Here is a 41,737-nt window from a genome sequence, read left to right as displayed (position 1 = left end):
CTCGCTGGCGAGATGGTCATCATTGGCGATTACTCCACCAAATCCTGCACCACCCAAGAGGCCTACCTGATGAAAAGGGCCACCGAAGTGCACCACATGCTGCTCATCAACGGCATGGCAGGAGACAGCTACATGGTCGAGAACTACGACTTCTTGCAAGACGTCCTCGACAGAACCTCCATCGCGACAGGTACGGTCTCCGACGGTTGGAGCCGACATCTCAAAAACATCGAGGGCAGCCTGGGAGAAATCGATGCGCTCTACAAAAGCCATTTCTCCTCCGGGAAACTCCAGAACCGCGAGCTCTTCTTCCAGAAGCGCGCCCTGCTGGAAGCCAAAATACAAAAACAGTTGAGCAGCTACGCCAGCACCGGCTCAGGCCTGGGCAAAAACACCCGCATCAAGGACTTGTTGGGACTGTCCACCAAAAGCTATGCAAAACACGGCGAGATCGCCCGCTACGCCGACACCGTGGCAGGCGTTGCAAAAGCGGCAACCATCATCAAACGAGGGGGATACATCGGCGTCGCGCTTGAAGTGGCGTCCACCTCGCTGGAGATCAGGGAGGCGTGTCTGGCCGGGGATGAGCGACAGTGCAGGAAGGCGCAGTATGTGGAGGGGGGGAAGTTGGTTGGGAGTTTGGGGGGAGGTGCTGGAGCAGGATCTCTGGGCGCCCCTCTGTCTGCACAGCTTTGTAAGGTCGTATTGGGGGTCCTCACTCGCGGAGCAGGTATGACCGCTTGTGTGGTGATTGGCACTGGCGCCGCTTCATGGGCAGGGGGCGAACTGGGTGGGGCGGGAGCGGAGATGATGGGCGAGGTAATTTATGAGGGCGTTTATGATTAGGTCGGGCATGACTGACTTTATAACGGCGATAGTTATACTGCCTATGCCGTTTATTCCCATATGGGCGATGATTGTGTCTCACAAGTTGGTAGATGAGCTAGACAGAATTTTTGTGCGCAGTTCTTTTGTGCAGAAAGACATAGCCTGGATGAAAACTCTGGGAGTCGCAGGGGAGGTTATGTACTGCGGCTCAGTATTCGGTCTATGCATTAATCGTCGATTTTGCATCCGAAAAGGATGGGTGCTCGAAGAAGAGGTTTTAGCTGTTCCGGTGAAAATAAAGAAGATGTTGTACCCGCCCTTTATCGCATGTGGCGTATGGACCTTGCTTTTAACAGTTTGCTATCTGTTGATATGGATGCCCATCAAGGATGCTCGATAAATATTATAAGGTTGTACCTATGCTAGCTTGCCCCGTGGACGTCATCGGAATTTCCGAAACAGAAACCAGCGAACTCGGGAGTTCCGTGTAGGTTTCATTGGTGGGCTCTTGATTGAGAGTTTACTATGATCGAATAGGTGTCTTGGAAGTTTCTACCCAATGCACGGTTGCGGCTCAACCCATCTTGCTCGTCTTGGCAGCAATTGCGATCGCAGGCATTTAGGAAACCTATAATGCATTTTTGCGGAAAGCGCGTTAGTGGAACACAACCGGATAATGTTTGGTCTGTGGGAATTTACAGATAGAGTTATACAGTGCGGGGGTGAAAAAGAGCTGAGATCGGAAGCAGAAAATGAGAACACTTCGGAGATGTAATTTGTGGGGTGTCCGTTGAATAAATTTTCAATAGAAGAACTTGGCACGGTATTGGTTGTGTTGCCTCTGCCTTTTATCATTATCTGGACCGCTATCTGCTCTCATATCTTGGTAGAAAGATTGGAGCAAATATTTTTAAGCAGCCCATTACTATTGCAGGATCGGCAATTCATTAAGAGTTTAGGTTTGCTTGGTGAAATTATTACTTGCGGATGCGTATTCTTGATTTGCCTGATGCCGACGTTGTCCGTCCGCAGAGGCTTGGCAGTACGAGCTGAGGTAGAAAGGATGCCTAAAAAGCTGAAACTGTGGCTATACCCGCCATTTTTTGCTCTGAATCTATGGTTTGGTGCATTGTTGCTGTCAGGCATTGTTCATGGATGGTAATCGATACGTTGGATTAAAAACTATCCATTGAGTTCTGCTTCCTGTCTTGCGGGGAAAGGTCGGAGTCGCACGCACGTTACTGCAATAAACAAACGAGTGGGACCCTTAAACCATTTCTCGTCCGGGAAGTTCCAGAACCGAGAAAAATTCTAGGCGGTTCCGGAGCCTATGAGGGCATAGATGAATAGATCAAGCATAGAGAAAGTTGTGACGTTGGTAATAATGTTGCCGTTACCTTTTATAGTGATATGGACAGCTGTGATGTCACATCTGTTATCAGGTCAATTGCAGCAGCTATTTAAATGCAGTCCAATATTGCTTTGTAATCGTAATACGCATGCTCGGCTGGGTATCTTGGGAGAGATAATAATATGCGGGCACATCTGCATTATTTGCTTGATTCCCAGATTTTATATTTGGCGAGGCGTCGCGCTTCGTAGTGAGATAGAGGCCATGCCCAAAAAATTAAAAATACGACTATATCCTCCTTTCATTGCATCCTTTCTGTGGTGTTCCGCGCTATTGATAAGCGGACTGGTTTTCGAATAGGGGAAAAGTCTTGTTGACAATTGCGCACTACTGAAAGCCTTCCACGCGCTGGAGATCAGAGAGGCGAAGAAATTGGTGGCGTCGTCTAGGAGAGTATTTATGAGTAAACTCGATATGGCCGATATCGTCATCATGATCATAATGCTACCGTCTCCATTTTTAGCAATGTGGTCTATGATCGTATGTCACAAAACGGTTGATCAATTAGAAGCTGTTTTAGGAGGCTGTCGTCTGGTAAACGAAAATAAAGTTTGGATGAAGCACCTTGGCTTGGCAGGAAAAGTGTTGCGCTGCGGAACAATATTAGCGATTTGCCTTTATCCTAAAATCTATGTTCGAGATGGAGGTGTTGTAGAGAAGGAAGTGCTCGCCATTCCCAAGCCGTTAAAAAGAAAGGTGTACGCGCCATTCATAGCGTGCACGCTTTGGTCGGTCGCCCTTTTCGGCTGGAGTATATTGGGCAGGTAGTTGTCTCGCCGAGTTTATAGATCGTTCCCACGCTCTGCGTGGTAACGCATCTCAAGACGCTCCGCGTCTCCAGCTCCAGTGTTGAACCTAAAGCGATCCCATCTACTTTTCATAATCCCGGGCAATCGAGAGCCATAAGCCCTGATTCACCGGTTGAAAGCGCCAAGCGTCAAAGCACGATCTGTACAAGTGCTGCGCGGATGAGCAGCGGTGGCATTCGACAATGGTGCAGGTGAGGAAGTGGGGTGTGTAGGCCTCTGTAAGGGTGTAACGACTTCTGCCCATTGAATCCATCCGTGGATCTGGAAAGTGACGCGGAGCGTCATAAGATGCATTACCACGCGGAGCGTGGGAACGATCGGTGAAATGCGGTGGTATTGAAAGTCGTGGGGCTTAATCTTCTCCCAGTGTCTGGAGCCGCGTGAGCCAGCATCACCCCAACCGCAAAACCTGCATCGCCAGTCGCCACCAGGACGCGCGCGATTCAAGCGCCACTCCATGACCCCGAGCCCCATCCACCGTCAACACCTTTGGCATGTCCCGCAACCGAATCCACGGCTCGCTGCGCCAATGCAACAGGCTCACCGACAGTCCTGGCCACTGCAAGAAACTCAAACAAGGGCTGATCGAGTCTGGCGCTATTCCTTCATCCCGCAGACACGGCACCACCTCATTGGTAATCCACTGCCGCAACGCGCGATTCTCGGCGTGATAGTGATGCACCAACATCGTGTAGACGCCTGACTCACTGATCATCAACTCGGTTTCCTCGCCACACGCATCTACCAGAGTGACGAGACGGCGTTGGTCCGCATCCAGCTTGCGCGTCGTGCGGTCGTTCAAGGGCCAGCCCATGAGACGACCCATGTCGCGGGCACAGAACCAGGCTTGGGATTCGAGGAGGAGCGTGCGCAGAGGGCGGTTGTGGCGGTGGAAGATGGTGGGGCGGAGGCTATTGTTCATGTCCGTTCTCTGCTTAATTCGCCGTCCATGGCTGGAAAGGGTGTCGGGAGCTAAGAAACCCTTGAGCAGAGAAAAGGGCCGGACATATTTCCCTTACGGGTCTTGTATTCGCCCACTCCCGACATAGCAGAGACAATCTCAACGCGCAGGCAGAAGCCATAGGCGTAAAAAAGCCGCATCTGTCGGGAGCGGACGGTCCGCTCTACTCAGGTGTTTCTGCTGCGTTTCTTAGGCGCTGAAGCAGGGTAGGGATTAGGGGTGACTGCGGCAAGGTTGAATGTTGTAGGACGTTTCCCAAAATTGCCAAATCAGTGAAAGCAGCCTCATTCAACCGCCGTCGAACTCAGGTCAACGTTCTGCTCGCTCTGAGCGCTGGTAGCCTGTTTCGACTTGCGCGGAGAATCAGAAATGCGCGGATTACTGTCAGTTTTCTCCAGCTTCAGGGCATTGAGGTGCGACAGCAGCGTTTTGGCACTTGGATGATCAGACCCATTGTCGGGGGCAGAGATAGGCTTATCGTGCAGATGCGAGTATTCGCTACCTTTTAAGCCTTCTGCCAATTTCACAAGCCGGCTGTCTGGATCAACCCATAAAAGCCCCAAGTCAAAAAGGGTATGGATGTCAGCGCGAAGTAGCAAACCATTGCTGACCACATTCGTGTCGGCACCTTGGTATGGGACGATGTGCGCGGCCTCCAGCAGCGCTTCGACGGTGCAGCCGGTGACTGCGCATTTGCCCTTGTAGGCTTTTAGCAGAGCCGATCTGAACTTGGCTTGCCCTTTACGACGAATCACTGACGCGAGGACCTTCTGGCGAGCGTCGACGATGTTTTGAGGATCGAATTCGCCTAACTCGTCTAATTCCTTTTCGATGACCGGGATGGTCAACGCGGGGCTGCTTTCTTGTCGTAGGGTGAATTTGGTGGGGCGAGCGCCTTCATGGTCTTCATAAAGGAATCGGCCCTTGTAAGTGAAGCCCGCACCCGGATGCTCATATTTTTTCTTACGATAAAACAGCAGCAGTTCTAACCCGCGCTCGACATGCTCTTTGATGAGGCGGTCTGTACGACCTTGCTTCTGACCATCCATGTGCAGCACGTCGTCCGCAAGGACGTCATCGTACGGGGTGCGATCCGCTGTCTTGTGTTCTGTGATGAAAATCCAAACCGAGTCGTAAGCTCCAGGCTTGAATACGCCGGTGTTAATGCTTGACGCGGTGATGTCGAAGCGGGCTCGTAGGTCATCACGCGTGTAGATATGGCCTTCCTCAAGCGACTGCGAGGCGTAAGAGCCAGTGGGTATCTGGTGAGAGGTTTTTTTGGCCACGCTGTAATCCCTTTCCATGCCTCTTGTAGGAAAAGGGATGTTGCGTCAGTGAGGCGCTTTGTTACAACTGGTTTCAGGTCAAAGTGATATCACCGTTCTGAATTTGGACCATGATCGTTCCCGCGCTCTGCGTGGGGATGCGGCCTATGACGCTCCGCGTCATTCAGTACCACCGCTGGACCTCAATAAGCCCTGGCTGTCCTTGATAATCCCGTGCACTCGAATATCTCCAGTGCTCACCGAGATCGACATAGCCGCGCTTTACGGGATTGTTGTGGATGTATTCGAGCTTCTGCCGCATTACGCTTTCGCTGTAAACCAACTCTGCATGCACGCCTTCCTGCCAGACCTGATGAACACGGTCGACTTTGTGGGCGCGCTTGGCGAATCGAAGACGCTGTAGTGTGCTGTCGGCTCGGGTCTGTTCAAGGTGATTAATGATGTTTCGGGCTGTGAACGATTTAAAACTGGCTACAGATTTCCCAAGGTCAGACGCTTGGGCGAGGTAATGAAGATGATTCTCTAGGACCACATAGCCGTAAAGCTTCAAGTCCTGATTGACTTGTTGAAAGCGCCATGTGTTCAGAACGACTTCAACGAGGGCAGGGCGAGTGAATAGCGGAAGCCATTCGACGATGGTGCAGGTCAGGAAATGAGGTTTTTCGGTTTCGGTGATGGTGTAGCGGCTTCGGGCCATGGATTCTTCCTTGAATCTGGAGTGGGGGCATGAAGCGATGAAGGCTACTTGAAGTCCTGAGGTGGTGTGAGCGTCTCGATGTTTCTGAGTGCTTCGAATCGGTACTCATATGGGTTGAGCCGTCGGTGGTGACGCGGAGCGTCAGTGGCTGCATCCCCACGCGGAGCGCGGGGACGATCATAGAAATGGGCGAAAAAAAACCGGAGACATCTGCCTCCGGTTTTTTAACTATCGCATTGGGTTAGCGAACATCAATCCCAGCTCAACGCCCCACCCGTCTGATACTCAATCACGCGAGTCTCAAAGAAGTTCTTCTCTTTCTTCAAGTCCATGATCTCGCTCATCCATGGGAAAGGGTTGGTGGTGCCTGGGTACTCTTCCTTCAGGCCAATCTGCGACAGGCGACGGTTGGCGATGAATTTGAGGTAGTCCTCCATCATCGCTGCGTTCATGCCCAGTACGCCGCGAGGCATGGTGTCGCGGGCGTATTCGATTTCGAGCTGGGTGCCTTGCAGAATCATCTGGCTGGCTTCTTCCTTCAGTTCGGCGTCCCACAGGTGTGGGTTTTCGATTTTGATCTGGTTGATCACGTCGATGCCGAAGTTCAGGTGCATGGACTCGTCGCGCAGGATGTATTGGAACTGTTCTGCAACGCCGGTCATTTTGTTGCGGCGGCCCATGGAGAGGATCTGGGTGAAGCCGCAGTAGAAGAAAATGCCTTCCAGAACGCAGTAGTAGGCGATCAGGTTGCGCAGCAGTTCTTTGTCCGTCTCGACGGTGCCGGTGTTGAATTCCGGGTCGGAGATGGCGCGGGTGTATTTGAGGCCCCAGGCCGCTTTTTTAGCGACCGACGGGATCTCGTGGTACATGTTGAAGATCTCGCCTTCGTCCATGCCCAGCGATTCGATGCAGTACTGGTAGGCGTGGGTGTGGATCGCTTCCTCGAAGGCCTGGCGCAGGATGTACTGGCGGCATTCAGGGTTAGTGATGAGGCGATACACCGCCAGCGCGAGGTTGTTGGCAACCAGGGAGTCGGCGGTGGAGAAGAAGCCGAGGTTGCGCATGACGATGCGGCGTTCGTCGTCGGTCAGGCCTTCCGGGTTACGCCATACGGCGATGTCGGCGGTCATGTTGACTTCTTGCGGCATCCAGTGGTTTGCGCAGCCGTCGAGGTACTTCTGCCAGGCCCAGTCGTACTTGAAGGGTACGAGTTGGTTGAGGTCGGCGCGGCAGTTGATCATGCGCTTTTCGTCGACGGCAACGCGAGCAGCGGAGCCTTCGAGTTCGGCCAGACCTTCGGCGATGTCGAGTTTGTTCAGGGCAGCCTTGGCGCGGGCCACGGCGGCGGAGTCGTTGGCGTTGGCAGCGCGTGCTTCCAACGCGGCAGCGCCACCTGCGCTGTCGAGTTTGTCCATGGCGGCTTCGGAGGCGTGGCCTGCGTTGGCGCCTTTGGCGGGTTCAGCGGCGTCTTCTTTGTCGAATTCGTCCCAGCTCAGCATGGTGATGAGGCTCCTGCTTGAGGACCGCTTTGGCGGTCGATTGGATTTTAAAGTCGGCGTTGCCAGCGGTGCAGGTCGCGTAGGCTGGCAACGGGAATAGATTGGGTACAGCTCAGGGTCTTACTGTGATTGATCAACGAAGACGAGAATGGTTGTTTCGGATCGATCGGCGAACGTGCTGCGAAGGCCACCTATGGCAGGCCGACGAAGCGGGTCAACGGGGCTGTTTTCAGAGTGCCAGCTTTGCAATGTGCAAACGGTCATTTTGAGTACCCTGGGTGAGCGCGGGATTATACAGATTTTGCCCGGCGCGGGTTCGTCCCTGGCGGAATTTGAAGGTCGAATTGCCTTCATTTTCCTTTGCGTTCTTCGCCAAGCCATGCTTGGGGAACAGCGCGTTGATATTAGAGGTTAATCACGTATCTAGTGCTTATTCTTGACGCGAGACACATCATATAGTGTGTCCTGGCTATCGGCAATCAACGGGTCAGGTTGAATTTCCATGAATTCGCCTCTGCTGATCTGGATCAAGGCTTTGATAATGCGTTGAGGTTCCGTATCCAGCGGCGTGCAGGGGAGGGCACTCGAAAATCAGTATCGGATACCCATTGGAAGTGAAGCCCCGAACTGTGACGTAATCGACGAGCGGCCGTTTCAGGCGATGTCTCCCGACAGGACTGACCGGCGAATGTTCAGCTTCCGATTGCCTGACCTACGCATCGTTCGAACACCCTTACCAACCCCTCATAATCACACCCTACGGCGTCGATATTGGCCTGTATCCATTCGGCTCAGCCAGGATCTGTTCATCATGAATTCCGAATCGGTTACGCAGGATCGCTGTATCGGGAAAGCAATAGGGGTCCTGGCCGGTGCCGTATTTGTCGAGTGTCACGCTTTTTTGCCACGGTAGATTTTCAGCAGTTCTTCTCGACTTGGGAGGGGGCGTTCAGCATCAGCGGGTGTGCTGGGGAAGCCTTCCAGTCGCAGGCTGGCAGCGTAGTTGGATTTGCGCGTTTTGGCGCAATAGGCCTTCTTGGCTTCGAGAGAGGGAGTTGACATAAACAGGCCTCGTTTTGCGATGAGGCAATTGTAGCGGATTCGATGCGGGGAGGGTGTCGCTGGGCATTGCACGCAAAGCACATGAATAGGTGAGGGTGTCCCTCGCCTCGGTGTTTCTTTATTACTGAAGCGGGTTGGGCTTCGGTGGGAGGCTTCGGCGGCAATCTTTGGTGATTGTGCCGGCCTCTTCGTGAGCAAGCTCACTCCCACAGGCTTGTGGGTTGCACGGTATTACGGTGCGGCCACTCCACAACGTCGTGTGGTCGGGCGTTACGTCCGGGAAGCAGGACTGTGAAAGGACGCGGAGCGTCCAACGATGCGTTCCCACGCGGAGCGCGGGAACGATCAGCCTTCTTCACGTTGACCATGAAGGCGCTACTTGCGTAGCGCCATTCCGTTTACTGACAGGCTTCGCAGTCCGGCTCGTCGATCGCGCAGGCTTTTGGCACTGGCGCTGGACCGGCGGGTGCTGCTTCGGCTGGACGCGGGGCGGTGATTGCCGAGTCGTCCGGGCCGTGGCCGCCGCTGGAAACGGCGTTGAGCTTGCCGGTGTTGATGGTCGACTTCTCGGTGCTGGTCGCGGCCAGGGCACGGAGGTAGTAGGTGGTTTTCAGACCACGGTACCAGGCCATGCGGTAGGTCACGTCCAGTTTCTTGCCCGAAGCGCCTGCAATGTACAGGTTCAGGGACTGAGCCTGGTCGATCCACTTCTGACGACGGCTGGCGGCATCAACGATCCACTTGGTGTCGACTTCGAACGCGGTGGCGTACAGGTCTTTGAGTTCCTGCGGGATGCGCTCGATCTGTTGTACCGAACCGTCGTAGTACTTGAGGTCGTTGATCATGACCGAGTCCCACAGATCGCGGGCCTTGAGGTCGCGAACCAGGTACGGGTTGATCACGGTGAATTCGCCCGAGAGGTTCGATTTCACGTACAGGTTCTGGTAGGTCGGTTCGATCGACTGCGACACGCCGGTGATGTTGGCGATGGTCGCGGTCGGTGCGATGGCCATGATGTTCGAGTTACGAATGCCTTTCTGAACGCGAGCACGCACAGGTGCCCAGTCCAGGGTTTCTTCCAGGTCGACGTCGATGTACTTCTGGCCACGGGCTTCGATCAGGATCTGTTGCGAATCCAGCGGCAGGATGCCTTTGGACCACAGCGAACCCTGGAACGTCTCGTAGGCGCCGCGCTCGTCCGCCAGATCGCAGGAAGCCTGGATCGCGTAGTAGCTGACGGCTTCCATCGAGCGGTCGGCGAACTGAACGGCAGCGTCGGAACCGTAAGGGATGTGCTGCAGGTACAGCGCGTCCTGGAAGCCCATGATGCCCAGACCGACCGGACGGTGACGGAAGTTGGAGTTCCTGGCTTGCGGCACGGAGTAGTAGTTGATGTCGATGACGTTATCGAGCATGCGAACGGCTACGTCGATGGTGCGCTTGAGCTTGTCGGTGTCCAGCTTGCCGTTGACGATGTGGTTCGGCAGGTTGATCGAGCCCAGGTTGCAGACCGCGATCTCGTCCTTGTTGGTGTTCAGGGTGATCTCGGTGCACAGGTTCGAGCTGTGGACCACGCCCACGTGCTGCTGCGGCGAACGCAGGTTGCACGGGTCTTTGAAGGTCAGCCACGGGTGGCCGGTTTCAAACAGCATGGACAGCATCTTGCGCCACAGGTCTTTGGCCTGGATGGTCTTGAACAGCTTGATCTTGCCTGGGTACTCGGTCAGTGCTTCGTAGTACTCGTAGCGCTCTTCGAAGGCTTTACCGGTCAGGTCGTGCAGGTCAGGCACTTCGGACGGCGAGAACAGGGTCCATTTGCCGTCGTCGAAGACACGCTTCATGAACAGGTCAGGGATCCAGTTGGCGGTGTTCATGTCGTGGGTACGACGACGATCATCACCGGTGTTCTTGCGCAGTTCGATGAACTCTTCGATGTCCATGTGCCAGGTTTCCAGGTAGGCACAGACAGCGCCTTTGCGCTTGCCACCCTGGTTCACGGCCACAGCGGTGTCGTTGACCACTTTCAGGAAGGGCACGACGCCTTGGGATTTGCCGTTGGTGCCCTTGATGTACGAGCCCAGCGCGCGAACCGGTGTCCAGTCGTTGCCCAGACCGCCTGCGAATTTGGACAGCATGGCGTTGTCGTGGATGGCGTGGTAAATGCCCGACAGGTCATCCGGAACGGTGGTCAGGTAGCAGCTCGACAGCTGTGGACGCAGGGTACCGGCGTTGAACAGCGTCGGGGTTGAGGCCATGTAGTCGAACGACGACAACAGGTTGTAGAACTCGATGGCGCGGTCTTCACGGGCTTTCTCTTCGATGGCCAGGCCCATGGCCACACGCATGAAGAAGATCTGTGGCAGTTCGAAACGCACGCCATCCTTGTGGATGAAGTAACGGTCGTACAGGGTCTGCAGGCCCAGGTAGGTGAACTGCTGGTCGCGCTCGTGGTTGATCGCCTTGCCCAGTTTTTCCAGGTCGAATTCGGCCAGAACAGGGTTCAGCAGTTCGAACTCGATACCTTTGGCGACGTAGGCCGGCAGTGCCTTGGCGTACAGGTCGGCCATTTCGTGGTGAGTGGCGCTTTCGGCCACGTTCAGGAAGCCCAGGCCTTCGGCACGCAGGGTGTCCATCAGCAGGCGCGCGGTCACGAACGAGTAGTTCGGCTCACGTTCCACGAGGGTACGCGCGGTCATCACCAGTGCGGTGTTGACGTCGGTCAGCGCAACGCCGTCGTACAGGTTTTTTAGGGTTTCGTTCTGGATCAGGTTGGCATCGACTTCAGCCAGGCCTTCACACGCTTCGGTGATGATGGTGTTCAGGCGACCCATGTCCAGCGGCGCGAGGCTGCCGTCCTTGGTGGTGATGCGGATCGACGGGTGAGCCTGCACAGGGGCTTCGCCGCCACGACCGGCACGCTCTTTGGAGCGGTCGTTACGGTAGATCACGTAGTCGCGAGCCACTTTTTGCTCGCCGGCGCGCATCAGCGCCAGTTCTACCTGATCCTGGATTTCTTCGATGTGGATGGTGCCGCCCGAGGGCATGCGACGCTTGAAGGTCGCGGTGACCTGTTCGGTCAGGCGGGCAACGGTGTCGTGGATACGCGACGACGCGGCGGCGGTACCGCCTTCAACTGCGAGGAAAGCCTTGGTGATGGCGACGGTGATCTTGTCATCGGTGTACGGAACCACGGTGCCGTTACGCTTGATCACGCGCAGCTGACCCGGTGCGGTGGCGGACAGGTCCTGCTGGGTCGCACCTGTCTGCGGCGCAATGGCCTGCGGATTCTCGCGAGTTGTGTCTGTTTGCATGGGTGTCTCCACGTTCTCTATGTTTATTTGGACGCTGTGGGCGTCCACCGTTCCGTCTTGAGGCAGTTGACTGACAAACGTCAGTCCAATGACTTCAAAACGGATGGGAAGGCTGAAGGAGGCCGACCCTGGCTTTGAAGTCCAAAAGGGCGCGGTTCTGAGTCCGTCGCCCTGTAAAAATTCGATGCAGAATGCACATTTAATGTTGCAACACTTGTACCGTTACGCGCAGATCATGAAGCCTGAGTGTCTGCCATTCGCGTGTGAGCGGTCAGGCGGTAAAACCGGGGCATTTAAACCCGTTTGATGCGAGAAAAAGTGCTTGAAATCTCTCGGTCACTTGTGTTTGGTTTTTCGATCCAAACCCTACATGTAGGGTCTCCGCAAGCGACGGGGTACAAGATAATGCGTTTCGGACACTAATTGCAACGTTCCTGACGGGCTCAACCTGTGGATAAAGCTGTGTGTAATTTGTGTGCGAAACGGCGAAGTCGCGTGTAGGCCGCATGGGGACTGGGATGAGCTCCTGGCGTGCGATTTTTCGAGGGTAAAAATCAATTTCCCGGTTTTTTGCGGGCGCGAACCCTATCACAAAATGTGGGGGTGGCATGGGCGGCGGACGGGTGGTTTTGCATGTCGTGTGTCATGTTGGACGAGTGGGTACTATTGCGACGGATCAACACTGTTCTGTAGGAGCGTGGCTTGTCCCGCGATCTGTTGCGCAGCGACAGTCTCTCCAGCGAATGCATGTTTCAGACAAAAAGCGTTGTCCGATTTTACGGCCGGTTCCCGGCCGATCGCGGGACAAGCCACGCTCCTACAATGGATATCCCGCGCTGCTATTAATAAGAACAAACACCAGGAGACACGGACCGTGCAGCAAGAACCCTGGCAGGTGCTGATCGTCGAGGACGATCGGCGACTCGCCGAGCTGACCCGCGATTACCTTGAGAGCAACGGCCTGCGTGTCGGTGTGGAGAGTGATGGCGCGCAGGCGGCGCAGCGGATTATCGCGGAGCAGCCGGATCTGGTGATTCTCGACCTCATGCTGCCCGGCGAAGACGGCCTGAGCATTTGCCGCAAGGTGCGCAACCGCTACGACGGCCCTATCCTGATGCTCACCGCGCGCACCGACGACAGCGATCAGGTTCAGGGGCTGGACACGGGCGCCGATGATTTCGTCTGCAAACCTGTGCACCCCCGCGTGCTGCTGGCGCGCATTCATGCGTTGTTGAGGCGCAGCGAAGCGGCCGAGGCGCCGGCGCGGGAGCAGCGTCGGTTGGTGTTCGGTCCGCTCGTGGTGGATAACGCCTTGCGCGAAGCGTGGCTCAATGAAAAGAGCATCGACCTGACCAGCGCCGAATTCGACTTGTTGTGGCTGTTGGTCGCCAATGCCGGCCGGATTCTGTCCCGTGAGGAAATCTTCACGGCGCTGAGAGGGGTGGGCTACGACGGCCAGGACCGCTCCATTGATGTGCGCATCTCGAAAATCCGCCCGCGAATCGGTGATGACCCGGTTCATCCGCGCCTGATCAAGACCGTGCGCGGCAAGGGGTATCTGTTCGTGCCGGAAGCCGCCAGGGACATGAGCAACTTCATGCTCAACGGCTGACCCATGCATTCCATCTTCCTGCGAATCTACGGTGGCATGCTTGGCGTGTTGGTGCTGGTGGCGCTGCTCGGCGTGCTGACGTTGCACCTGGCGAACAAGGTGCGCGGCGAGCAGTACCGCGAGCAACTGGCGCAAGGCACCTTCTCCCTGATGGCCGACAACCTCAAATCGATGGACAGCATCGAGCGCACGCGGGCGCTGGCGGTGTGGGAACGTTTGCTGGGCATTCCGCTGGCGCTGGAAACCTCAGAGCAGGCGCATCTGGACGGCGGCGCGCGCAATCGCCTGAGTCGCGGGCAGGTGGTGGTGGAACAGACCGGCCCTCACGCCGCGCGGGTGTTTCGTGAAGTCGAGCCTGCGGCCTCCGACAAGCCCGGCAGTGCGCTGTTATTGACCGGCGAAGTGCAGCAGATCAGCGAGCAACTGGCCCGAGCGACGATTTTCCTGCTGCTTGATGAACTGGTGCGCTTTCCGGTGGACGAGCAGCCGGGGAGGCTGGAAACCCTGCGCCTGAGCAAGGGGTTCGGCTTCGCCATGCACCTGATCAAGCTGGACAAGGTCGATGTCGACGATGACCAGCGTCGACGTATAGACGAAGGCGACACGGTGATGGCGCTGGGCAAGGGCGGCGACTCGATCCGCGTGTTGTCCGGCGTGGGCAAAACCCCGTGGGTGCTGGAGATCGGCCCGCTGTATCAGTTCAACCCTTATCCCCCTGAATTGCTGGTGCTGATTGCCTTCCTCGGCCTGTGCCTGATCGGTTTGGTGGTGTACTGGCTCGTGCGTCGTCTGGAGCACCGCTTGCGTGTTCTCGAGGCGGCCGCGACGCAGATCGCTCAGGGCAGCCTCGAAACCCGCGTGCCGACCACGGGCGCCGATTCGGTGGGTCGACTGGCGCAGGCGTTTAACGGCATGGCCGAGCATTTGCAGCGGTCGCTGACGATTCAGCGTGAACTGGTGCGCGCGGTGTCCCACGAATTGCGCACGCCGGTGGCACGGTTGCGTTTCGGGCTGGAAATGATCGCCGACGCCAGCACGCCAGAGGCACGGAACAAGTACATGGTCGGCATGGACAACGACATCCAGGACCTCGACAAGCTGGTGGATGAGATGCTCACTTACGCGCGGCTGGAGCAGGGCTCGCCGAACCTGAACTTCCAGCGCATCGACCTCGACGCCTTGATCGATCAAGTCATCGCTGAACTGGCGCCACTGCGGGCCAATGTGAAGGTGACCCGGGGACAATGCATCTGTGTCAGCGACGATGCCTCACCAGCGCGTGAAGCGTGGGTGGAGGCGGAGCCGCGCTATCTGCATCGGGCGTTGCAGAACCTGGTCAGCAATGCAATGCGTCATGCCGAATCCGAGGTGCGGGTGGGTTACCAATTGAGCCAGGAGCGCTGCCGCATCGATGTCGAAGACGACGGCCCTGGCGTGCCGGAAAACGCCTGGGACCGCATTTTCACCCCGTTCATGCGCCTGGACGACAGCCGCACACGGGCGTCGGGCGGGCATGGCCTGGGGTTGTCGATCGTACGGCGCATCATTTATTGGCACGCCGGGCGCGCGTTGATCGGGCGCAGTCAGGCGCTGGGCGGCGCGTGTTTCAGCCTGGCCTGGCCGCGTCGGCAAGGTGACGCATGAGGCGCGAGTGGTTTGAAGGGGCGTTGGCCGATTTCGCGAAAACCCTGGTGCTCGACGAGGCGCGCCCGGTGGTGCCCCTGGCTGAGTTGGTGCGTGGGGAGACGCTGGATCGCCAGTTGCTGAAGGTGTACGGGTCGGAATTGATGCCTGACCAGCAGCCGGTGTTGGTGTCGCAATGGATGAAGTACTACGCCATGCAGCTGATTCCGCCGGTAATGGTGGCGAATCTCGTGCATGGCGTGAGTTGGCCGTTAGCCGTCGATCAACTGTCGTTCGCGCTGCATGAGCGAGGAATTCTCGATGGCGTGCGTTTTGACGGCGAGCCCTTTGATGCGTCGAACGCGGATGATCCGTTCGAGCGTTTCGCACCGCTGCTCGAAAACCTGCAGCAGGTGATCGACCGCCTAAGCGCCTACGGCGGCGTCGCGCCGAGCGTGCTGTGGGGCAATGCCGGGGATTATCTGGAAAGCTGTCTGCGGCAACTGAACCCGATCCACCCCGCCGCCGGTGCAGTCGGATATGGTCTGCTGCGCGAGAAGACCAGACCGGATGGCACGCGTAATCCGCTGTTCAACGCGATTACCTATAGAGAAGGGAAGGACGGCCAGTCAATCAGGCAGCGGCGCAGTTGCTGTTTGAGTCACCGAGTCGAGTGGGTGGGGCGCTGCGAGCATTGTCCGTTGGCACGCTGACCTGTTGAGCGACGATGACCTGCAACGGTTGCGTTGTGTCAGTGAATAAATCCGCCACAGGCCTACCGCAATCGCGGGCAAGCGCGCTCCTACAGAAGATGTGTTTACACGGGGATGGAAACCAGACTCAAAAGCTGCCCATCCCGCACACTGAACTGCGCATCCAGCACTTTGCCGCTGTGCCATTCCTCTGACAGGTCAATCTTCAATCGCAAGCATGCATGGCCGGTTTCGGACCATTCCAGCAACTCGGCGTCGTCGAAATAGAAGCGTTTGAGCACGATGGGGTACAGCGCTTTGAACAGGGCTTCTTTCAGCGAGAACGTCAGCGTGACCCGTAGCGCAACCTGATGCTCAGGCCCGCTCGCCATGCGTTGCAGTTCGTCGGCCGTGAGGATTTCACCCGCCAGTCGCGAAGCGCGCTCGCTGCTCATCACCTGTTCCACATCCATGCCCAATCCGCGCCAATGCTGCTTGCTGGCCACGATGGCGGCGGCCCAGCCGGTGCTGTGAGTGATCGAGCCGCACAGGTCTTGCGGCCAGATCGGCGCGCGGTCGTCCCCGATCAACGGCACATGCAGACGGCCGTCGAGCAGGCGTATGGCTTCACGGGCGCACAGACGACCGGCCAGGAATTCCGTCTGACGTTTGGCGACCGAGCGCTGAATGCTCGCGGGCGGTTCGATCAGGCAACGCTGGAAATCGCCGTCGACAAGTTTCTGCGGATCGAACGGGCTGCTGACCAGCACCACATGGTCCAGCGACTGGGGCAGTGGCCAGTGAGGGGTGAGGGCAGGGCAGCAGGGCGGGAGGTCGTGGGATCGAGTCATGGACGGCATTTTGCCGTGAAAGGCTGTTTATGTCTGCTGACAATGCGGCGCCCTCACACCCTGTAGGAGCGTGGCTTGTCCATCGGCCGGGTCCGGACGATCGGCGCGAAATCCGTCTTGAATCGGTCAACTCGGTTTGTCTGAGATGGCCAATTTGTCTGATTTTACTGCCGGTTCCCGGCAGATCGCGGGCAAGCGCGCTCCTACAGGGGGCTGTGGTGGTTTACATTGTCGAATTCTTCGCAAACTGCTCTTTCAGAAACGCCTTCATGTCCGCCCACGAGCTTGTGTCGGCCGCCTGGTTGTAGCCGATGTCCGGTCCGCCATGGTCGCCGTGGCTCAGTTTGTCGGCGTCGGGGTTGGTGAAGCCATGCTTGGCGCCGTCGATGCCGACGAACGTGTAGTCAGCCTTGGCGGCGTCCATTTCCTTCTTGAAGTCGGCGACGTTCTGGGCCGTCACCATGGTGTCGCTATTGCCATGTTCGATCAGCATGGGCGTTTTGGTGACCCCTTCTTTCGCCGGGGTCTTGGTGGTCAGCGCGCCATGGAAACTCACGACGGCAGCCAGCGGTTCGCCGCGTCGCGCCGCATCCAGCACCACGCCACCGCCGAAGCAGTAGCCGATGGCGGCGATTTTTTTGGGATTGGTCTCCGGCTGTTTTTTCAATTGCTCAAGCCCGGCATCGAAGCGTTTCCTGGAAGCACCCGCGTCGGCCGTCGCGGCCTGCATGAAGGCCATGGCGTCTTTCGGGTGTTCGGTGTTCTTGCCTTCGCCGTACATGTCGATGGCCATGGCGCTGTAACCGAGAGCGGCCAGATCGCGGGCACGGCGCTTGGCATAGTCGTTCAGGCCCCACCATTCGTGAACCACCACGATGCCGGGTCTGGGGCCCTTGATCGCGTCATCGTAAGCGTAATAGCCGACCAGCTTGGTGCCGTCGGCGCTCTGGTAATCGATGGTGCGGGTTTTCACTTCCGCTTGAGCGAAGCTTGCAAGGCAGATGAGCGTGAACGCGAGCAGCAGCCGCATGATGTTCTCCTTCTGTTGAGGGACACGTCTGGCATTGAGCCTAGACGATTGTGCTGTTCAGGTTCCGACTCGCCCACTGCCCGGATGTTCAGCGCCGGTTCAGACCGCGTTCAGGAGGGGTTCAGCGCTTGCTGCGTATGCTCGATCCCGTACCCAACAAGGCGCCTGGCGCCGGAGGACCTGCACATGCTGAATTTCAACAAGTTTTTCCTGGCCCTGGCGTTTCTTGGCGGCAGCGCCGCGGCTCAGGCGGCGGATGGCAATGTCGACGCCTCGCGTACCGACTTCCTCAGAAGCCATAAAAAACTCACAGGAATAATGATGGCAAGCACGGCTAAACTGTCCGACGCGGCGCCAGCGATGAGCGCGGCGTATGCTTCACAGTCGGCGAGCCTGACTGAAAGCCCCGACAGCTATTTGCCCGTCTACCACCGGTTGTAAGTCGTCAGCGTCCAAGGATCACCAATGAGAGGTATGCCTGTGCCTGGGAGAGCGTCATGAAACTGCTGGTTGTCGAAGATGAAGCCCTGTTGCGTCATCACTTGCAGACCCGCCTGACCGAAAGCGGTCATGTGGTCGAAGCGGTGGGCAATGCCGAGGAGGCGTTGTATCAGGCCGGCCAGTTCAATCACGATCTGGCGGTCATCGACCTGGGCTTGCCAGGCATCGGCGGGCTGGACCTGATTCGTCAGCTGCGTACGCAGAACAAAGCGTTTCCGATCCTGATCCTCACCGCCCGCGGCAACTGGCAGGACAAGGTCGAAGGCCTGGCAGCCGGAGCCGACGATTACGTGGTCAAACCGTTTCAGTTCGAAGAGCTCGAAGCGCGCATGAATGCCTTGCTGCGTCGCTCCAGCGGTTTTACCCAGTCGACGATCATGGCCGGTCCTCTGTTGCTGGACCTCAACCGCAAACAGGCATCACTGGACGAACAGCCGTTGGCGCTGACCGCCTACGAGTACCGGATCCTGGAATACCTGATGCGCCACCATCAGCAAGTGGTGCCCAAAGAGCGTTTGATGGAGCAGTTGTACCCGGATGACGACGAGCGCGATCCCAACGTGATCGAGGTGCTGGTCGGCCGCCTGCGGCGCAAGCTGGAAGGTCCCGGCGGCTTCAAACCGATCGATACCGTGCGCGGCCTGGGTTACCTGTTCACCGAGCGCTGTCGATGATTCGCTCGCTTCGCGTACGATTGATGCTGGCCGCCGCTACCCTGGCGGTCATTTTCATGTTGTTGATGCTGCCTGCGTTACAAAGCGCCTTCAGCCTGGCGCTTGAAAGCTCCATCGAAAAACGTCTGGCGTCGGACGTGACCACGCTGATTTCCGCCGCGCGGGTCGAAGACGACCGGTTGTTGATGCCGGCGTTGCTCCCCGGCGAACAATTCAGCCTCCCCGACAGCCGTTTGCTCGGCTACATCTATAACCGCGCCGGCAAGCTGGTGTGGCGTTCTCGGGCGACCGAGGACCAAGCCATCGAATACCAGCCTCGTTATGACGGCCGAGGCACTGAGTTCGCCAAGATTCGCCAGCCCAATGGCGAGGAGTTCTTTGTTTACGACGTGGAGATCAAGCTCCTGGGCGGGCGCAACGCCGCGTTCAGCATCGTGGCCTTGCAGCCGGTGCGCGAGTATCAGGAAACCATTTCCGGCCTGCGCGAGAAGCTGTATCTGGGCTTTGGCGGTGCGTTGCTGGTGCTATTGATTTTGCTGTGGGGCGGCCTGACCTGGGGGCTGCGCGCGCTCAAGGGCATGAGTCAGGAGCTGGACCAGGTGGAAGCCGGGTCGCGGGAAAGCCTCAGCGAGGAACACCCCAGCGAACTGCTGCGCCTGACCGGCTCGCTCAACCGCCTGCTGCGCAGCGAGCGTGAACAGCGCATCCGCTATCGCGATTCGCTGGGGGATCTGGCCCATAGCCTGAAAACCCCGCTGGCGGTATTGCAGGGCGTCAGCGAGAAGATCGCCAAGCGACCTGAGGACCTGGAGCAGGCGCGTATTCTGCAATCGCAGATCGAACGCATGAGCCAGCAGATCGGCTACCAGTTGCAGCGGGCCAGCCTGCGCAAGAGCGGGCTGGTGCGGCACCACGTGGCGCTGAAGCCGGTGGTGGAGAGTCTGTGTAACACGCTGGAAAAGGTCTACCGCGACAAACAGGTCAAGGTCGTGCTCGACCTTCCGGACGACTGCCAGGTGCAGATGGAAGAGGGCGCGTTGCTGGAAATGCTCGGCAATCTGCTCGAAAACGCCTACCGCCTGTGCCTGAGTGAGGTGCGGGTTCGCTGGAAGCCGTCGATCATGGGTGATGAACTGTGCATCGAAGACGACGGACCCGGCGTGCCGCACAGCCAGCGCGCGCGGATTCTGGAGCGCGGCGAGCGATTGGATCAGAAGAACCCGGGGCAGGGCATCGGGCTGGCGGTGGTCAAGGACATCATCGAAAGCTACGGCGCACAGCTGACGCTCGGGGATTCGGAACTGGGTGGGGCGGCATTCCGGATTCAGTTTGCGATTTGAGGGCGTTCCGCATCGCCCGTTCCACGGCCTTCGGCCAGACCCACCTCATGAATACACCCCCCACCCTGTAGGCGCGCGCTTGCCCGCGAATGCGATTTGTCTGTAACGCATCCGGTGACTGACATACCGCCATCGCGGGCAAGTGCGCTCCTACCGTTTGGAGTCAGGTATCTCGGATTTCTTGCGTCCCATACGTCCCCGACGTCACCCCTTCCTCTTCCTGAATGCCGGTGCGTCGACAAGGCGGATACCCGCCAATGGAAGGGACAATTTGGCGGGAATGGGCGGAAATCCGCCATCGGCGGCTCGGGTTTTTTATCTCACGTTAACCAGGCAGTCCAGGCCGTTCGGGGCTTTCAGGGCGTTTTTCCATTCATGGCACGACGATTGCGATAGCGAACGCAGAGGTCTGCCCCGCGCAGCTCGACAAAAACAAATCCCTCCGAGCAGGTGGGTTCGCACTTTAGGCGTCGCGGCATCGGGAATGATGCAAGCGATGCTCTTGAGGAAACTGCAATGACGACTCGTCAGCCAATCTATAAATCCCTGTACGCCCAGGTGATCGTTGCCATCATCATCGGTATCGCGATCGGCCACTGGTATCCCGATGCTGGTAAAGCGCTCAAACCCTTGGGTGACGGGTTCATCAAACTGATCAAAATGGTCATCGCCCCCATCATCTTCTGCACCGTGGTCAGCGGTATCGCTGGCATGCAGAACATGAAATCCGTGGGCAAGACCGGCGGCTACGCGCTGCTGTACTTCGAAATCGTCTCCACCATCTCGCTGATCATCGGCCTGGTCGTGGTCAACGTGGTTCAGCCGGGCGCCGGCATGAACGTCGACGTTTCGACCCTTGACGCCTCCAAAATCGCGGCCTATGTCACCGCCAGTAAAGACCAGAGCGTGATCGGGTTCATCCTGAACGTGATCCCGAACACCATCGTCGGCGCCTTCGCCAACGGCGACATCCTGCAAGTGCTGATGTTCTCGGTGATCTTCGGTTTCGCCCTGCACCGCCTGGGCGCCTACGGCAAGCCGATCCTGGATTTCATCGATCGCTTCGCCCACGTCATGTTCAACATCATCAACATGATCATGAAACTGGCGCCGCTGGGTGCGCTGGGTGCCATGGCCTTCACCATCGGCGCTTACGGCGTGAGCTCGCTGGTGCAGTTGGGTCAGCTGATGCTGTGCTTCTACATCACCTGCCTGCTGTTCGTGCTGCTGGTCCTGGGCGGCATTGCCCGCGCTCACGGCTTCAGCATCCTGAAACTGATCAAGTACATCCGCGAAGAACTGCTGATCGTGCTGGGTACCTCGTCGTCTGAATCGGCGCTGCCACGCATGCTGATCAAGATGGAACGCCTGGGCGCCAAGAAGTCTGTCGTGGGTCTGGTGATTCCGACCGGCTACTCGTTCAACCTGGACGGCACCTCGATCTACCTGACCATGGCGGCCGTGTTCATCGCACAAGCGACCAATACCCACATGGACATCACCCACCAGATCACCCTGCTGCTGGTGCTGCTGCTGTCCTCCAAAGGTGCTGCGGGCGTCACCGGTTCGGGCTTCATCGTGCTGGCGGCTACATTGTCGGCCGTGGGTCACCTGCCGGTGGCCGGTCTTGCGCTGATCCTGGGCATCGACCGCTTCATGTCGGAAGCGCGCGCACTGACCAACCTGGTCGGTAACGCCGTGGCGACCCTGGTTGTCGCCAAGTGGGTGAAAGAGCTGGACGAGCCGCAAATGCAGGCCGAACTGGCCTCTGGCGGTCGTGCCATCGAAGAAACCCGTCCACAAGACGACCTGGGCGTGGCCGAAGGCCCTGCGACCGTGGGTCGCTCCTGATCGGTTAGTCTGCCTCTGATGTAAAAAGCCCGCCCCAGGGAAACCTCGGGCGGGCTTTTCATTGGCTGGAATCCTTAGGATGAGATCCTGTCGATGCGTGAGGCTGGGGTGATTGCCTGAAGGGTGTGGCGCTTTTGTTGGCCCCTTCGCGAGCAAGCTCACTCCCACCGGTCCGAGTATGGCCTGATCCAGCGGCTGGCAAACTCCCGCAGGTTCGGGGACGTCTCCGTCTATTGTGGGCGTGAACTGGGTCTGGGCCGCAACTGGATGAAGGGGTTGGTGAAAGCTGCCTGGAATCCTGGATGCTTACTCCACTCGCGTCTCACCACTGAACACCAGAATCTCGCGACAGCGGCGGCACAGATACCGCCGTCCCTTGCGCACCAGCTTGTGCCGTTGCACGGAAAAGGGAAAGTCGCTTTCCGGGCAGGGGCAGCGGTAGATGTAGCGGGTCACGCGGCGGCGCTGAATCTCATAGTTATGGCAGCGATTGGGCGGCAATTCATACACGCCGCGCATGATCAGTTGCCATTCCTCGCCATGAGGCGCAATGGTGTCGCCGAACAATTGATGGGCGACCAGATGCGCGACTTCATGGGCAACGGTCTGGCGCAGGAAGTCTTCGCTGTTTTCGCGGTACAACTGCGGATTGAAGCGCAGCATGTTTTCGTGCAAGTGCGCGACACCGGCCTTCTGGCCGCGCAATTTGAGGCTGACGACAGGGCGTTTGAAAGGGCGTTTAAAAAATGCTTCGGCTTGTTGAAAACAGGATTCGACGCGGGTATTGAGTGGCTCGAGCATGCTTCATCGGTCTCCAGAGGAGGCGAGTATGCCGCAAAGCGAGTCCTTGTCGAAAACCTGAGCTGCCGAATGGTCGTGAATTCACCGCAGATCCTCTGTAGGAGCGTGGCTTGTCCCGCGATCGGCTGCGAAGCAGCCGTGAATCCGGTAAATGCGGCGTGTCAGGTCGATCGGATTCGCAGGTTTTACGACGACGTTGTCGCCGATCGCGGGACAAGCCACGCTCCTACAGATAATTGCGTTCAAGCCGGGACATCAATTCGTATACTCAGGCCCCACCCCGATGCCCCACAGCACGACGGTAAAGGCCATGATCGCCACCAGCACCACCAGGCCCACCGCCAGCACGGAGCTTGAGAACATGAACCCTTCGTCGGGGTGGATGTTCATGAACACGGGCAGGCCGACGTACAGCAGGTAAACCGTGTAGCAGACCGCCGCGACGCCGACCATCATGCCCAGCCACATGTGCGGATAAAGCGCCGCCAGGCCGCCGATGAACAGCGGTGTCGCGGTGTACGTGGCGAACGCCACACATCGCGCCAAACTTGGGCTTGCGTCGTACGTGCGTGCCATCCAGTGGATGAAACCACCCATGACCGCCACCCCGGCAAGCATGGCGATATAGGACATGATCGTCATCCAGATCGCGCTTTCGCTGGTCAGCATCACCGGCGCGCGGTTGCCGATGACCCAACCCACCTGGGTGGTGCCGATGTAAGCGGACACCGCAGGTATCGCCGCGAGGACCAACGTGTGGGTGAGGTACATGTGGCCAATGCTTTCTTCTTCGCCACGTATCTGTTGCCATTCCTGATCGGGGTGCGTGAACAGCCCCCAAACGTGATGGATCATGCCCGTTACTCCTGATGATGTTCCGTCGCACCTGAGCGGCCACATGCCACCCGGGCAAGGCCACAATCTCTACAGGGAAACCGGCTGCGACCTTACTGGGAGTATAGAAAGCTGGACGCCACGGAAACCGTGGGTTTTAGAGTAATTGGGACTATCCGCAGGCTGTTAATAGCGGATGATGATCAGCAGAAGAATATGGGCGGATGAATGGTATGTGATGTTGCGACTGAGCCTGTGGCAGCTGCTTGAGGTTACGACAATGGCGAACGCGGTGTGTCAGTCATATCGCTTTCGCCACCGTCGTAACCTCCGGCAGCTCCCACAGGGTTGAGTGGCACCCACACAAGCATTACCAGCCGCCCCGTTTATGCGTAAAATGCCGACCTTTTCCAGAGTCACAGCGAGCGGATATCAGCGCCATGGGCACCCTTTCAGTCAATCAGAACAAACTGCAGAAGCGTCTGCGTCGGCTAGCAGGCGAAGCGGTGGCCGATTTCAACATGATTGAAGAGGGTGACAAGGTCATGGTCTGCCTGTCCGGCGGCAAGGACAGCTACACCATGCTTGATGTGCTGATCCACCTGCAAAAGGTCGCGCCGATCAAGTTCGACATCGTGGCCGTGAACATGGACCAGAAACAGCCGGGCTTTCCCGAGCATGTGCTGCCGGCGTACCTGAAGGAACTGGGTGTCGAGTATCACATCGTCGAGAAAGATACCTATTCGGTGGTCAAGGAGCTGATTCCGGAAGGCAAGACCACCTGCTCCCTGTGTTCACGCCTGCGTCGTGGCACGCTCTATACCTTCGCCGACGAGATCGGTGCGACCAAGATGGCCCTCGGTCACCACCGTGACGACATCGTCGAGACGTTCTTCCTGAACATGTTCTTCAACGGCACGATCAAGGCCATGCCGCCCAAGCTACGCGCCGACGACGGCCGCAATGTGGTGATTCGTCCGCTGGCCTACTGCGCCGAGAAGGACATTCAGGCGTATTCAGACATGAAGCAGTTCCCGATCATCCCGTGCAACCTGTGCGGCTCGCAGGAAAACCTGCAGCGGCAGGTGGTCAAGGACATGCTTCAGGAATGGGACCGCAAGACCCCGGGCCGTTCCGAAATGATCTTCCGCAGCCTGCAGAACGTCGTCCCGTCGCAGCTCGCGGACCGCAACCTGTTCGACTTCGCCAGCCTGAAGATCGACGAGACAGCGGCGTCGCGGTTTGTGAATGTGGTGAATCTCTAAAGCGTTCCCTTGTAGGAGCTGCCGGGGTGGCGCTCCACCTTGTCCCGCGATCGGCGGGGAACCCGCCGTGAAACCTGTGTACTCGGTAGGTCTGACACACCGAGGTGTCTGGTTTTACGACGACTGCGTCGCCGATCGCAGGACAAGGTGGAGCGCCACCCCGGCAGATCCTACAAGGGAGTTGCGTGCACCTCGGTACAGGTGTTGGTGCTTACAACCCCACATCCGGCAACACCGGCTTGTTCGCCAGTGCGGTCTTCATCAGTTTCTCGACGTATTCCCGGTCGCTGCCCGGCAGTGCCAGGCGCGGTGGGCGGGTGAGGGCACTGCCGCGTTCCATGATCGCTTCGCACAGCTTGATGCACTGCACCAGGTCCGGGCGCGCATCGAGGTGCAGCAGCGGCATGAACCACTCATAGAGTGCCATCGCCTCAGCGAAGCGGCCTGCCTTGGCCAGACGGAACAGGGTTTCACCCTCTTTCGGGAAGGCGTTGGACATGCCCGACACCCAACCCACCGCGCCCACGGCCACGCTTTCCACCAGCACGTCGTCGAGCCCGGCGAACAATACGAAACGATCACCCACCTCGTTGCGCACGTCGATGAAGCGGTTGGTGTTACCCGACGAATCCTTGAAGCAGACGATGTTGTCGCAGTCGGCCAGGGAAATCAGGATGTCCGGCGTGACGTCGTTCTTATAGATGGGCGGGTTGTTGTAGACCATCATCGGCAGGTCGGTGGCCGCTGCTACGGTGCGGAAGTGCGCCGCGGTCTCGAAAGGTTTGGACGAATAGACCAGCGCCGGCATCAGCATGATCCCGTCGGCGCCTGCTTTCTGAACGTCTTTGGCGACGGCGCTGGCGTTGGCGCTGGTGAATTCGGCGATCCCGGAAATCACCGGCACGCGCCCGGCCGAGGCGTCTTTCGCCACCTCCACCAGACTGATCTTTTCGGCCACGCTCAACGAGGTGTTCTCACCGACGGTGCCACAGATCACCAGACCCGATACGCCGTCGCGCACTAGATTGGAGATGACCTTATGCGTTGCCTCCAGGTTAAGGGAGAAATCGTCGTTGAATTGGGTGGTGACTGCGGGGAAAACACCGCTCCAGGATACGGACTGGCTCATGAGTGACTCCTTCTTGGGATTAAGGTATTTCGTATACGTTTTGATTTGGGCGTATCAGGCCCGGTTTGAAAATCTGTTTCTGTAAGCCTCAAATTCCTCAGCGACATCTACCTGCTTCTGGGCGCAGCCCGTGGGAGCCGGCTTGCTGGCGAAGGCAGGGTGTCAGTCGACGCCAATACGACCGGTCAAATGCATTCGCCAGCAAGCCGGCTCCCACGACCTTCGGCCCGAATCACCTCGTGTTCAAAGCTTCAACCCAACCGGCCAGGTGTCCGTCAGCTTGTACCCCTCCGGCCACGGGTCGCTTGGGTCGAGCATGTGCTGGTGCGTCCCGGTGATCCACGCGCGGCCAGACAGGCTTGGCACAATCGCCTTGCGTCCGGCGACCTCGGTCTCGCTCTGAATCTTGCAGTGGAACTCCGAGCCGATGATCGAACGCCCGATAAACCGGTCGCCCACCTTCAACTTGCCCTTGGCGTGCAGCACCGCCAGACGGGCCGAGCAGCCTGTGCCGCAGGGCGAGCGGTCGATCTTGCCGGGACGAATGACCACGGCGTTGGCCGCGTTCGCCACGCCGCCGTCGTGGTTGACGGGCGCGGCGATCTGGCAGAACGAAATGTGGTTCCAGTCCTTGTTCGTCGGGTGGTTGAAACCCAGTTGCTCGTTAGCCGCCTGGGTGATCTTGAGGCCGGTGTCCACCAGGTCCTTCGCTTCATCAGCGGTCAGCGAGAAGCCCAGTTTTACCGAGTCGACGATGGCGAAACTGTCGCCGCCGTAGGCCGTGTCGACCTGAATCGAACCCAACCCCGGCACCTCGATCCACACGTCCAGTCGGTCGGCGAAGGAAGGGTGGTTGTGCACTTCGACGCTCTGCACCTTGCCGTCACGGCACTGGGCGATGGCTTCGATCAGGCCGCCCGGCGCTTCGAGGATCAGGCGGGTTTCCGGCTCGGTCATCGGCAGAATACCGCTGTCCAGCAGCACGGTGGCCACGCACAGGGAGTTGGAGCCGGACATGGGCGGCACATCCGCAGGTTCCATGATGATCCAGCCCATCTGCGCTTTCGGGTGCTTCGGCGGCACCAGCAGGTTGACGTGGCGGAACACGCCACCCCGCGGCTCATTGAGCATGAAGTTGCGCAGCACGTTGTCCTTCTCGATCCAGCGCGACTGCTCCCAGATCGTATCGCCCGGCGGCGGCGCGACACCGCCGACGATCACATCGCCGACTTCACCCTCGGCGTGACAACTGACCACGTGAATCACTTTCGATGAGCGCATGACTTACATTCCTCCTGCCAAACACGACATTGCTGACGGAACCTCTACCCCCGTGGGAGCCGGCTTGCTGGCGAATGCAGTGCGTCAGCAACCTCAACAGTGACTGACACACCGCATTCGTCCGAATTGGGGCCCATACCCACGTAACCTCGGACGGCTCCTACAGAACCCGGGCTGACTCACGAACCTATGTTCAGACCGCAGACCTGTGGGAGCCGGCTTGCTGGCGAATACGGTCTGACATTCAACGCCGTGGTGTCGGACCTGACGCATTCGCCAGCAAGCCGGCTCCCACCGTTTCGATTGCCATGCCCCGGCCTGCGGTTGTAGGAATCGATTCAGTTGATCGACCGCAAGAAATCTGCCGTCTCCGGCCGCTGCGGGTTGCCGATGACCTGATCCGGCGTGCCGATCTCATGCACCAGACCGTTGCGGAAAAACGCCACGCGGTCCGACACATCTCGGGCGAAACGTATCTCGTGGGTCACCAGAATCATGGTCATGCCGTCTTCGGCGAGCATGCGCATGGTGTCCAGCACTTCGCCCACCAGTTGCGGGTCCAGCGCCGAGGTCGCTTCGTCGAACAGCATGTAATCCGGCGACATCGCCAACGCCCGCGCAATCGCCATGCGCTGTTGCTGGCCCCCCGACAGCTTGCCCGGAAACACCTTGAGCTTGTCGCCGAGGCCCACGTGGGTCAGTTGCTTGACCGCCAGCGCCTCGGCTTCGGCCTTGCTCTTACCCAGTACGGTGCGCGGCGCGAGCATCACGTTTTCCAGCACCGTCAGGTGTGGAAAGGCGTTCCACTGCTGAAAGACGATGCCAATGCGCTGCCTCAGCTTGTTGATGTCCGTGCTTTTGGCGTGCACTTCCGTGCCATCGACGCGGATGCTGCCGCTCTTGATCGACTCCAGACCGTTGATGCACATCAGCAGCGTGGACTTGCCCGAGCCCGAGCCGCCGATGATCGACACCACTTCGCCTTTCTGCACATGCAGGCTCACGCCCTTGATCACTTCAAGCTCGCCAAATGATTTGTGTACGTTGTCGATCTCAATCATTTTCCTGCCACCTCGTTTCCAGGCGCGCACCCAGGCGGGCGATCACCAGACTCATGACGTAGTAAATGAGGCCTGCGATGCACAGCACCAGCAGCGGTTCTTGAATGCGCGTGACGATGGTCTGCGAGGCGCGCAGCAGTTCGACGATGCCGATCCACATCACCAGCGCGGTGTCCTTCATCACCGAGAGCAACAGGTTGACCCAGCCCGGAAACGCGACACGGGTCGCCATCGGCATGACGATCTGACGCAGATCCTGCCAGTAGGTCAGGCCCAGCGAACGGCTGGCGCGGCGCAAACTGAGCGGCACCGACAACACGCCGCTGCGAACGATTTCCGTGCAGTACGCGGTGACGTACAGGCCCAGCACCACGCAGGCCACGGCGAAGGCGCTCCAGTTCAGGCCGACGATGCTTTTCAGCGCGTTGAACAACACGAACTGGATCAGCAACGGCACGCTGCGAAACACGTCCAGCAACCACGCCAGCGGGACGGTGCTGCGCGGTAATAATGCCCGCGCCATCCCGCAGACCACGCCGGCCAGCGTGCCAATGATCATCGAGATGATCGTCAGCAGGATCGTGACCCACGCGCCTTGCAGCATGAATTGCAGGTCGTTCCAGCTGAAACTGCTATTGAACATGGTCAGTTCCTCGATCCTTAGTACCGGAACAGCCGCCAGGACAGCAGCCGCGCGACGGCCACGATCAGCTTGGCGATCAGGTAATAGAGCACGGCCGCAATGGCGAAGAATTCGAAGGTCCGGAACGTCTTGACGTTATAGTCCTGGGTCACGCCAGTGAGGTCGTTGTTGAGGCCGACGATTACGCCCATCGAGGTCATCAGCACGGCCCAGACCATCTGGTTGGTCAGCGGATAGAACACGATGCGGAGCAACTGCGGGATCACGATCAGCCGATAGGCCTGGGGGGCGCTCATGCCCAGAGAACGCGCCGCGCGCAGTTGGGTGTCGGGCACGGCCTTGAGCCCGCCGCGAAAGTTTTCCGCCAGGTAGCCCGCGTTGTTGATGGTGATGCCCGCGAGCAGTGCGGCCCATGAGCTGACATGCAACCCGAACGAGCCCAGGCCGAAGTACAGGATGTACACCTGAAACAACGATGGCGTGTTACGGGCGATGGAAATCCAGGTGGCGGCAAAACCGCGAAACAGCCGGTTTTTGCCTTGACGCATGAACACCAGAAACAGCGCGATGATGACCCCGAGAATCATCGACAGGGCCGCGGTTTCGAAGGTGACCATGGCGCCGTCGAGCATGTCCGGCAAGGCTTTGAAGGCCGCTCTCCAGTGGAAGTTGTACTCAAACATGCGTCATCGCCTCCACGCGTGCGGCGGCCTGCAGCCAGATCGGCAGGCGTGTGCTGGCAAGACCGGTGCAGGCGCTTTCGACGCATTCGGCAAGGCTTGCGAAGTGCACTCGACGGCCGACCAGACCGGGGGCGTAGTGCGCGTACTTGCCGGAGTTGGTCATCAGGTTGCGCGCGGTTGGCGGAATCACCGGCTCGCCCAGCATGCACCAGCAGGTGTCGGTGACGAACTGCACGCCGAAGTCTTCCAGCGTGGCCACGTAACCGGCCTGCTGCGCCCGTTCCAGCGTGGCGCGGCCGCAGGTCACGACGATGGCCACGCTGTCGTGCTTGCGCAGACCGTGGCACAGGCGGGCGAGGGTGGCGCATTCACTGTACGAAAAATGCGGATTACCCAGTGTGACGGCATCGACCTCCGGGCTCTCGGCGCTGTTCAGTTCGCGCCAACTGCTCAGCAAATCGACCGTGCTGACGTTCAGCGTTCGGGCGGGCGCCTGTCCGCCCATGGCCAGTGCAGCCGTGGTGGCTTCCGGCGTGACACCGGCAATGTGAAACATTGGCGCGGCGGAGGTGGTCGCGAACGCCGCGCCAAAGGCTTTCAGGTCATCGAACGTGGGCGCCTTGTGTTCCAGTCCGCAGACCACAGGAATGTCAGCACCGCAGAGCATGCCCACGTGATAGCCCAGCAGCGGGTAGAAGCTGTCATCCAGCGTGTCCAGCTCGGGGAGGTCGATGCGCAACGTCGCCAACCGTTGCTCGGTCAGGTGGCAGCCGATGTTCGGCGCACGCCCGGTCAGGGCGATGCAGATGTCCAGGTAGTCGGGGTATTTCAGCGTGCGCGCGCCAATCACGCTGTTGGCGTAGACCACGGCGTTGGATTCGGCCCAGACGATCTGTTCGCCCAGCTCCGGCGCCGTGTCGAGCAGGTAAGGCGCGCAGGTGAAACTGACGCGTGCGCCCATGTCCAGGTAGGCATCGCCCAGCCGACTGGCGGGTTCGCCCAGCGCCGGGTCGACACCCAGTTCGCGCCAGCGGCGTTTGTCCACCGAGATGGAATTGAGGGTGGTGGGCACACGCACCTTGGCGTCCCAGTCGACCAGTTGCCTTGCAAAGCGAAGGCTGGCGGGACCGGTATAAATGCAACCATCGATGTGCGCCTGGGTGATGTCCAGCAGTTCGGTCGCGCCTTGCAGTTCGGCCATGCGCAGGATGATGCCCATCGCCACTTGTGCCGCCTTGCCGTAGGCGCCGTCGAGAAAGCCCTGATCCATTTCGGTCAGAACGATCGGCGTGCTGACGTGATGGGGCGCGCGTGGGGGGCGGGCAGCCAGCGCAGGAGGGGGACTGTCGAAGCCGGTGAGACACGCGTCCTCGACCCGGACGAACTTCACCTCGCGCAGCGCGGCAAAGCCTGCTTCACCGAGGCAGATGACCGGCATCGAATGCCCGAACATCTGTTCGGCGATCAGCACGCCCAAGGTGAGGATGTCTTCGACCCGTTCGAACACCAGTGCCGCGGGGGCATGGCCATTGAGGATCAGTTCCAGCAACACGCTGCTGCCGGTGCACGAACCGCGTCCGCTCGGAATCGCCAGCACGCGGCCGTTGATGAACCGGCCGCTGAGCGGGTGGTGGCGGTCGATGACCTCACCGGTAAACGGCTCGACCCCGCCCCAGAAGCTCAAGGCCACGTCGGCATACAGCAACTCGCCCTGAGCGCTGCCGGGGACCAGACAACGGCCGTTTAACGAAACGTCAGACATCGTGGGCTCCATGTGTGAGAACCATGGGTTGGGTGGTCATGCCAATCTCCGCTGTGTTGATCGTTCCCACGCTCTGCGTGGTAACGGCGTTCCGACGTTCCGCGTCGATCCTTTCTGACGCAGAGCGTCAGGCTCTCCGTTCCCACGCAGAGCGTGGGAACGATCAAGCTCCCGCCACTCAGCGCAACCCGAACCTCAGTAATAAACCCCCGGCACCGTCAGGTTCGCTGGCTTGATCTCGTCACCCACCCACTTTTTCCACAGTTCTTCATAACGGCCGGTACGCACTTGCTGATTGACGAACAGGTTCAGGTAATGGATCAGGCCGTATTCGTTACGTTTGGCGGCCAGCGACACGTAGTCGATGACGTAAGGCGCGTTGCCCGCGACTTTCAGGCCCTTGTACTTGCCGGACTTGAGGGTAGCAGCGGCCACGGTGTTGGTGACCACGGTTGCGTCAATGTGGCCCTGGGCGACGGCGAGGATGGTGTCGTTCTGGGTCTGGTAAGCGCGGAAGCTGCCGCTGCCCCAGGCTTTCTGGTCTTTCTCCAGCGCAATGGCTTCATAGGTGCCGCTGGTGTTGCCCACGTTCTTGCCTTTGAGGTCCTCGTACTTTGTGATGCCGGTATTATCGCGGGTCAGCACCACCATCTGAAAGGCAAAGTAGGGAATGGTCATGCCCACGGTCTTCGCCCGTTCCAGCGTGTCGGAGGTGGACGCGACAATCACGTCGGCGCGCCCGGACACCAGCGCAGGGATACGGTCGGGGAAGGGGGTTTCGACCACTTCGGCCGTAACGCCCAGCACCTTCGCCAGGTCGTTGCAGTAATCGACGTCAAATCCGACCGGGTTGTTCTTCTCGTCGCGCGAACCCATCGGCGGGAAATCCAGGGTCACGGCACAACGCAGCTTGCCGGAGTCGATGATGTCATCGAGCTTGTCGGCGAAGGCGGCGTTGATAAAGGAGGAGCTCATTACAGCGAGGAGGGCTACGGCAACAGCATGCTTTTTCATAGAAGCCTCGGTGGATGCAAGTAATGGAACGGCCGGATAAGTAATTTCGTATACGATATTTTATATGCACGGCGCGTGCCCGTTTTGCCACTATCGGCTACAGCGCCTTGGTTCGGTGGCTCGCTGAATAGGCCCGGGATGTAAGGGAGGACGAAGGTGTTACATAAAGGAGCAAAAACGGGCGCGATGCTTCATTGATGCACGTTCAGCCCGTGCAACGGCTGCTTGAAGCTCAACGTTGTGATTCGCGGTATTCACTCGGCGACACGCCGGTCAATGCCTTGAACTGTCGGCTGAACGCACTGTGGTCAGTGTAGCCGCAGCGTAGGGCGATTTCGGTGATTGACAGGTCTTCACGCAACAGGCGCGAGGCCTCGCCCAGCCGCGCCTTGTGAATCATCTGCCGTGGCGTGAGCTGGAAGATGCGTTTGCAATGACGCTCCAGTTGCGCAATCGAAAGCCCGGCGATGGCGGTCAGTTCTTCGAGCGTGATGGGCCGTGCGAAGTGCTCGCGTATGTAGGCATCGACCTCGACCAGTTTCTGATAGGCCGGGTGCGATTGCAGGATTTGCAGGTCCCGCGAAATGCCGGCCAGGCCGATGATTGCCCCTTGATCATCACGCAAGGCGATCTTGTGGGTCAGGCACCAGATGGGCTGGTTACCGTAATAAAGGTGCAGTTCGAGCTGATCGCTGAGTTGCCGGCCATCGGCAAGCACCCGTCGATCCTGCGCGGTGTACAACGGCCCGAAACGCGCCGGAAAGACCTCTTCAGCCGTGCGCCCGACGATCTGGGCCTTCTTCTTGAAGCCACAGCGCTGCACCAGCGTCTGATTGACCAGCACGTAACGCGCCTGTGCGTCCTTGACGAAAAACACCACCCCGGGAATGGCGTCGAACAATGGCGCGACCCGTTCCAGACTGGTCAACAGCTGATCGAGGTCGTGCAGGGGCGAGGAGGGCAGCAGATCAATCATGTTCACAGCGGCGGCCAGAGTGAAGGACGAGGTGGATGATGCGGCATGTGTTCCGATATTGGGAGCGCCAGATAACGCCTTCGCCAGCAAGCCGGCTACAGAGGATGATGCAGCCGAAAGTCTGGATCAGTACTGCAACTGTGGGAGCTGCCGGAGGTTACGACGGTGGCGAATGCGGCGGGTCATTCCATGCTGTGCTGCCTGACCTGTCGCCTTCGCCAGCAAGCCGGCTCCTACAGATAATGCAGCCGAAAATCTGGATCAGCACTGCAACTGTGGGAGCTGCCGGAGGTTACGAGGGTGTGGGCCGCACTTCGGACGAATACGGCGGGGCATTCCATGCTGTGCTGCCTGACCTGCCGCCTTCGCCAGCAAGCCGGCTCCTACAGATAATGCAGCCGAAAATCTGGATCAGCACTGCAACTGTGGGAGCTGCCGGAGGTTACGACGGTGGCGAATGCGGTTCACAAAGGTTATATAGCCCGGCCTGCGTCATCCAGGCACGCCAGTGTCGCGATGCGCGCCGGGCTGAAAGGCGGGCGCAGGTGGGGAGGTTCCCAACCGAACAGAGTTTGCGCGGCGGTCGCGCAGATACGGCCCTGGCACGCGCCCATGCCGCAGCGGGTGTTGAGCTTGGCGGCGTTCCAGGTGCTGTGGTCGGCGAGTTCGGCGTAGGACACGTCTTCACAACGGCACACCAGCGTGTCGGCTTTTGCCAGTTTTTTCAGCGCAGGATCAAGGACAAATGCCTGATTCAACCGGTCGGCGAAGCGCTGCCAACGCTGGCGCTCCGGCCACAGCGCCCGCGCTTCATCCTGCTTGCCGACAGCGACCAGCCCGGCGATCTTGCCTTCGACCTGCGCCAGTTCGCTGCCGCCAAAGCCGGTGCATTCTCCGGCCGCATAATGATCGGCCACGCGGCTGGCTTGCCACGCGTCGACCACGATCGCGCGATCATGCACCTCGTAACCCAGCGCGCTCCCCATCTCGGTGTTTGGCACCAGGCTGAAGCCACAGGCGAGCCGGTCGCAGGCGATTTCTTCGACCTGCGAGCCTGTCTGTACGCGGACCGCTTCCAGCCGATCCGAGCCCAGCGCCTCAATGACATGCGCGGAGAGTCGATAGGCACCGCTGGCCAACGTCACGGCCTGCAGGGCTTTGTTCGGCCATCGCCACAACCCCATCGCAAAGCCGCCGACCGCACCGAGTCCCGCTTGCTCGGCGATGCGCACGACCTCCGCGCCGTTCTTCTTTGCCGTGGCCGCTGCAGCCAGCAACAAGGGCCCGCTCCCCGCGATCACAACGCGTTCACCCGACACCGGCAAGCCGCCCTTGATCAGCGCCTGCAGTCCGCCGGCGCCGGTGACGCCGGGTAAGGTCCAGCCGGGGAAGGGCAGCAGCAGCTCGCGTGCGCCCGTACACAGAATCAGCCTGTCGTACGCCAGTACCCAGCCGCGCTCGGCGTCTTCCAGCAGCAGCCGTTTGGGACCGGCGAGCGCCACCACTTTAGTGCCGCCGTGCACATGAATATTGCTGTACCGCTGCAACTGTGCGCGCACCTCGGTCGCCACGCCAGGCAGTTGCGCATTCGGACCGTCGCGCCAGATCTGTCCGCCGGGCAGCGGGTTGTCGTCGAGCAGGACGATGCTGATGCCGCTCGGTGCCGCCGCCAGAGCCGCCGCCATGCCGGCAGGGCCTGCGCCGATGATCAACAGGTCGACAGGTCGGGTCATGGCCGCGTCTCCACGTGCATGCCGTCGCGGCAAAGGGTCTGGCAGGCAAGGCGGCGCAGGCCGTCGATGGTCACCCGGCATTCCTGGCAGATGCCCATGCCACACAACGGCGCTCGGCGTTGTCCGCTGACCGACGTACGGCTGCAATGGTCACCACTCGCCATCAAGGCCGCCGCAACGGTGGTGCCTTGGGCGACGCAAAGGGGATGACCGTCGATGCTCAACTCAAGCATGGGCATGGGCTCCGATAAAACGCTGAGGCAGGAACGCGGCCAGGTCGAGCGGCGGGGGCGTGCGCAGCAGTTGCGCGGCCAACAGCTTCGCGGTGCCGGTGGCGGTGGTGACACCCAGACCTTCATGCCCCACGGCCAGCCATAAGCCCGGCTGCTCGGGGTGCTCGCCAATCAGCGGCTGACCGTCAGGACTCGCCGAACGAAAACCGGTCCAGCTACGAATGCCGTTCATCTGGCCGAGATCAGGCAGAAAATCCATCGCCCGACGCAACATGCGACCTAGCATCGCGGCGTCGATGGCCGGGTCTTCGTTGTCGAACTGCCTGGACGAGCCGATGAACAATTGACCGGTCGGCCGTTGTTGCACGTTGAACGCCACGGAAGGGCCGTTGCCCTTGTGCGCGCTGGTGACATAACCGAGTTCCACCAGCGTGTGGGTGATCTGGATCGGGTAGCGGTCGGTGATCAGCAGATGACCTTTCTTGGCTTGCAGCGGCAAATCCGGGCACAAGTCGCGGGCATGAATGCCATTGGCAAGCACCACGGCACCGGCCTGCAACCACTGACCACCAGCCAGCTTCACCCGATTTCCCTGAACCTCCACCACCTCGGCGTGCTGCTGATGCATGCGCTCGGGTTGACGCTGCAACAGCCAGCGTGCGGCATTGGGTGCATACAGAATTCCGTCTCCGGGGACGCTCAACGCGCCGAACAGGCCGGGACGCAGCGAAGGCTCGGCCTCCGCCAGTGCGGCGCCTGACATCAATTCGCACGCCAGACCGAATTCACTCAACGCCGCCTGTTTGCGCTCGGCCTCGGCCATTTCCTCTTCGTTGCAGGCCAGCCACAGTGTGCCGTTGTTGCGCATGGCGCAGTTCTCGGGCATCTGTGGGGCCAGTTCGCGCCACAGGCGCACCGAGTATTCGCCCAGTGCCAATTCGGCCGGACTGTGGTCCAACACCACCAGATGACCCATGCCGGCCGCGGTGGCTGCCGGTCGCTGGCAATCGAGCACGCACACCTGCAGGCCCTGGCTGGCCAGTTCATCGGCGCAGGCTGCGCCAATGATGCCGCCGCCGATGATGATCACGTCGGCAGCGTTGCCTTGAACGCCTGAACGCTGGATCAAGGACGAATGCCCCAGGCGAACGGGTCTTCCTCGTCCAGCAACAACGTCGCTTCGGCGCTGATGTACGCGCGACCGCGGATGGTCGGCACGATGCGGTCACCCATCTGGCGTTCGCCGTGCTGCCACTGGAAACTGCCTTCGAACTGGCTGCCGATCACGCTGGCTTGCCGCCAGATTGCGCCAGGTTCCAGTTTGCCGTCTGCCGCCAGACACGCCAGTTTGGCGCTGGTGCCGGTGCCGCACGGCGAGCGGTCGTAGGCTTTGCCGGGGCACAGGACGAAGTTGCGGCTGTCTGCTGTCTCGTCGTTGGCGAACAGTTCGATATGGTCGATCAGGCCGCCGTCTTCGCCACGAATGCCCTGGTTGTCCAGGGCCTGACGAACCTTCCAGGTGTAATCGGTGAGGGCGTCGAGGTTGGCGCCGGTGATGCTCAGGCCGTGATCGGCAATCAGAAAGAACCAGTTGCCGCCCCAGGCGATGTCGCCGGTGACGTTACCGATCCCTGGGACATCAACGATGAAATTCTTGCGATAGCGATAGGACGGCACGTTGTTGACGCTGACCGAGCGGTCCTCGTGCAGGGTGGCTTGCACCGTGCCGACCGGGGTTTCGATGCGATGAACACCGGGGCCGATCTTGCCCAGATGCGCCAGCGACACGACCAGCCCGATGGTGCCGTGGCCGCACATGCCCAGGTAACCGGCGTTGTTGAAAAAGATCACCCCTGCACAGGCTTCCGGGTCTACCGGCTTGCACAGCAGTGCGCCGACCAGTACGTCACTGCCGCGCGGTTCGAGCACCGTGGCCGCACGCCAGTCATCGAATTCATCCGCCAGCACCTGGCGACGTTCCGCCATGCTGCCGTTGCCAAGATCAGGAAAACCGTCGAGCACCAGACGCGTGGGTTCGCCGCCGGTGTGGGAATCGAGGATCTGGATGCGCTTCATGGTTCACCCCAAAGTGGTAGAAATTGACTGTCTCGCGGGGCAAACGCAGAACCCTGTAGGAGTGAGCTTGCTCGCGAATGCGCTGGATCAGGAACATCAATGTTGAATGACACACCGCATTCGTCAGCAAGCTGACTCCCACAGGTTATGGATTGCCGGTCGAGTCCCGGAGAGTGCTGAGGACTGACATCCAGATTGGCGCCAAAGCGCGGCAGGGTCTTGACGAATTTCGCCGCTGAAAATGACGAAATCGGCACAGTCGCTGGCGACTCAGATTTCGCTGAGCACCGCGTTGGGAAGGTGCGCGTAGAGCGCGCGGCAGACGCCGATGATGTGGTGTTCGATCAGTTCGGCGGCTTTGTCCACGTCACGATCGGCACAGGCCTTGAGGATTTCACGATGTTCTTTGTCCGCCCGTTCCTTGCCTTCGTCAAAGCTCATTTGCACACGCAGGTAGCGTTCGACCTTGTCATGGATCGAGCGAATCATGTTCAGCAGAAACGGCCGCTGCGCCGCTTCGTACAGGCAAGTATGAAACGCCCAGTTCAGCTCTGCCCAGCGCCCGATGTCGTCATCACCGACGAATTCATCGCAGATGGCCGTGGCCTGATCGATCTGTGCCTGGGTCATCCTCGGTACGGCCAGTCGTATGGCCTGAACCTCCAGCAAGACACGCACTTCGAAGATCTGCGCCAGTTCCGGCTCGGAGATTCGTGTGACCACCGCCCCTTTGTTGCGCTGAAACTGCACCAGCCCTTCGGCCTCGAGGCGCTTCAATGCTTCACGCACAGGAATCTTGCTGACGTTAAACACGCGGGCAATATCGTCTTGGCGAATGGGCTCATCTTCGGCGAACTGGCCGGAAATGATCGACTCGCGCAGGTGCTTCGAAATGACTTCGGAGGCGGAAGGCACGACACCAAGGTTAGGGGCGTCAGGAAGAAGAAAGGGCACGCGAACGACTCAGGCAAGGGGACGAATGGCGGATATTGTATACGACCTTCGATTCGTTACATCCGATGTCGCCACTGCCTGACGAAAAAAAGATCAGTGGTTGACCGTGTACGACAGCATCATCGAAATCTGGCACAGCGGGCGGCCGCTTTCGGCGTGCCACTGGTTGAACGCGGCTTGCACGGCGGCCTGGTCGCGCTGGCTGCTGGGCACTTTATCGACGATGTTCTGCGCGTTGAGGGCTGCCACCACGTCATAGCTGGGGATAAACGTGGCCGACCATGCGCAAGAAGCGCGGGGCCGAGAGGCCACCCATCTGATTGCCGTGCTTGAACAGGTAGCGCCACAGCCCGACGATGTCGGTCACGGGCCACTCGGCGATGAAATTGCCAAAGCTGCCGTGTTCCTGGGCGATGTCGAGGATCAACTGCGCGTTGCGCGGCACGCTCTTGAGTTTGCCCAAGTGGCGAATGATCCGCGCATCCTGCATCAGGCGCTCCAGGTGATCGGCGCCCATGAGCACGACCTTTTCCGGGTCGAAGCCAAAGAACACCTGCTCGAAAGCCGGCCACTTGGCGTCCACCAAACTGTGTTTCAATCCGGCCCGAAACACCCGCAGGGCCATGGTCGACAGATAGCGATCATCGCTCAGGGCCTTGAGCTGTTTTGACGTGGCGGGAGTTGGCAGATGCGCCTCGAGGGCGGCGGCGGAACCAAAGCGATTCAAGCAGTATTCATTGAGCCATTTGTAGTCTTGCATGCCCTCTCCAAAAAAATGACGTGATGATTGGCGAAAGGTTAACCGACGGTCCCTGACGGAACAGTACCGTTGTAGGAGCGTGGCTTGTCCCGCGATTGCGGTGTGTCAGGCGATAAATGGGCGGCTGATCCACCGCAATCGCGGGACAAGCCACGCTCCTACAGTATTGGAGTCGGTCTCACGCTCCTTCACCCGCCACCCGACGGTTGTATTGAAACCGCCAGCGCACGTACAGCAACGCGCTGGTGAACACCGCCAGGCTTGCCAGCATTTCCAGTACGCCGAACCACGCGCGGCTTGGGTCGTAAGCGGCCAGCGCACCCTTGATGAAGTACAGGTTCACCACGAAACACGTCCACGAATGCCCGCGCGCGCTGCCGGTGACCATGCCCGGTAAGAGCAGCAACAGCGGCACCAGTTCAATCGAAAGGATGACCCAGGGGCGCGCGCCGTGCAGGTCGGCGAATGCGAGGTAATACACGGCGAGCAACGCGATCAGCCCGAAAAAGCACAACAAGGCAGCGACCCGGCTCCAGCGGACACGAGGTTCCAGCCATTCCAGCGCGGGCAACACCTTGGGCTTTTTAGCCACGCGACGGCTCCAGCAGCAACGCAGTCTTCGCCAGACGCTGACCCAGCGCGCGGCACAGCGTGGTTTCGTGCTGATCCAGCGGACGTTTGCCGTCGGCGCCTGCGTGATGACTGGCGCCATACGGCGTGCCGCCGCCGCTGGTTTCGATCAGGGCCGCTTCGCTGTACGGCAGGCCGGTGACCAGCATGCCGTGGTGCAACAACGGCAGCAGCATCGACATCAGCGTGGTTTCCTGACCCCCGTGCAGGCTGGCCGTGGAGGTGAACACACTGGCGGGTTTACCGACCAGCGCACCGGTCAGCCACAGGTTGCTGGTGCCGTCGAGAAAATACTTGAGCGGCGCGGCCATGTTGCCGAACCGGGTGGGACTGCCCAGCGCCAGGCCGGAGCAGTGCTTCAAATCGTCCAGCGTGGCGTACAACGCGCCCGTTTCCGGAATGCTCGGCGCCACCGCTTCGCACTCGGTGGAGATGGCTGGCACCGTGCGCAAGCGCGCTTCCATGCCGCCCATCTCGACGCCACGGGCAATCTGGCGGGCCATTTCACCGGTCGAACCGTTACGGCTGTAAAACAGAACCAGAATGTACGGCGTGCTCACGGCAGGATCTCCAGGATCTTCTCGGGTGGACGGCCGATCACGGCTTTTTTGCCTGCGACCAGGATCGGGCGCTCGATCAGTTTCGGATGCGCAGCCATGGCGGCGATCAGGTCATCGTCGCTCAGGCTGGCGTCTGCCAGGTTCAGGGTTTTGTATTCGTCTTCGCCGGTGCGCAGCAGGCCGCGTGCGCGGATGCCCAGCTGGCTCAGCAGGTCACGCAGTTGAGCCGCATTCGGCGGGGTTTCGAGATAACGCACGACAGTTGGCGTCAGCCCACGGGCTTCAAGCAATTCCAGCGCGCCACGTGATTTGGAGCAGCGCGGGTTGTGATAAAGCGTCAGATCGGTCATTTGCAGGTCGCATCTTGCGTGAGGTGGCGGCTATTCTACATAGGTGACGACCCGGACGAACATCAGGTCTGCGTCGCGTCTTTATAAAAGGAACAGGCATCATGGCAAGGCGGTTGGCAGCGGCGGTAGTGCTTATCGGAAGTGTATTGCTCAGCGGGTGTGGCGTGGATCTGGGGACGGATCAGAACGGTCGGAAAGTCGCCAGCGACCGCGTCGACAAGCACTGGCTGGTGGTCAACTACTGGGCCGAATGGTGCGGCCCGTGCCGTACGGAAATCCCGGAACTGAACAAACTGTCCGAGCAGATGAGCGACCAGAAGGTCAGCGTGTTCGGGGTCAATTTCGACAATCTGCAGGGTGAAGACCTGAAAACCGCCAGCAATGCGCTGGGCATCAAGTTCACCGTGCTGGCTCAGGATCCGGCCGATCAATACGACCTGCCCAAGAGCGAAGCCTTGCCGGTGACCTACATCATCGACGACAAGGGCAAGGTGCGTGAACAGTTGATGGGCGAACAGACCGCCGCGGGCGTGGCGCAAAAACTGGCGGAGTTGAGAGGGAAGGGGTGAACACCACCAAACCTCCGTAGCAACTGTCTTCCTCACACCGCATGCACAGGTCTTGCTGCCGGTTCCCGGCAGATCGCGGGACAAGCCACGCTCCTACAAGAGAGTGGTGCGCGGGAAATGGATGCACGAATCAAGAATGCGATGAGCGTTAGCTCCAGCCAGCATTGCTTCTATACGCGATGGCTCAGACAGCACAAATCGCGACTTGGGTGCAGGCCAAACGCAGACGACGCGCAGTGGGTCGAGCGGCAGGGATGCCGCGAGAGCGCCGCCAGGGCATGGATGCCCGTTCGGCGCGGGCCCACGGAGCGTCGTCGGAGTGCGGGTACCCGACGAAGGAGGGCCAAACCAGGAGCTGGGCACTTTTGGTTACTTTTGGTGCCTT

The 41,737-nt window shown here is 59.5% G+C and carries 38 protein-coding genes and 2 pseudogenes; 12 read left to right on the top strand and 28 right to left on the bottom strand.

Annotated elements, in window-relative coordinates; translation table 11 throughout:
* The 3 genes from BMY73_RS28385 to BMY73_RS24485 all read left to right on the top strand — a co-directional run.
* Positions 1-846, top strand: an 846-nt coding sequence (locus tag BMY73_RS28385; protein WP_175500241.1) for a hypothetical protein, incomplete at its 5' end; no start/stop codon positions are given.
* Positions 847-1,618: 772 nt separating this feature from the next.
* On the top strand, positions 1,619-1,990 hold the full coding sequence (locus BMY73_RS28155; protein ID WP_139214278.1) for a hypothetical protein: 372 nt from the start codon (positions 1,619-1,621) through the stop codon (positions 1,988-1,990).
* A 648-nt stretch (positions 1,991-2,638) separates the two neighbouring features.
* Positions 2,639-3,007 (top strand): hypothetical protein, encoded by a 369-nt coding sequence (locus BMY73_RS24485; RefSeq protein ID WP_092410369.1) that lies wholly within the window; start codon positions 2,639-2,641, stop codon positions 3,005-3,007.
* 432 nt (positions 3,008-3,439) lie between these two features.
* Here the strand turns inward: BMY73_RS24485 and BMY73_RS24480 are convergent, their stop codons facing one another.
* The 7 genes and pseudogenes from BMY73_RS24480 to BMY73_RS24455 all read right to left on the bottom strand — a co-directional run bounded on the left by BMY73_RS24480 (position 3,440) and on the right by BMY73_RS24455 (position 11,864).
* On the bottom strand, positions 3,440-3,970 hold the full coding sequence (locus BMY73_RS24480; RefSeq protein WP_092410367.1) for a BRO-N domain-containing protein: 531 nt from the start codon (positions 3,968-3,970) through the stop codon (positions 3,440-3,442).
* A 323-nt stretch (positions 3,971-4,293) separates the two neighbouring features.
* The gene (locus tag BMY73_RS24475) at positions 4,294-5,295 is read right to left on the bottom strand and encodes an HNH endonuclease (RefSeq protein WP_256571371.1); all 1,002 of its coding nucleotides are present in this window, start codon (positions 5,293-5,295) and stop codon (positions 4,294-4,296) included.
* 163 nt (positions 5,296-5,458) lie between these two features.
* Positions 5,459-5,992, bottom strand: a complete 534-nt coding sequence (locus tag BMY73_RS24470) for an REP-associated tyrosine transposase (protein ID WP_062379978.1) — start codon at positions 5,990-5,992, stop codon at positions 5,459-5,461.
* A 251-nt stretch (positions 5,993-6,243) separates the two neighbouring features.
* A complete protein-coding gene (locus BMY73_RS24465) occupies positions 6,244-7,491 on the bottom strand; it encodes a ribonucleotide-diphosphate reductase subunit beta (RefSeq protein ID WP_062379979.1) in 1,248 nt (415 codons plus the stop codon).
* Between the two features lie 796 nt (positions 7,492-8,287).
* Positions 8,288-8,386 (bottom strand): annotated as a pseudogene (locus BMY73_RS28965) (cell filamentation protein Fic); the annotation flags it as partial.
* Entirely contained in the window at positions 8,383-8,553 is a 171-nt protein-coding gene (locus BMY73_RS24460; RefSeq protein WP_092410365.1) for a YhfG family protein, read from the bottom strand. The pseudogene BMY73_RS28965 and the gene BMY73_RS24460, both read right to left, overlap by 4 nt.
* Positions 8,554-8,951: 398 nt before the next feature.
* The gene (locus tag BMY73_RS24455; protein ID WP_062379981.1) at positions 8,952-11,864 is read right to left on the bottom strand and encodes a ribonucleoside-diphosphate reductase subunit alpha; all 2,913 of its coding nucleotides are present in this window, start codon (positions 11,862-11,864) and stop codon (positions 8,952-8,954) included.
* A gap of 874 nt (positions 11,865-12,738) precedes the next feature.
* Between BMY73_RS24455 and BMY73_RS24445 the strand changes: the two genes are divergently transcribed.
* Genes BMY73_RS24445 through fhuF form a run of 3 tightly spaced genes read left to right on the top strand, consistent with a single transcriptional unit; the run spans position 12,739 to position 15,812 of the window.
* Positions 12,739-13,476 carry a response regulator gene (locus BMY73_RS24445; RefSeq protein WP_092410361.1) on the top strand — a complete coding sequence of 246 codons (738 nt, stop codon included), beginning with the start codon at positions 12,739-12,741 and terminating at the stop codon, positions 13,474-13,476.
* 3 nt (positions 13,477-13,479) lie between these two features.
* Positions 13,480-15,120, top strand: coding sequence for an ATP-binding protein (locus BMY73_RS24440; protein ID WP_092410359.1), 1,641 nt, complete (start codon positions 13,480-13,482; stop codon positions 15,118-15,120).
* The gene (gene fhuF / locus BMY73_RS24435; RefSeq protein WP_092410357.1) at positions 15,117-15,812 is read left to right on the top strand and encodes a siderophore-iron reductase FhuF; all 696 of its coding nucleotides are present in this window, start codon (positions 15,117-15,119) and stop codon (positions 15,810-15,812) included. The genes BMY73_RS24440 and fhuF overlap by 4 nt, the downstream gene beginning before the upstream one ends.
* A 104-nt stretch (positions 15,813-15,916) precedes the next feature.
* On the opposite strand, the gene BMY73_RS24430 is transcribed toward fhuF, so the two are convergent.
* Both BMY73_RS24430 and BMY73_RS24425 read right to left on the bottom strand, forming a co-directional pair.
* Positions 15,917-16,642, bottom strand: coding sequence for a 4'-phosphopantetheinyl transferase family protein (locus tag BMY73_RS24430; RefSeq protein ID WP_218190173.1), 726 nt, complete (start codon positions 16,640-16,642; stop codon positions 15,917-15,919).
* A 223-nt stretch (positions 16,643-16,865) separates the two neighbouring features.
* The gene (locus tag BMY73_RS24425; RefSeq protein ID WP_062379992.1) at positions 16,866-17,672 is read right to left on the bottom strand and encodes a dienelactone hydrolase family protein; all 807 of its coding nucleotides are present in this window, start codon (positions 17,670-17,672) and stop codon (positions 16,866-16,868) included.
* 186 nt (positions 17,673-17,858) lie between these two features.
* On the opposite strand from BMY73_RS24425, the gene BMY73_RS28150 reads away from it, so the two are divergent.
* From BMY73_RS28150 to BMY73_RS24405, 4 genes are all read left to right on the top strand, one after another.
* Positions 17,859-18,113 (top strand): hypothetical protein, encoded by a 255-nt coding sequence (locus BMY73_RS28150; RefSeq protein WP_139214277.1) that lies wholly within the window; start codon positions 17,859-17,861, stop codon positions 18,111-18,113.
* 56 nt (positions 18,114-18,169) lie between these two features.
* Positions 18,170-18,847, top strand: a complete 678-nt coding sequence (locus tag BMY73_RS24415; RefSeq protein ID WP_092410353.1) for a response regulator — start codon at positions 18,170-18,172, stop codon at positions 18,845-18,847.
* Positions 18,844-20,187 (top strand): ATP-binding protein, encoded by a 1,344-nt coding sequence (locus tag BMY73_RS24410; protein WP_092410351.1) that lies wholly within the window; start codon positions 18,844-18,846, stop codon positions 20,185-20,187. The genes BMY73_RS24415 and BMY73_RS24410 overlap by 4 nt, the downstream gene beginning before the upstream one ends.
* Before the next feature lie 516 nt (positions 20,188-20,703).
* Entirely contained in the window at positions 20,704-22,038 is a 1,335-nt protein-coding gene (locus BMY73_RS24405; RefSeq protein WP_062380000.1) for a dicarboxylate/amino acid:cation symporter, read from the top strand.
* 306 nt (positions 22,039-22,344) lie between these two features.
* Here the strand turns inward: BMY73_RS24405 and BMY73_RS24400 are convergent, their stop codons facing one another.
* Complete coding sequence (locus tag BMY73_RS24400) at positions 22,345-22,839, bottom strand: SprT family zinc-dependent metalloprotease (RefSeq protein ID WP_062380002.1); 495 nt, start codon at positions 22,837-22,839, stop codon at positions 22,345-22,347.
* Between the two features lie 255 nt (positions 22,840-23,094).
* Entirely contained in the window at positions 23,095-23,694 is a 600-nt protein-coding gene (locus BMY73_RS24395; RefSeq protein ID WP_062380003.1) for a Yip1 family protein, read from the bottom strand.
* 419 nt (positions 23,695-24,113) lie between these two features.
* Here BMY73_RS24395 and ttcA point away from each other — a divergent pair, with 419 nt between their 5' ends.
* Positions 24,114-24,938: a tRNA 2-thiocytidine(32) synthetase TtcA gene (gene ttcA, locus BMY73_RS24390; protein ID WP_062380005.1), complete on the top strand. Its 825-nt coding sequence runs from the start codon at positions 24,114-24,116 to the stop codon at positions 24,936-24,938.
* A gap of 211 nt (positions 24,939-25,149) precedes the next feature.
* On the opposite strand, the gene BMY73_RS24385 is transcribed toward ttcA, so the two are convergent.
* From BMY73_RS24385 to arsC, 17 genes and pseudogenes are all read right to left on the bottom strand, one after another.
* A complete protein-coding gene (locus BMY73_RS24385; protein WP_092410349.1) occupies positions 25,150-26,067 on the bottom strand; it encodes a dihydrodipicolinate synthase family protein in 918 nt (305 codons plus the stop codon).
* 243 nt (positions 26,068-26,310) lie between these two features.
* Positions 26,311-27,348, bottom strand: a complete 1,038-nt coding sequence (locus tag BMY73_RS24380) for a trans-3-hydroxy-L-proline dehydratase (RefSeq protein ID WP_092410347.1) — start codon at positions 27,346-27,348, stop codon at positions 26,311-26,313.
* A 338-nt stretch (positions 27,349-27,686) separates the two neighbouring features.
* Positions 27,687-28,409, bottom strand: a complete 723-nt coding sequence (locus BMY73_RS24375; protein ID WP_062380010.1) for an amino acid ABC transporter ATP-binding protein — start codon at positions 28,407-28,409, stop codon at positions 27,687-27,689.
* A complete protein-coding gene (locus tag BMY73_RS24370) occupies positions 28,402-29,052 on the bottom strand; it encodes an amino acid ABC transporter permease (RefSeq protein WP_092410345.1) in 651 nt (216 codons plus the stop codon). The genes BMY73_RS24375 and BMY73_RS24370 overlap by 8 nt, the downstream gene beginning before the upstream one ends.
* A 17-nt stretch (positions 29,053-29,069) precedes the next feature.
* The gene (locus BMY73_RS24365) at positions 29,070-29,735 is read right to left on the bottom strand and encodes an amino acid ABC transporter permease (RefSeq protein WP_092410343.1); all 666 of its coding nucleotides are present in this window, start codon (positions 29,733-29,735) and stop codon (positions 29,070-29,072) included.
* Positions 29,728-31,497 carry a cis-3-hydroxy-L-proline dehydratase gene (locus tag BMY73_RS24360; RefSeq protein WP_092410341.1) on the bottom strand — a complete coding sequence of 590 codons (1,770 nt, stop codon included), beginning with the start codon at positions 31,495-31,497 and terminating at the stop codon, positions 29,728-29,730. The genes BMY73_RS24365 and BMY73_RS24360 overlap by 8 nt, the downstream gene beginning before the upstream one ends.
* A gap of 195 nt (positions 31,498-31,692) precedes the next feature.
* Positions 31,693-32,511, bottom strand: a complete 819-nt coding sequence (locus BMY73_RS24355) for an ABC transporter substrate-binding protein (RefSeq protein WP_062380018.1) — start codon at positions 32,509-32,511, stop codon at positions 31,693-31,695.
* A gap of 232 nt (positions 32,512-32,743) precedes the next feature.
* The gene (locus BMY73_RS24350; RefSeq protein ID WP_092410377.1) at positions 32,744-33,487 is read right to left on the bottom strand and encodes an AraC family transcriptional regulator; all 744 of its coding nucleotides are present in this window, start codon (positions 33,485-33,487) and stop codon (positions 32,744-32,746) included.
* Between the two features lie 473 nt (positions 33,488-33,960).
* Complete coding sequence (locus tag BMY73_RS24345) at positions 33,961-35,220, bottom strand: NAD(P)/FAD-dependent oxidoreductase (protein ID WP_092410339.1); 1,260 nt, start codon at positions 35,218-35,220, stop codon at positions 33,961-33,963.
* Entirely contained in the window at positions 35,217-35,453 is a 237-nt protein-coding gene (locus BMY73_RS24340; protein WP_062380022.1) for a (2Fe-2S)-binding protein, read from the bottom strand. Before BMY73_RS24340 ends, BMY73_RS24345 begins: the two co-directional genes overlap by 4 nt.
* A complete protein-coding gene (locus tag BMY73_RS24335; RefSeq protein ID WP_305882061.1) occupies positions 35,446-36,582 on the bottom strand; it encodes an NAD(P)/FAD-dependent oxidoreductase in 1,137 nt (378 codons plus the stop codon). Before BMY73_RS24335 ends, BMY73_RS24340 begins: the two co-directional genes overlap by 8 nt.
* Complete coding sequence (locus BMY73_RS24330; RefSeq protein WP_092410337.1) at positions 36,579-37,529, bottom strand: 4-hydroxyproline epimerase; 951 nt, start codon at positions 37,527-37,529, stop codon at positions 36,579-36,581. Before BMY73_RS24330 ends, BMY73_RS24335 begins: the two co-directional genes overlap by 4 nt.
* 270 nt (positions 37,530-37,799) lie before the next feature.
* A complete protein-coding gene (locus tag BMY73_RS24325; RefSeq protein WP_062380026.1) occupies positions 37,800-38,483 on the bottom strand; it encodes a GntR family transcriptional regulator in 684 nt (227 codons plus the stop codon).
* A gap of 93 nt (positions 38,484-38,576) precedes the next feature.
* A pseudogene (locus tag BMY73_RS24320) lies at positions 38,577-39,243 on the bottom strand (DNA-3-methyladenine glycosylase I).
* 178 nt (positions 39,244-39,421) lie between these two features.
* On the bottom strand, positions 39,422-39,835 hold the full coding sequence (locus BMY73_RS24315) for a DUF2069 domain-containing protein (RefSeq protein ID WP_092410335.1): 414 nt from the start codon (positions 39,833-39,835) through the stop codon (positions 39,422-39,424).
* Positions 39,828-40,433, bottom strand: coding sequence for an NAD(P)H:quinone oxidoreductase (gene wrbA / locus BMY73_RS24310; RefSeq protein ID WP_062380031.1), 606 nt, complete (start codon positions 40,431-40,433; stop codon positions 39,828-39,830). The genes BMY73_RS24315 and wrbA overlap by 8 nt, the downstream gene beginning before the upstream one ends.
* A complete protein-coding gene (gene arsC, locus BMY73_RS24305; RefSeq protein WP_092410333.1) occupies positions 40,430-40,783 on the bottom strand; it encodes an arsenate reductase (glutaredoxin) in 354 nt (117 codons plus the stop codon). The genes wrbA and arsC overlap by 4 nt, the downstream gene beginning before the upstream one ends.
* Positions 40,784-40,884: 101 nt before the next feature.
* Here arsC and BMY73_RS24300 point away from each other — a divergent pair, with 101 nt between their 5' ends.
* Positions 40,885-41,352 carry a TlpA family protein disulfide reductase gene (locus tag BMY73_RS24300; protein ID WP_092410331.1) on the top strand — a complete coding sequence of 156 codons (468 nt, stop codon included), beginning with the start codon at positions 40,885-40,887 and terminating at the stop codon, positions 41,350-41,352.
* Positions 41,353-41,737: the final 385 nt, after the last annotated feature.

This window comes from Pseudomonas sp. NFACC02 (assembly GCF_900110765.1).
Lineage (GTDB): Bacteria > Pseudomonadota > Gammaproteobacteria > Pseudomonadales > Pseudomonadaceae > Aquipseudomonas.
This window is presented reverse-complemented; position numbering and strand designations above follow the sequence as displayed.

Bases quoted from the DNA above. Each gene is read 5' to 3' on its own strand.
- BMY73_RS24485 (WP_092410369.1), top strand. From the start codon at position 2,639: ATGAGTAAACTCGATATGGCCGATATCGTCATCATGATCATAATGCTA.
- BMY73_RS24480 (WP_092410367.1), bottom strand. From the start codon at position 3,970: ATGAACAATAGCCTCCGCCCCACCATCTTCCACCGCCACAACCGCCCT.
- BMY73_RS24470 (WP_062379978.1), bottom strand. From the start codon at position 5,992: ATGGCCCGAAGCCGCTACACCATCACCGAAACCGAAAAACCTCATTTC.
- BMY73_RS24465 (WP_062379979.1), bottom strand. From the start codon at position 7,491: ATGCTGAGCTGGGACGAATTCGACAAAGAAGACGCCGCTGAACCCGCC.
- BMY73_RS24460 (WP_092410365.1), bottom strand. From the start codon at position 8,553: ATGTCAACTCCCTCTCTCGAAGCCAAGAAGGCCTATTGCGCCAAAACG.
- BMY73_RS24455 (WP_062379981.1), bottom strand. From the start codon at position 11,864: ATGCAAACAGACACAACTCGCGAGAATCCGCAGGCCATTGCGCCGCAG.
- BMY73_RS24440 (WP_092410359.1), top strand. From the start codon at position 13,480: ATGCATTCCATCTTCCTGCGAATCTACGGTGGCATGCTTGGCGTGTTG.
- fhuF (WP_092410357.1), top strand. From the start codon at position 15,117: ATGAGGCGCGAGTGGTTTGAAGGGGCGTTGGCCGATTTCGCGAAAACC.
- BMY73_RS24430 (WP_218190173.1), bottom strand. From the start codon at position 16,642: ATGACTCGATCCCACGACCTCCCGCCCTGCTGCCCTGCCCTCACCCCT.
- BMY73_RS24425 (WP_062379992.1), bottom strand. From the start codon at position 17,672: ATGCGGCTGCTGCTCGCGTTCACGCTCATCTGCCTTGCAAGCTTCGCT.
- BMY73_RS28150 (WP_139214277.1), top strand. From the start codon at position 17,859: ATGCTGAATTTCAACAAGTTTTTCCTGGCCCTGGCGTTTCTTGGCGGC.
- BMY73_RS24415 (WP_092410353.1), top strand. From the start codon at position 18,170: ATGAAACTGCTGGTTGTCGAAGATGAAGCCCTGTTGCGTCATCACTTG.
- BMY73_RS24410 (WP_092410351.1), top strand. From the start codon at position 18,844: ATGATTCGCTCGCTTCGCGTACGATTGATGCTGGCCGCCGCTACCCTG.
- BMY73_RS24405 (WP_062380000.1), top strand. From the start codon at position 20,704: ATGACGACTCGTCAGCCAATCTATAAATCCCTGTACGCCCAGGTGATC.
- BMY73_RS24400 (WP_062380002.1), bottom strand. From the start codon at position 22,839: ATGCTCGAGCCACTCAATACCCGCGTCGAATCCTGTTTTCAACAAGCC.
- BMY73_RS24395 (WP_062380003.1), bottom strand. From the start codon at position 23,694: ATGATCCATCACGTTTGGGGGCTGTTCACGCACCCCGATCAGGAATGG.
- ttcA (WP_062380005.1), top strand. From the start codon at position 24,114: ATGGGCACCCTTTCAGTCAATCAGAACAAACTGCAGAAGCGTCTGCGT.
- BMY73_RS24385 (WP_092410349.1), bottom strand. From the start codon at position 26,067: ATGAGCCAGTCCGTATCCTGGAGCGGTGTTTTCCCCGCAGTCACCACC.
- BMY73_RS24380 (WP_092410347.1), bottom strand. From the start codon at position 27,348: ATGCGCTCATCGAAAGTGATTCACGTGGTCAGTTGTCACGCCGAGGGT.
- BMY73_RS24375 (WP_062380010.1), bottom strand. From the start codon at position 28,409: ATGATTGAGATCGACAACGTACACAAATCATTTGGCGAGCTTGAAGTG.
- BMY73_RS24370 (WP_092410345.1), bottom strand. From the start codon at position 29,052: ATGTTCAATAGCAGTTTCAGCTGGAACGACCTGCAATTCATGCTGCAA.
- BMY73_RS24365 (WP_092410343.1), bottom strand. From the start codon at position 29,735: ATGTTTGAGTACAACTTCCACTGGAGAGCGGCCTTCAAAGCCTTGCCG.
- BMY73_RS24360 (WP_092410341.1), bottom strand. From the start codon at position 31,497: ATGTCTGACGTTTCGTTAAACGGCCGTTGTCTGGTCCCCGGCAGCGCT.
- BMY73_RS24355 (WP_062380018.1), bottom strand. From the start codon at position 32,511: ATGAAAAAGCATGCTGTTGCCGTAGCCCTCCTCGCTGTAATGAGCTCC.
- BMY73_RS24350 (WP_092410377.1), bottom strand. From the start codon at position 33,487: ATGATTGATCTGCTGCCCTCCTCGCCCCTGCACGACCTCGATCAGCTG.
- BMY73_RS24345 (WP_092410339.1), bottom strand. From the start codon at position 35,220: ATGACCCGACCTGTCGACCTGTTGATCATCGGCGCAGGCCCTGCCGGC.
- BMY73_RS24340 (WP_062380022.1), bottom strand. From the start codon at position 35,453: ATGCTTGAGTTGAGCATCGACGGTCATCCCCTTTGCGTCGCCCAAGGC.
- BMY73_RS24330 (WP_092410337.1), bottom strand. From the start codon at position 37,529: ATGAAGCGCATCCAGATCCTCGATTCCCACACCGGCGGCGAACCCACG.
- arsC (WP_092410333.1), bottom strand. From the start codon at position 40,783: ATGACCGATCTGACGCTTTATCACAACCCGCGCTGCTCCAAATCACGT.
- BMY73_RS24300 (WP_092410331.1), top strand. From the start codon at position 40,885: ATGGCAAGGCGGTTGGCAGCGGCGGTAGTGCTTATCGGAAGTGTATTG.